Raw genomic sequence first — 57,671 nt, 5'->3', positions numbered from 1 at the left:
GCAGGCTTGTTCAGATACGATCCGAAAACGGATACCTACCAACAATACATAGAAAAACCTGTCACAGAAGAGCAAATACTACAGCAGTCCGTTTTTACTATGTTAGCCACCGATGATAAAACCTTATGGATTGGACAAGGCCGAGAGTTTGCAAAACTCGATATAGACAACGGCTCTATTACCTCCTTATTTACACTTCCTGAGCAATTTGAAAATGCGTTTGTGCGTACTTTGTTTCATTATAACGGTTATATTTTTATCGGTAGCACAGACGGCGCGTATGTTTTTAACATCGCAACACAGCAGGTAAGGCCACTCGAGCACTTGAGCGAAACGGATGTACATATTTATCAAAATAATGTGAAATCATTTGCGCTAGGTAATAACAATCAGTTGCTTGTAGGTGCGGTTAAGGGCTTATACGCTGTTGATATTAGTAATTTAGAGGCAATGTTTAACAACCGCGAACAATCATTTACAAGCCAAAAATTACTGGCCGATCTGAATGTTTGGGATATCGATAATCAGCAAGGAGTACTCGATTTAGCAACAGATAAAGGCCTGCTTTGTTTTAATTTAACCACTAAAAAAGTGGTTAAAAATAAACGTATCCAACAGAGTAAGTACACCCTCGCCGATAACAGTATTATTGATATGGTGAAAGATAAATCGGGCGGAATGTGGCTAGCCACTAAAACCGATGGTGCGTTTTATTTATCGGGCGACAATTACAAGTTTTATAATGTAGAGGGGAATGCACTGGTTGGGGATGGTTTATCACATCATTCGGTATGGTCAATTAAGGAGTTCCAAGAAAAGCTATGGTTAGGCACACACAATGGTTTAACTGCGGTTGATTTAAAAAGTAATCGCTCAAAGGTGTATTTAAAAGATTATAAAGTCGATTTACTGACCACAGAGTTTACTATTTTCAAAATTATGCCTTACAAAGATAAACTCTGGTTGCACTCAAACCGAGGATTATTCATTTTTGACCCGCAAACTCAGCAACTTACCCAACCAAGAACTAACAGTCCTACCAATCAGATTTTTTTAAATGATTGGATGCATGGCCTGACATTGCTACCAAACGGGGATTTGTATTTTGTACACCCAGATCATGGTATGTTTAAATATAATATTGATAGCCGACAATTAGTTCACTTAAAAGGCGAATTAGCACAATTTGACCCTTTTTTAGCGCATGGCTTTTTACCCCCATTACCGCACCAACCCGAGAAGCCATTATTTTTTAGTGGTGGCGTTTTATATCAATTTAACCCCAATGATTTAAGTTTAAACACCATTTATAAAGTGCCTAAACACCATGAAAATGTAGCCGTTAGTATTCTTTCCTACGTGGTAGATGGGCAAGGCATACTTTGGCTATCGTTATCTAATTTTGGGCTGATTGGTATAGATGCAACAACCTATGAGTTAGTGCACACAATTGATTTAGATAAAAATAAACTCGGCACCTTGTTGTACGATATGGTTCTTGATGAAGAGGGAATGATTTGGATGAGTAGCCATAAAGGAATATGGCGACTAAATCCTGAAACAATTCATTTTCAGCAATTTACAACATCAGATGGGGTGCTCTCTGCTGAGTTTAATAATGGCGCTATGGCTAAGTTAGCGGATGGTCGAATTGCCTTCGGTAGCCTCAAGGGTTTTACCTACTTTGATCCTAAAGACAATAAAAATAGCCAAGGTTTATTAGATCAGGTCAATATCACGCGCATCAACTTAATGTCTCGGGACTTGTCTATAAATTTACAGCAGCCATTAAAAAATATCACTTTAAACCATGATGATATCGGGCTTGAGATTGCATTTTCAGCGATGTCATTCAGCTTCCAAGAGCGTATTATTTATGGATATCAGCTCGATAAAGGTAAAAAAAGTTATACCCGAAATAATCGTGTGGTGTTTCCTAAATTAAACCCCGGCAGTTACCAGTTAAAAGTCTGGGCAAAAGATCCACTGACCGGCGACTATACTGCGCCAGCCACGTTAAATATTAAAGTGAGATATCCGCTATGGCGTGCTCCATACTTTTTAGCGCTTTATACCATTTTATTGATCACCATAGTGACTGCATGGGTAATGAGGCGCAACAAAATACAGCGTATCTTATTGGCAGCACACAAAGAAAGCCAAGACAGTGAGGCGCGTTTAAAGCTTGCACTAGAGGGAAGTGAGTCCGGGGTATGGGATTGGCAGGCGAGCCAGTTAAATATTTATCAGCCTAGATTAGTCAACGAATTAGGCTACGAGGATGACTCGGTGAGTTTAGATGACTACCTAGAAAAAATTCACCCTCAAGAGCGTGCTATTTTTAGGTTGGAGTGGTTAGAATTTTTATCAACAGATAAAGGGTATTTTAATTGTACCTACCGATTACGCCACGCCAAAGGTCATTGGCGTTGGTACAAAGATTTTGGCAAGGTAGTTGAGTGGGACAAAAAAACGCCGCAAAAAGTAGCCGGTACGTATACCAATATGACACGCGAAAGGGTGTTTGAAGAGCATGCTCGGTTATTTACCGCCGCGTTTGAACAAACCCGAGATTGGGTGTTTATCTTAGATAAAAACTTTAATATACGTGCCTCAAATAAATCGCTGCAAAGCGCTTTTGGCTTATCAGCAGAGCCTCGTTCAACCCGTGCGCTTAATTTGGGAATGTCCCGCAGTAGCTATTTTGATTATTTACGAATTATGCAAAAGCTTGAAGTGGGCGAACATTTTTCATGTGAAGATACTGTCGTTCTGGCAAACAAAGAGCAACGCCATGTACTGGTTAAAATAAGCGCCGTAGCTGATGAAAGTCAAAGGCTGAGTAGTTACGTGATTATTTTAACGGATATTCATGCACAAAAGTCAGCCGAGAGCGAACTGCATATACTGGCTAATTACGATTCACTTACAGGGCTGCCAAATAGAACCTTGTTTAACGACAGAGCTATACATGCCATCGATCAGGCGCGCCGCCATCAGTGTAAAGTGGCTTTGTTACACGTTAATATAAAACGGTTTAAGTATTTTAATGATTCATTTGGCACAGAAAACGCCGATGAGATAATAAAGCTGGTGGCGAACCGCTTGAAAACAGCATTACGTCCTTGTGATAGCGTCGCGCGTTTAGGCGGTGATGAATTTGTAATTCTAGTTGAAGATATTCAGCAAATAGAAGAAGTATTACTTATATGCACCAAACTAATGGATTGCGTGAGTAAAGACATTGTTATGAATCAGCAAAGCGTCAATGTACACCTAAGTATTGGTGTGGCTATTTTCCCTGATGATGCCGCGCATTATAAAGCACTATTGAAAGCGTCAAATGTTGCGCTTTATTATGCTAAAGATGGCTTGGAAGGGTGTTACAAGTTTTACAAACAAGAAATGAATCAACGTGTTGAAAGAGCGATGCATTTAGAATCACAGTTGATCAAAGCTTATCATGAACATGAATTTTGTAATTATTATCAACCCATTATTAATGCGTCTACGCAAAAAACAGTGGGTTTTGAGGTGTTACTACGCTGGCCTGATAATCAGTTAGCGAGTACGCAAGAGTTTGCAAACGTAGCTGAAAATATAGGCTTAATCACTAAAATAATGCTACAAACATTTAAGCGTGCTTTGGTGCAGTTAGCTCGTTGGCGTAAAGTGTGTCCTGATCTATACCTATCAATTAACCTCTCAGCACTGGATTTTGAATTTATCGGACTCGTCCCTGAAATTCGCCAAGCACTAAACAATGCAGCACTGCCGCCCGAGGCTATTGTATTTGAAATAACAGAGTCTATTTTAATGCGAGACTCAGAACATGCGCTTAAAAATATGGACTTATTAAAGCAACTAGGCTGTAAGTTGTACATGGATGATTTTGGAACAGGGTATGCCTCGTTAACTTATTTGAAGCGCTTTCCGATTGATGTATTAAAAATAGATCGCAGCTTTGTGCAAGATATTGGTATTGATTCGGATAACGAAGCGATTATTCAATCTACACTAACTTTAGCAAGCAGTTTAGGTAAAGAGTGTATTGCTGAAGGGGTTGAAAGCGCACATCAGTTGGCTTTTTTAAAAGCGCAAGGTTGTAGCTACTTTCAAGGTTACTTGTTTAGTAAAGCGGTGCCTAAAGAGCAGGTGCTTGAGCTTATTGAGCACGATTGGCATCCTGTATTCTCACAAGCTTAAAGCGCCGCTTAATACATTATTTTATTAAGGACGCTTACCACAGTGACGGCAAAATAAGTGTGAGCTGCGTTTATTTAGCTCCGCTTTTATTGCTTTATTGGCCTCTAGTTTACTTAGCCCTAGTTTGTAGCGTAACTCCTCAAGGTGATGCATCTGCTCATCAGTGAGCTTACCATCGGTTATTTTCTCGTGGGTGGCATCTTCAAATAGCTGGCGACGTTTGCGTATTTGCTCTGAGAAACTCGACGCTAATAAACCGGTTGGTATGGCAACCATCCCCATACTCACCAAAGTGATTACGCCACCAAATAGTTTACCAATAGGCGTTATAGGCACAACATCGCCATAACCAACCGTAGTTAGGGTTGCCATTGCCCACCACATGGCTGCAGGAATAGAGCCGAACTTGTCTGGTTGAATGTCGTGCTCTAATAAATAAATACCGCAAGAGGCTAAAATAAGTAACACAGACATAATAAAAAATGCCGCCAGTAATGAACTCGACTCATCAATAAACGCCTGCAATAACAATTGCATTGCTCGAGAATAACGAGTGAGCTTAAATACCCGCAACAACCGCAGTACCCGTAAAAAACGTAAATCGATAGCAAAGAAAAACATTAATAAACTAGGCAAAATGGCAATTAAATCGATAATTGCCAGAGGTGATAAAATATATCGAATCCGTTTTTGTGTGTTTGAGCAATTCATGGAGGCGTACTTTAAGCGATCGACACAGGTCCAAGCACGTATTAGATATTCAGCACTAAATATAGCCACTGATACCAGCTCCAAGATTAAAAACTCGCTATAGTACTCGGTTGCGATGCTGTGCACCGACTCAAGCACAATCGCCACCACATTAATCATAATTATGCTGATCAGTATGACATCTAAAATGTGTCCCGCTCGCTGATACTTACCTGACGCTTCAAATACTTGGTTGATGGTTTGTCTTAGTTTACGCATAGTACCTATTACAATGTGAGCAGCATATTGATACTGCCTTCTTCAAAATCACGACTTATTTTAAACCCGAGTTTACGAGCCAACTCAATCATGCCGGTATTTTCTGGCAGGGTGATACCTTCAACCGTTTTCACGCCTTGGCGTCTGCAGTGAGAAATAGCCGCGTTCATTAAAATACGTCCTAACCCAAGTCCTTGGCAATCAGAACGTACCACAATGGCAAACTCTGCTTGTAAGTTATCGGGATCCATAATCACTCGCGAAACCCCTAATGTGTGCTGTTGCTCGTCTTGTGTTTGGGTAACAATAAATGCCATCTCGCGGTCGTAATCAATTTGCGTCATTTTAGCGAGTTGATCATGGTTAAATTGTGGCAATTCACCAAAAAAGCGCTTGTATCTATCTTCTTTGCTTAAGGAGCGGTCAAACTCTTGATGTGCCTGCTCATCTTCTGGTTTGATTGGTCTGAGCGTTGCTAAGGTCTTATTTTTTAGGGTCACCGTTTCAACCAGCTCAATAGGATAAGGGCGGATTGATAAACGTTTTCGGTGCGCCTGAACCTGATACTGATTTAGGTTCATGGTGGCATCAAGGACTAAAAACTGCCCATTACTGGCTAAAATAGGATTCAGCTCTAATGAGGTGATATCGGGTTGATCGACAACGAGTTGAGAAATTCGGGTCAGTAGCGCACATAAACGATATTTATCTACTTTTTCTGGCAGAATGCGATCTTTAAGGACTCCCTTATCATGGGCGGCGGCAATTAAATATTTAGCTAGGTTCATATTCAGTGGTGGCAAGGCCACCGCCGCTTGAGCGTACTCAAGCCCTGTGCCAGCTTCACCTAATAAAATAACTGGCCCAAAATTAGGCTCTGTTTTAATGGCTATGCGCAGCTCATTGGCACCTGCTCTAGGCGCCATTTTTTGTAACGAAAAGCCATCAATAACAGCATCAGGGTAGGTGTTTTTTATTCTTAACAGCATAGCAAATGCCGTTTGCTCGACCTCTTGTGCATCATTGAGGTTGAGTACTACGCCACCGACTTCAGACTTAGAGGGAATACTGGGGCTCATCAATTTTAATGCGACCGGAAAACCTAGCTCTATTGCTTGCTCTTTTGCCTCAGTAGGGGTGTAGGCTACTTCAGTTTGGATACAGTCTATACCGTAGCTACTTAAAATTTGACTCGCTTGATGGGTTGATAAGTAATGTTGCTCATCATTTAAAAACTCTTTAATAGCTGCTTTCGCTGCTGCTTTATTAATAGTCGCATCATCGGTGTTTGATTCTGGTGTTTGGGTTAAATGTTTTTGGTTACGACGATAGCTTACTAAGTGCATAAAGGCACCTACTGCACCTTCTGGGGTACGATAGGTCGGAATGGCATTATTCGCGCAGATGCGTCTGGCTGCAAAGGCGGCATCTTCTCCCATGAAATTAGTGATCACATACGGGCGTGCCATTTTCGGTAATTTGTTCAGAGCCTCAACAATAACCTGAGCATAATTTTCACTCGGGGCCAATGCCGATGGAGTATGAATGATCAGTAAGTTTTTAACTTCTTTAGCATTAAGCAGTATTTCTAATGCGTGTTTGTAACGCACTGGCGCAGAATCGCCAAATATATCGACAGGGTTGGATGTTGTGTCTGAATGTGGGATCACTTTATTGAGTGCTTCGCGCGTTTCATCACTAAGCTGAGCAAGTTTACCTGAGCTTTGAATAAGTTCATCAACGGCCATCACTCCAGGGCCGCCGCCATTAGTTAATATAGTTAGCTGCTCTACTTGCAATAATTTGGGGTGCATTGCTAAGGTTTGAGTGGCGGCAAAGAGCTCACGCAAATCATTTACTCTTAACATCCCTGCGCGTTGAAACATGGCATCATATACTGCATCTGAGCTTTGTTTTCCGCCGGTGTGTATTTCAGCAGCGAGAGCGCCTGCAGTGGTTCTGCCCGTTTTAATGGCAATAACGGGTTTAGAAAATGCCGCCGCACGCGCGGCAGAAATAAAGCTGCGAATATCATTAATGTTATCTATGTAAAGTAGGATAGCTTTGGTTTTAGCGTCGCGGCCTAAAAAGTCGAGTATTTCGTCAAACTCAATATCTAAACAATCTCCCATTGATACAAAGTATGAAAAGCCAATTTCTTTATTTTTAGCCCAATCAAGAATCGTTGAGCAAACAGCCGCTGATTGCGACACAAAAGCCAGTTTACCTGGCGTGGCAACAGTGTGCGAAAAACTCGCGTTTAAACCTATGTGCGGAATAAGTAACCCTAAGCAATTTGAGCCAAGCAGCGTCACTTTATGCTTTGCAGCGTTATCTTTAAGTTCTTGTTTTTGAGTACTTGTTAGACCATCAGCAATAATAATAGCGCTATGGCACCCCAGCGTACCTAGCTGTTCAATAATTTTCATTAAGGTGTTTTTATTGGTACAGATAACGGCTAAATCAGGTACTTTGGGAAGGGCTTCAATACTTGGGTAAGCCAATACGCCATGCACTGCAGTATGATTGGGTGTAACAGGCATGATGGGCCCTTTAAACCCGCCTTGTAATAAATTACGCATTACCACATTACCAGCCCGAGTAGGGGTGTTTGATGCCCCAATAACAGCGACTGAGCTTGGATTAAAAAACTGGCTAATACGTTTTAGACTCATTGCGTTTCCTTGGCTGATTAAGTTTTGCTATCTATACCTTCTCAATGTAACCTGTTTATAGTGTTTTTTCGAGCGTGAACGTGCTTATTATTGATATCGGTCAAGGAGACTAAGGTGAATAAAATATCGAATGTAACCGTTGTTATGGCAGCAGCGTGTTTAAGCATTGGCCTAATTGCATTGGGTTTTATTATAAAAGGGGCTGCGCTTGATATTAAAGGGATGGAGCGCACGGTGCAGGTAAAAGGGTTAGCTGAACGTGAAGTTGTGGCTGATACCGTTATTTGGCCTTTGCAGTTTAACGATGCCGACAACAATCTTGAAAAGCTTGTTGAGCGAGTTGAGCAAAAAAACGATGCGGTGATTGCCTTTTTAAAGTTACACGGCTTTGACGATCAAGAAATATCGACAGGTACTCAATCTATTATAGATAAGCAAGCCCGTGAATACGCGAATGATAATCAAAAGTTTAGGTATGTTATTAGCTCAAATATTATTGTTTACTCCAATGCTCCTGATAAAGTTAAAAACGCACTGAGCAAAGTGAGTCAGCTAGCTAAACAAAATATAGCTATTGTGCAAGACAACTATCAAACCCGTATTGAGTATATTTTTACTGGGCTTAACGATATAAAACCAGCCATGGTGCAAGAAGCCACAGAAAAAGCTCGTGAAGTGGCAGATAAGTTTGCTAAAGATTCAAATTCACGCTTAGGTAAAATTAAAACCGCTCGCCAAGGGCAGTTTAGCATTAGCGATCGGGATTCAAACACGCCGCAAATTAAAAACGTACGTGTTGTTACCAGCGTAGAATATTACTTATCAGATTAGAGCCGCCACTTGTTCAGTAGAGCGCTGTAAATAAGCGGCGCTCAGTAGCAAGGTTATCTCGCTTGGGGGATTATTTTTTAATGCCTCAAGTATTTGTAATTTTGCTGCAGGATTTTGTTTTTGCTCTATTTCCATTAATGCGAGCAAGGCCGAAAATTCATGTTTTACCGGAATGTTTGGCTTATGTGCATAGGCGATGTAACTGGCAACCGGAGTGAGCCCTTGCTTATTTGTATGTGCTAATGCATATAGTAACTCTTCGTTAGATTCAAATAACATTAACGAGCGAACATAGTTAAAAGGCAGTTGTGTGGGCATTGCTTGCTTAAATACATTATGCAGGGCGTTATTGCCAGAGTCGTCTGTATTAATAAATCCCTTATTTAATTTAAGTGCAGGCGTAAAAAAACTCAGCGCGTCTAAACTGGTTAGTTTTTCAATAAACGGCGCTGGTGGCGTATTAGTGGTTAAAATACGCACGGCGATGTTTTGCATAAAATCGTATTTAATACTCATGCGTAGCGCACTTTCAAACAGGTAATTAAGCTGTATTACTTGCTGTGCCTCAGTGAGCTTTTTAAAGTCGTTATCTAGCTCATCAAACTGCTGTTGTTTAATACGCGCATTGAGTAGCTGTATGCTTAGATCCATTCTGTTCTCCTTGAATTCCAACTTTATCCTAGCTTAATTTTTTGCTTTATAAAACAAAAGGCCGCAATTGCGACCTTTTATTCCTTTAAGTAAATACTTAAAAATTAAGCTTGTTTGCTGGCAATCCACTCATTAACGAAGTTTTCTAGTACGTTTAATGGTACAGGGCCATTTTTAAGCACTACATCGTGGAACTGGCGGATATCAAACTTATCGCCAAGTTGCATTTTAGCATCTTCACGTAGTTCTAAAATTTTCAGCATACCTACTTTGTAAGCCGTTGCTTGAGATGGCATTACAATATGACGCTCAACCATTTTCACACCGTCAGAAGTGGCGTTAGGGGTGTTGTTAACGTAGTAATCAATACCTTCTTGACGAGTCCACTTCATTGCGTGAATACCGGTATCAACCACTAAACGACATGCACGCCATAATTCCATGGCTAAGCGACCAAAATCTGAATACGGGTCTTCGTAAAGGCCCATTTCTTTTGGTAGTAATTCTGAGTATAACCCCCAGCCTTCAATGTAGGCTGTGTAACCACCAAATTTACGGAACTTAGGTACACCTTCAAGTTCTTGTGAAATGGCAATTTGCATATGGTGACCCGGAATCCCCTCATGATAAGCCAAGGCTTCCATTTGGTAAGTAGGCATTGCTTCCATGTCGTATAGGTTGGCGTAGTAAATACCTGGGCGAGAACCATCTGGCGCAGGTTGTTGATAAAACGCTTTACCTGCCGCTTTTTCACGGAATGCTTCAACACGTTTTACAATCATGTCGGCTTTTGGTTTTACAATAAACAGCTCATCTAAGCGTGTTTTCATGTTATCAATTAAACCTTTAGCTTCACTTAGGTACTGTGCTTTACCAGCTTCAGTGTTAGCTAAATAAAATTGCTTGTCGGTTTTCATAAACTGCATAAAGGCGTTTAAGTCGCCCTCAAAGCCGACTTTATCTTTAATGGCACGCATTTCATCATGAATACGTGATACTTCAGCAAGGCCAATGGCATGAATCTCTTTTGCTGTAAGGTCTGTCGTGGTGGTGCGTTTCAGTGCGTTATTGTAAAACGCTTCGCCATCAGGGAATTTCCAAGCACCGTCACGGTCATCAGCACGTTTTTCTAACTGTGCAATGTAGTTAATTAACTTAGAGTAAGCAGGTTTAACCGCTGTTTTTAATGCTTCAGTCGCTTTACTAATAAGTGCATCTTTTTCAGCTTGGTCTATTTCTAAGGCATTAACTTTGCGTTTAAAGTCAGCTAAAAGCGTAGAATCTTCACCTTGTTCAAACGGCGCACCTTTAATGATGTTTTTGCTTGAATCAATGACGTGTGGAAATACAAATTTAGGCGCGATGATGTTTTTATCGGCGCGAATTTCTAAGCCAGTAATAAGCTGATCAAATACACCCGGTACCCCATTTAAACGAGCAATGTAATCGTTAGCTTCTTTTACGTTGCTAATTTGATGCTGGTTGATTAAAAAAGCTGGCACCATAGAGTGCGTACCAAACATTTGGTTTACAGGGTAGTTGTGGTAACGCCATTTGAAATCAGCAATGCTGGCTTCTAAATCTTGTTTTTTTAAATCATAACTTACTTGGGTTGCTGTATCTAATTGCGCACGATTAATGCTGTTGAGTGTGACCAAATCGGCTTTAGCTTGTGCCAAGTCTTTAAGGGCTTTTTCTTCGCTGTTGTCATCCCATTTATCGTAATCTTTTTTGATGCCCATGTAGGTTTGATAAACCGGGCTGCTCATTACATCACGATTAAAAGTGTCTTCAAAAAAAGCATTCGCTTTGTCAATTTCACTTTGAACAGGTTGAGCTTGAACCGCAGGTGCAGGCGTTGATTGTTGTGTTGCTTGTTGGCAACCTGCAAGCAGTGCCACACTAATGGTGGCAGCAATTAGAGTAAGTTTACGCATTCGTTTCCCTTTTGTTGTTAGAAACCTATTATTGTCACTAAACAAATAACGCAAGTAGATCATTTAAAAAACGTTGCCCTTGGAGTGTAACGTGCCAGTGGCTGTCTGTTTGTGTTAGTAAACCGGCATTAATGGCTTTATCTAGTGCATGCTGTTGGCTTTGCAGTGGTTGCTGCGTCAGCGCATTAAAATCATTTATAGGGCATGGCTCTATTAAACGAAAGCGATTCATAAAAAATTCAAACGCTAAGTCGTCTTGCTCTACTTGCCAGCTTTTGTACAAGTAGGGTTTAATAATATCCATATAGCCCCGAGGGTGTTTTACCTTTTCAGTGCGTGTTATCACCCCCGTTTTCGCATCAGTAACCTTACCATGAGCGCCGCAGCCAATGCCAAGATAATCGCCAAACCGCCAATAATTCAAGTTATGTTGGCATTGATAGCCAGGTTTTGCATACCCTGATATTTCATATTGCTGATAGCCAGCTTGTGCTAATAATGCTTGGCCTTGCTCTTGAATATCCCATAAGGTTTCATCTTGTGGCAAAGTCGGCGGTTTTGAAGCAAATTGCGTATTGGGCTCAATGGTGAGCTGATACCAAGAAATATGAGGTGGATTGAGCGCAATAATTTGTTTTAAATCACTCAGTGCATCATCAAGAGACTGCCCTGGTAAGCCATGCATTAAGTCAAGGTTAAAGCTATTTAACCCTGCTTCACTGGCTTGCTGTGCAGCATAACTGGCTTCATCGGCACCATGAATTCGACCTAGGGCTTTTAACTTATCGTCCTGCATGCTTTGCACGCCGATAGAGATACGGTTAATGCCTGCTTTTACATAATCTTTGAAACGGCCAGTTTCTACTGTGCCGGGATTTGCTTCAAGGGTTATTTCACAGTTATCGGTTAAGCCAATTAGGCTATCTACTTCCTTGAGTAAACGGGTGTATGCCGCGCCGGTTAATAGGCTTGGTGTGCCGCCACCTATAAAAATACTGTGAATTTTACGCCCTTGTACTAAGTGTAAATCAGCTTTTAAATCGTCGATTAAATGCTGTACATACTCAGCTTCAGGGATGTCACCTTTTTGTCCGTGGCTGTTAAAGTCGCAGTAAGGGCATTTTTGCACGCACCATGGCACATGCACATATAAACTTAGTGGAGGAAGGTTCACAGGCCGCCTTTGTGTTGTAGCTCTTGCAGTAACATTTTAAGTGCTTGCCCACGATGACTTAGGGTATTTTTTTGCGCTTTTGTCAGCTCTGCACTGGTGCACTTTGCTGATGGCACAAAAAAGATAGGATCGTAGCCAAAGCCACCTTCACCGTGTTGGCTAAGGGTTATTTCGCCCTCCCAGCTAGCACTGCAAATAAGTGGGGTAGGGTCGTCGGCGTGACGCATCAGTACTAACACACACCAAAAACGAGCACGGCGGTTAGGGTTATCGCCTAAATCAGCCAGTAATTTATCGATATTATCTTGATCACTTGCGCCTTTACCTGCAAAGCGGGCAGAGTAAACGCCGGGTGCGCCATTTAAGCTATCAACTTCTAATCCCGAATCATCAGCAATAGCCGGTAATCCAGTTATTTTAGCTGCATGACGCGCCTTAATTATCGCGTTTTCTACAAACGTGGTGCCTGTTTCGGCCACTTCGCTCACGTTAAAGTCGCTTTGTGGTACTACATTAATATTAAGCGAGCTGAGCATGTTAGCCAGCTCATTTACTTTGCCGGGATTGCCGGTTGCAAGTACTAAGGTGTTGGTCATATTTAATCTACGTAAAATTTTTGCTGAAACTTTAATGTTTGGAACTGGTTACCTTGTTGGATTTCAATTTCAAAACGTAAAATTTCTTCGTTGGTGTAATCTACTTGTGCTAGGTAATAAACAGAATCGCCTTCAACCACTTCTTTAAAGTTGAGGCTTTGTTTATTGCCTAATAAATTTCTAGCGGTGCCTTGTAATGTCGCTTTTTGCGCTGTTTTATCAGTATCATTTTTTAAGATGGAAATATTAACAATACCTTTGTAGCCACTGCGTTCCAGGCCATACGTTTTGGCTATTTGTGGCTGAATAAACGTTGATGGAAAGGCTATGTAATGAACTTGCCAAGGGCCTAGTTCTTTATACTGGGCGCCTTGTTCTTGTGCGCTGTGTGCATTAAATGCTAAGGCGAGACAAGCAATAAAACAAAACTTTATTAAACGTTGCATGGTTAACTCCTGAGTATGTAAAAAAGAGGCACTAGGCCTCTTTTATATTACGTTATGCTTAAGCTAAAAGGTCCATTAGCAGCATTTGTAAAAATTGAATGCCGATGATTAGTACCAGTACCGATAAATCTAATCCCCCTAATGGCGGTAAAATTTTACGGATGGGCTTTAACATTGGCTCAGTAAGCTGATGGAATACCGCTTCAATTGGGTTATAGCCTTGGCTTACCCAGCTTAAAATAGCGCGGATGATTAATACCCAAAAGACTAAATTTAAACCTTCTTTTAAAACAGTTATTAGCGCTTGTATAAGCACAGGCTGAATAGCCCAAGAGCTATAAATAAGCCACATTAGGGTACTTATTTTTGCCGCAGCCACTATAAATGCCAGCAACAAAGAGGCTAAATCAAGCCCGCCTAGCCCTGGAATGATTTTTCGCAGCGGGTTAACTGCAAACGAAGTGGCTTTGACCACAAATTGGCTCATTGGGTTGTAAAAGTCGGCTTTTGCCCACTGTAGCCAAAAACGCAGTAGTACCACCATTAAAAATAGATCAAACAAGGTGCTAATTAAAAATTGCATGGCATTCATAGTATAACCTTCAATAAAAAATGGTTTTAAAGTTCTTGTTCCATTTGCACTGCACGCGCAATACACGCATCCATTGCATCGCCTACGGTTTTAGTTAAACCTTGTGCTTTTAAATGCTCAACGGCTGCATGCGTGGTACCGCCTTTTGATGTCACATTTGAACGTAATTGTGAAATGCTAATATCAGTTTGGCTAAGTGCCATTTCAGCTGCGCCAAGGGCGGTTTGCTGCACTAAGCGGCGTGCGTCTTCATCACTAAACCCAAGCGCTTTGGCTTTTTCTTCAATGGCTTCCATAAATAAGAAAAAGTAAGCCGGTGAAGAGCCGGTAACAGCAATCACGTCGTTTATTTGCGACTCTTTTTCAACCCATACAACGATGCCTGTACATTCAAATACTTGCTGTACAAACTCATGCTCGCTTTGGGTTTCGCCTGCACCATATAAGCCAGATACACCACGGCCAAGTAATGATGGCGTATTTGGCATACAACGTACCATTTTTACATCTTGACCAAGCATTTCTCGTAAGCGCTTAACGGTTAAGCCTGCCGCGACTGAGATAAATAATTTATCGCTAAAGTCGACACCTGAATCTTGAAATGATTGGCATAAATCGCCCATCATTTGTGGTTTAACAGACAAAACAATGACATCGGCATCGCGCATAGCTTCGTTATTGTCACTGGTGGTTTGCACTTTGAAATCGGCAGCTACCTTAGCTAGTTTTTCTTGGTTGCGGTTAGTCGCAATAATATTATTTGCGTTAAAGCCGTTTTTTACCATGCCACCAATGATGGCGTAGCTCATATTACCTGTGCCTATAAATGCGATTTTTTTATCTGACATATGTCTGTTATCACCTTTTAAGTTCGTGTTCCAAAAATATCTGTGCCGATCCTCACCATGGTTGAACCTGCCGCTATGGCAGCTTCTACATCGTTACTCATCCCCATCGACAACGTATCTATATGAGGATATTGGGTCTGTAGTTTATCAAAGCAAGTTTGTAATTGCTCAAAATATTGAATTTGCGTGTTTGCATCGTCGCTTTTAGCGGGAATAGCCATCAGTCCGCGCAACTGTAAATGGGCACATTGATCTATATATTGCGCCAGCTCAGTGATTTCATTGGGGTGACAACCAGACTTTGCTTCTTCTTCGCTAATATTCACTTGAATAAGTACATTCAGTGGCGGCATTGTCTCAGGACGTTGACTGTTTAATCGCTTGGCTATTTTAAGTCTGTCTACACTTTGCACCCAAGCAAAATTGGCAGCGACTAAAGCACTTTTATTTGACTGAATAGGGCCAATGAAATGCCAAACAATATCGCTAAATGTGTCTAGTTGCGCTATTTTATCTACAGCCTCTTGAACATAAGATTCACCAAATTGACGTTGCCCTTGCTCATAAGCTGCCATAATATCAGTAGCGGGTTTGGTTTTAGATACTGCAAGTAACGTAATATCGTTACTATTACGTTGTGCTTTGTGCGCTGCCTCTGCAATTCTAGCGTAGGCGGATGTGAGTCGTTCTGCTATTGTAACCATATATTTATCAGTTAGTTGTGGAGTCATAAATGGATATCACCGAATTATTGGCATTTAGTGTGCAACATAAAGCATCAGATTTGCACTTATCATCAGGGGTATCACCTATGATACGTGTTGATGGCGATGTGCGACGTATTAATATACCAGCACTTGGAGATAAAGAAGTCAGCAGTCTGGTTTATGACATTATGAACGATAACCAGCGTAAGGACTATGAACAAAATCTCGAAGTGGATTTTTCTTTTGAAGTCCCTAATTTAGCACGTTTTCGTGTAAATGCCTTTAACTCTAATCGTGGCCCTGCTGCTGTGTTTCGTACTATCCCGAGTGACGTACTCACTCTTGAAGATTTAGGCGCACCTGAAATATTTAAACAAATTTCAGATAACCCACGAGGCCTAGTGTTAGTCACGGGCCCTACAGGTTCAGGTAAGTCGACCACGCTTGCGGCGATGGTCGATTACATTAACCAAACTAAGCATCATCATGTGCTGACTATTGAAGATCCTATCGAATTTGTTCACGATAATAAACTCAGCTTAATTAATCAGCGGGAAGTTCATCGTGATACACATAGCTTTTCTAACGCACTACGCAGCGCACTCCGTGAAGACCCTGATGTTATTTTAGTGGGTGAGTTACGAGATTTAGAAACTATTCGCCTTGCTATGACCGCTGCGGAAACCGGTCACTTGGTGTTTGGTACTTTGCATACGACCTCTGCACCTAAAACCATTGACCGTATTATTGATGTATTCCCTGGCGAAGAAAAAGATATGATCCGCTCTATGCTCTCTGAGTCATTACGTGCAGTTATTTCGCAAACACTGATAAAAAAAGTAGGGGGAGGGCGAGTGGCTGCACACGAAATTATGTTGGCAACGCCTGCTATTCGTAACTTAATCCGTGAAGATAAAATTGCACAAATGTATTCATCAATTCAAACAGGTGCGTCGCAAGGCATGCAAACCATGGATCAATGTTTAACAAGCTTAGTTAACCGTGGCATTATCACTCACTCAGCGGCGTATACAAAAGCGCAAGATAAGACGCAGTTTAGCGCTTAAGGAATTATTATGACTTTATCTTTAAATCACTTTTTACAAATAATGATCGACAAAAAAGGCTCTGATTTATTTGTATCGAGCCAACTTCCTATTAGCGCTAAAATTAACGGCGAGCTAACTCCTCTTAATGACGATAAATTAACAGATGAGCAAGCGCTAGAGTTAGTTGAATCAGCGATGAGTGAAAAACAAAAAGCAGAGTTTCATAACACTAAAGAATGTAACTTTGCGATTGCAACTAACGAAGGGCGCTTTCGTATTTCGGCTTTTTGGCAACGCGACAGAGCGGGCATGGTTATTCGCCGAATCGTCACTAAAATTCCCGATGTTAAAGAGCTTGGATTACCTTCTGCATTGACCGATGTGATTATGTCAAAGCGCGGACTCGTGTTATTTGTAGGTGGTACGGGAACCGGTAAATCAACGTCTTTGGCGGCACTTATTGGTTATAGAAATCGCAATCAACGTGGGCATATTTTAACCATAGAAGATCCGATTGAATTTGTGCATGAACATCAAAAAAGTATTATTACCCAACGTGAAGTGGGTTTAGATACTGAAAGTTTTGAATCGGCACTTAAAAGCTCTTTGCGCCAAGCGCCTGATGTTATTTTAATTGGTGAAATTCGTTCGCAAGAAACCATGGAATATGCGTTGAGCTTCGCAGAAACAGGTCACTTATGTGTTGCCACCCTGCATGCCAACAATGCTAACCAAGCTATTGACCGCATTATGCACTTAGTACCAAAAGAAAAGCACGATAAGCTTAAATATGACTTAGCATTAAATTTACGCGCTATCATTGCTCAGCAACTTATTCCGACCTCTGATGGGGAAGGGCGTGTTGCTGCCATTGAGGTATTACTTAATACGCCAATGGTCAGTGAGCTAATTAAAAACGGTAATATTGGGGGTATTAAAGAAACCATGGCCAAATCAACAGAGATGGGCATGCAAACCTTTGACCAAGCGCTGTTTGAGCTTTACAGACAGCAACGTATTAATTATGCCGATGCGCTGCATCATGCGGATTCGCCAAATGACTTACGCTTGATGATTAAACTACGTAATAACGAGCAACAAGGCGCAGGCTTCTTACAAGGTGTGACCATTGATGGCCTTGATGACAAAGGCAATATGACCTAGATACAAACAAAAAAAGCGCCTTGGGCGCTTTTTTTATGTGTGTTTAAGTACTTTATTCACTATAACTGGCTTCAAAAAAACTCTCTAGAATGATCACCGCAGACATATTATCTACGTTACCTTTACCTAAATTTTTATAGCCACCACGTTCAAACAACCGTGCCTTTGCATCTGCAGTCGTTAAGCGTTCATCTTGAGTATGAACTGCAATGCCGTAATGGTTGTGCAAACGATTAGCAAATTTTTTAGCTTTAAAGGTAACCTCTTGCGAGGTGCCATCCATGTTTAGCGGTAAACCGACAACCATTAAATCGGGTTGCCATTCTTTTACTTGCACAGCAATGTCGTCCCAATTAGGGATGCCATCTTGGGCTTTCACCGCCTTTAAGCTGGTGGCGCTGCCAGTGAGCTCTTGACCAATAGCAATACCAATACTCTTAGTACCAAAGTCAAATCCCATAACGGTGCGCTCACCCTGCGGCTTTACTGTTTTTTTAGTCATGTGTATCTTTTATGTTATTAGGGTCTGTTAACCTTTCAAGGTTGAATTTGCAGCAGTCTGTTTGGTATTTGGGCAAGGCAGAGCCTTTGTGGTGTGGTTATTCCCCATAAATAGGCGATAACGCAGCATCAATGCCAAACAGGCGCTGCCCTAAGGGTTCTGCCTAGGGGCGATTTACTCTTTGTTGCTCGGTTTTTACTTAGCCCACTAGGTTACAAACTTCGCGCCGCGATTAAACCGCCCCTAGTTTGAACAAATTTTAATCCGCAAAGATCAACAGACCCTAAGCATGTCCAGCTTCGGGGCTTAATTGGCCAATATCAAAACCAAGCATAGAGACTGCCATTTCCCAGCGTTTTTCTACTGGAGTATCAAAAATTATTTTAGGATCGGCTTTAATGATCAGCCAGCTATTGTCTAATAGCTCTTGCTCTAATTGGCCTTGTTCCCAACCGGAGTAGCCTAAAGTAATAATAAATTGCTCAGGTGCTTGGGCTGTGGTTAACGTGGCTAACACATCTTTTGAGGTGGTGATCATAATATCACTGCTCAATTTTTGGCTTGCCGAGTACCCAGGTTTAGGTGAATGTAGCACAAAGCCACGGTCTGTTTTTACCGGCCCGCCAGCAAACACAGTCACTTGAGCAGCATGTTGAGATTTATCGTTATCAATATCAATTTTGTCGAGTAACTCACCTACGGTGACATCAATCGGCTGATTGATCACCAATCCCATAGCGCCTTCTTCGTTGTGTTCACAAATATAAGTGACGGCACGTTTAAAAAAAGGGTCTTGCATTGATGGCATTGCGATTAAAAAGTGATTTTCTAATGACTGCATAAGTTTTACCCTTTTAGTTATTGAATCTTGAGTATGGCATAGTCCCATGTTTTAACACTAAAAATTTATTCGAGTTTTCAGCGATGACACGATAAGCGTCATCGCTTTATATCTTAGAACTGGTTCAGTGATAATTTATTTATTAAGCTTTTTCTCTATGGCATCAAATAAAATGCCCGTAATTGAAATATCGTAAGCGGCTTCAATTTCTTTTACGCAGGTTGGCGCTGTTACGTTAATCTCAGTTAACTTATCACCAATAATATCTAAACCAACAAATATTAAGCCTTTTTCTTTCAAAGTAGGGGCGACCGCCTTTGCAATTTTAAGATCTGATTCGCTAATTGGGCGGGCTTCACCACGACCGCCTGCGGCTAAATTACCGCGTGTTTCGCCATTTTGTGGAATACGCGCTAAGCAATAAGGAATCACTTCACCATCAACAACCAATACGCGTTTATCGCCTTGAGTGATCTCTGGGATGTAATTTTGCGCCATAGCAAAACGGCTACCATGCTCGGTTAAGGTTTCGCATATTACGCCAATATTAGCATCATCGGCTTTTACTCTAAAAATAGAAGCGCCACCCATGCCATCAAGCGGTTTTAAAATAATATCTTTATGCTGGGCTAAAAACTCACGGATTTGCTTTTGGCTGCGTGTTACTAATGTATCTGGCGTGTGTTCACTAAACCAAGCTGTAAAGAGTTTTTCATTGGCGTCGCGCAAGCTTTGTGGTTTATTAATCACTAATGTGCCCGCTTGTTCTGCACGCTCTAAAATATACGTTGCATAAATATATTCAGTATCAAAAGGCGGATCTTTACGCATTAAAATAACGTCTAAATCAGCCAGCGCTATGGTTTCTTTTTCTTCAAGTTGGTACCACTTTTGTTCGTTATCAAAAACTTGAGCTTTTGCTGCAGTGGCGTAGGCATTGCCTTGACGCAGCGATAAATCATCCATTTCCATGTAGTAAATTTCGTAGCCACGGGTTTGCGCTTGCATCATCATTGCAAAACCGGTGTCTTTTTTAATATTAAATCCACTAATAGAATCTGAAATAATACCTAACTTAATTGCCATGCGCTGTGCCTTAATTTATGTGTTTTTTACAACTGTAATCTTGATATGTGGGTGCTTTTAGTTATTTCAATTAGCTAAATCGCCAAATTGTAATTGCAGTGCACTTAAAACGGTTAACGCTGCTGTTTCTGTGCGAAGTACTCGCGGACCTAAGCGAATATCTACAAATTCTTGTTGTTTAGTTTGCGCCATTTCATCATCGGTAAATCCCCCTTCAGGGCCCACTAAAAATCGCACGCCACCATCAGGAACAGTAATGGTTTTAATGCTGTGCTCAGCGCGCGGGTGTAAGGTTAATTTAATTGCATCGGTTTGCTGTTCAAGCCAGTGTTTTAAATCTACGGGAGGATTAATGGTTGGTACAAAGTTGCGCCCAGATTGCTCTGCAGCAGCAATGGCTATTTTTTGCCATTGCTGGTGTTTTTTTTCTAGGCGGTCGCCACTGAGTTTTACGCCGCAGCGCTGACTAAAAATAGGCGTTATTTCAGTGATCCCTAATTCAACCGACTTTTGAATGGTAAAATCCATTTTATCGCCACGGGATACACACTGGCCTAAATGAATCTTTAATGGCGATTCAACGTCATGAGGATTAAATTCAAGGGGCATAACAACCACGGTTTTTTTGCTCACTTCAATAATTTCACTGAGAAATTCACCCCCTTCACCATTAAAAATAGAAACCTGCTCGCCCACTTTCATTCGTAGCACACGACCTACATGGCCTGCAGCGTCATCGTCAAGATTTAAAGGGGTGTTGAGAGCAATCGGTGATGATTGATAAATATGGGGCACTCGCATGGCAAATCACTTTTTTACATAGAAGTTATATCTCTCTATGGTAAGTAAGCAAAGGCTTGGGTGCAATTATTTATTTTTCATATTCGGGGGTTAAAAGCTCTGTTAACTCTTGTGCAGTTTGAGCTATGTCGGTATCACACGATAAATGGTTTGAATGGCATTCATCTTTTATGGGCTTAATTTCATACCCTTGATCTGTCTGAATAACCATATAGCGTTTTTCATGCAGTGAATTATAAATAAAGCGCTGTGTATCATCGGCGAGTAAATAGTCTGTTTGGTTAAACAGCACACCCTGAATATCGTGGTGCTCATGCAGATAGCTGGCCAGCTCAGAAATGCTTATTTCGTTTTCAATATCGCAATAGCAATAATCTTTAACGAGTTCATCAAACATCATTTTAACCAGCTTTTGGGTGTTAGCCCCGGCGATAACGATATCTTTTTTAGCTGGATCATTTGAATTTATATAGTGTTTAATAAATGAACGGCTAAACTCGTTGTCTATATCAATTAAGAGATAACTCGCTGTTTTTATTTCCATATGCCTAAAGTCCCTGTTAATTTACCAGACTATTAAATAGGGACGTTTAGTAACGGCTTAATTTAACCAGTTTGGTACTAAATTGAAAACATACTTATAAGTAAGTAACCAATAGCACAAAATACAGCAAATTCAATACACGCAATACCAATATTATCTTGATGATCAACTTCAAGTGCGGTGTCGATATTAGGCATTGAAATAATTTTTATAATATACGTTAAACAGTATAGTAACAGCCACATCACACCGCAATGCATTACCAAGGTAAATAAGTTTTCTACCATTTTACCATTTTGAAATGCCGCACTAGATAAACCAGCATACGCCGCAAGTGCTAATCCAATTGACTTACCCGCATAGCGAATACCAATAGAGGTATTTTCTAAGCCAAAATTACTTTGCAATGAGGCGCCTTGATTTGCTTTAGCAAAGCGGTATTCACGTATTTTACTGTCCAAAGCAAACATTCCTTGCAACACAAAAAAGCTTACTGAGGCAATTAATAAATTACTAAACCCCTGAGTATGTGTCCATGTATATAAACCCAGCGCTAAAATACAATTGGCAATAAGCATCCCCGAGTCAACCAGTGCAGCACAGACGTTTTGCTTTAGTATTGCGGCTTCTTCATTAAAGCGGCGCAATATCCATTTACGGTGGATTAAATGCCCCATTTTAATAAATGAAAATAGCAGCACAATTAACAAAATCACTTTTAATGGATTTGATTGTGCGGTGCTAATACTTATTTCATCAAATAAAAACGCCATGGTTGCTATAACAACAGATATTTCAGAGGCAAAACTAATCCCCATTGCAAAGTTATCATGCTGAGCCAATTCTTCTTTAAGTGCTTGTTTTGCTTTTATTTGAGTAACAATTCTTAAACTGATGATGATGATACAAATAACCACAAAACTAATAGCAATCGCAACTAAACTAGTGTTAGATAATGACAAATATGACATGGTGTTCCTAAATAGATTTACCTTGATAGGTTTTTAACCATTCTAGTATGGTTATTGGTGAGATAAAAGAGGGTATTGATGAGTAACGACACGCAGCTTCCTATTGAATTACAAAAACTCGGTGAAACACGCTTTGCCGCGCTGTACCCAGAGCAACAAAACCAGCAGCAGATAATACGGCTATTGGCGTTAAGTGATTTTGCTTGGCGCAGCTTAAGCTCTCAACCTGCGCTACTGTCTTGGTTACTGTGTGAGCACGAAATTAAAAATAGAGAAATTTTAGACCCTTTTGCACAGCTAGATATAACTAAAATAGAAGAGAGTGAGTGCCATAAGTTACTGCGCCAATACCGAGAAAAATACTGGTTAAAGGTGGCTTTTTTAGATTTATGCTGCAAAAACCCGATTGAAAATAGTATTAAATACATTAGTGAACTTGCTAATAAACTGATCGACAGTGCTAATCAATGGGCCTATAAAAATGTCGCTAAAACCAATGGTGAGCCATTAGATGAGCACAACAACCCGTTACCGTTAATGGTATTAGGAATGGGTAAACTAGGTGGACAAGAACTCAATTATTCATCTGATATCGATCTTATTTTTGCATATCCTCGCAATGTTAAAACCCAAGGTGGGCGTCGCTCGCTTGAAGCATCTGTCTTTTATACTAAAGTTGCCCAAAAGCTAATTACAGCACTTAATCAATGTACGGTCGATGGCCAAGTTTTTCGCGTAGATATGCGTTTGCGACCATTTGGGGAAAGTGGTCCGTTGGTAATGAGCTTTAATGCCATTGAAGATTACTACCAAGAGCAAGGGCGTGATTGGGAACGCTACGCGATGTTAAAAGGGCGCTTAATTGGCACGCCTAACATTTATTGGCAGGAGTTTAATACGTTATTAAAGCCTTTTGTGTATCGCCGTTATATTGATTTTTCGGTTATTGAGTCGCTAAGAAAAATGAAGCTTATGATTGCCCAAGAGGTGCGTCGTAAGCGCTTAACCAATAATATTAAGTTAGGTGGTGGTGGCATTCGCGAAGTGGAGTTTATTGTTCAGGCTTTGCAAATGGTGCGAGGCGGCAGAGAGGCCAACTTACAAACGCAATCTTTACTAATTGCATTAAAAGAGCTAACAGTTAGCCAAGTTATTGATGAGCTTGAAGCTAAAGATTTAAAAAGCAATTACTTATATTTACGCAAAGTAGAGCAATACCTACAAATATTTGATGATCAACAAACACAAACACTGCCCGAGGATGAGCTCAATCAACAGCGACTCAATGTGTTGCTCGCTCAGGCAGATTTTGCGGCAACGCTTGTGAAAATAGAACATGTGATGAGCCAAATACATAACGAATTTACACAGGTTATAGGCGAAGAAACTGAACCACTTGATACCTGTGAAGGGGCGTTTATTAGTGCTTGGGATCACGGCGATGTTAGCTTTTTAAATGAGCCCAGAGATGAGTGGCAAACACCATTATACGACTTTAAACAACGACTTTCTAAAGCTAAAGTAGGCAATCGTGGGCGCGATATTCTTGATAAATTAATGCCGGCATTACTTAAACAGTTAAACGACTTTAATGCCAGTGCTAGCGCCTTTGCAACGGTATGCCAAATATTAAATAAAATTATTTCGCGCACCGCTTATCTAGAGTTGCTGTATGAAAATCCAGGAACGCTAAAACAATTGGTTTTACTTTGTTGTCACAGTAAATGGATTGGCGAGCATATTTCATTATACCCCATTTTGCTCGATGAACTTATCGACCCAGCTGTGCTTTACAAGCCAACCCCATTAACTGCGTATAAAGATGAAATAAGACAGTATTTTTTACGCATTGAACATGACGATTTAGAGCAGCAAATGGAAGCGCTGCGCCAGTTTAAGCAAACCCATCAATTACGCATTGCCGCAGCTGATGCGACGGGCGTTATTGATGTAATGAAAGTAAGCGATCACTTAACAGCATTGGCTGAAGCTATAGTCGATCAGGCTGTAAATATTGCGTGGTACCACTGCGTAAAACGCTTTGGTATGCCACCTAATACCGATGATGAAAACAAGGGGTTTGCGGTTATTGCGTATGGTAAAACTGGCGGTTTTGAGGTGGGTTATGACTCTGATCTCGATTTAGTCTTTGTGCATAACCATGATGGTACAAGCTACACTAATGGTGATAAAGCGATTGACTCAAGACAGTTTTATTTAAAACTCGCACAACGATTAATGCATTTATTTAATACCCGTACCGCCTCAGGTATTTTATATGAGTTAGATACTCGTCTGCGTCCAGAAGGTGCATCAGGGCTATTAGCTATTAATCTAGAAAGCTTTAATCATTATCAGCAAACGCAAGCATGGACATGGGAGCACCAAGCGCTGGTTAGAGCGAGGCTGATTTTAGGTCAAGCTGAATTAGTAACACGATTTGCACAAATTCGCGCCGAGATATTGTGCCAACAACGTGATGAAGATACTTTAAAAGCAGACGTGATTAAAATGCGCGAAAAAATGCGTGGCCATTTGGCTAAAGGCAATGCGCAGCAATTTGACTTAAAACAAGATGTGGGTGCCATGACCGATATTGAGTTTATAACGCAATACTTGGTATTAAAACATGCCCATGAGTTTACCCACTTATGCGATAATTCTGACAATGTGAGAATTTTAACGGACGCGGCTAAAATTGGCTGTATCAGCGATATTCAAAAAAAGCAGCTTATTCAAGCGTATATAGACTATCGCTCACGCTATCATGTGTTGAGCTTAGACCAGCAAGGTCGCTGCGTTAAACGCGAAGAGTTTAGTGAAAATATCAATAATGTTAGCACGGTTTGGAAGGCAATATTTGGGCTAGATTGAGCAATTTAATGTTATGCGCTCAGCAATATTTGAGCGCATATCAACAAAATTAAACCGAATGTAGTTAATTGCTTAGCTTTAAACAGTTTGAGCGTACAAATTCAGACGGTAGCTCGGTAATCACCGCTGCACGTTGTTTAGGGCAGAAAAACGCATACACTTCATTTGAAAAGTCATCATTAATAGAGCGGCTAACGCGGTATAAAGCGGAGTTAAAACTGCTATCTATACGAAAGTGATCTTTTATTACGTAATCTTTGTCTAAGTACCACATTAAAGTAATACCTTCGTTATTAGCATATTGGGTCAGTACAGTACGCAAGGTTGAGTCACGTTGAAAGCGACGCGGGCCTACTTCTCCACTCCAATTTAAAGGCATAGGCTCTACTACAAAAGAACGCTGGTTTAGCGCTCTGTCGAGGCTAAGATCGGGTTTTTCGAGTTCAATTACAAATTTGTCATTGTCTTTATTGACAGAAATTCTATCTCGGATTGATGCATAAAACCGCGATAACCCTTCAGCCGCAGCGTTAGTGGTTTGTTGATAATTAAGTGACGACGAACCATTTAGTAGAAAGTAAATAGCTGCACCAATTAACAATAAAGCTAAAAGTATATATCTAATCCAAAACCACATGGCTGTTACTCATCTTTGTTATTTTAATAGCCCATCTTTAATAAAAAGAGGGGGCGTCTTTATCGGGTCGTGTTTTAAAGCGTCTATGCAACCACATATATTGTTCAGGGGCGGCATTTATTGATTGTTCTATGCGCTGATTAACACGTGTTACATCGGCTTTATCATCGCCGCTTGGGAAATTTTCAAGCTCAGGTACGATTTCTAAGTGATACTTTCCGTTTTCATCCCGACGAGTAATTAGGCTCATTGTTTCGCAGTTTTTACTACCTGCAAACATCAGTGTACCAGTGGTTGTTGCTGTATCAGGTACTGCGTAAAAAGGCACAAACTCACAGCGGCTACGGCCATAATCCTGATCGGGTAAGTAGTAGCAAACTTTTTTATTTTTTAATGCTTTCAATAGTCCTTTAACATCTTTTTTACCAACCATGTACTCGTTAGATCGAAGGCGTCCATTGGTGGTAAAATATTCCATAAGCGGGTTATTATGTGGGCGATAAAAACCAATACCTTGGCACTTCAATCCCATTACGCGGCTTGCCATTTCAAGGTGAAGTATATGTGGAACAAGTAATAAAACGCCTTTTCCTGATTGTTGTACGCGCTCAAAATGTTCAAGTCCTTTTAGTGACCCGAGTACTTTTTCTACCCGCCACTGTGGCCACCACCAAGCCATACCGGTTTCAACCATTGCAATACCAGTATTTTCCATATTTTTAAGTACCAGCTGTTGTTGCTCGGCTTCGCTCATCGTGGGGAAACAGTGTTTAATATTAACTTCAGCAATATGCCTTCTGCGCTTCATATATTTATGAACCAAGCGTCCTAGCTGCTTACCCATAGCTAATTGTATTTTTTGCGGTAACCATGAAATGAGATATAAAAATAAGACACCAATCCAAGTTAGCCAATAACGAGGACCTAAAAAAGAGGCTTTAAAAGGGGATGAGTTGACCACAAAAATTTCTCTAAAAATAAAAGGCTAGGGTCTGGTGACCTTTGCGGATTAATATTTGTTCAAACTAGGGACAATTTAATCGCGGCGCGAGGTTTGTAACCTAGTGGGCTAAGTAAAAACCGAGCAACAAAGAGTTAATTGTCCCTAGGCAGAACCCTTCAGGCAGCGCCTGTTTGGCATTGATGCTACGTTATCGCCTATTTATGGGGAATAACCACACCACATAGACTCTGCCTTGCCTAAATACCAAACAGGCTGCTGCAAATTTAACCTTGAAAGGTCAACAGACCCTAGTTTAACGCTATGCGCTCAAAAATACAAAAAGCCAACAAAAAGCTGGCTTTAGTAATTATTTATAATGAAGTCGTGTGTTTAGTTAACGGTATTTAACCCTTGGTTTATACCCACTAAGTCTTCGCGGCTTAATGTGCCTGTTGCTTGTTTTAGACGAAGCGTTGACACAACATAGCGATAACGCACATCAGCAAGATTACGCTTTGCATTGTATAAATTTTGCGTACTGACGAGCACATCAACAATGGTACGTGTACCCACTTCAAAACCCGCTTCCGTGGCTTTTAAAGCGCTTTGTGCTGAAATAACCGCTTGTTCAAGCGCTTTATAGGTCGCAATATCAGATACCACTTGGTTATAAGAAGTAATAACAGAGCGAGTTACTGCGCGATAATCCGTTTCAAAATCTTGGCTCGCAGCAACGTAAAATGCACGTGCTTGATCTGTTGCAGCAACCGTTGCGCCACCTGAGTAAAGTGGTACGCTAAAGTTAAGTCCAACAGATGTTGAATCTGAACGAGGCTGGTCGTCAAAACTAGCGCCATTTAACTCGCTATCTGTTAATGAGTCGCCGTAACTAGCATTTAAAGTTAGTTTTGGATAATGCCCTGCTTTAGCAAGTTCAATTTGCTCTTTAGCGATATCAACCGTTATTTTTGATACTTGCAGATTTAAGTTTTTGTCTTTCGCTATTTTAACTAAATCCGTTGCAGGCGTACTTGGCTTAACAGTAGAAAACGTTTCGGTGTTTAACATATCTAGCTTTGCATGGTATTTACCGGTGATCTCACGTAGTTGCTCACGGGCTGTTTCTACCGCATTATTAGCAATGATTTCTTGCGCTACTGAGTTATCAAATTGTGCTTGTGCTTCATGTACATCGGTAATAGCCGTTAAACCTACAGCGTAACGTTGTTTAGTTTGTTCAAGTTGGCGCTCAATGGCACGTTTTTCAGCTTGTACAAATTCAAGGTTATCAATAGCGCTTAATACGTTAAAATAGCCTTCAGCCACACGTACTATTAAATCTTGTTTAGCAAAATCGTACTGGCCACTAGCTTGCAGTGCTTGTTTGTCAGCAATGCCGAGTGAATTCCACGCGCCCAAATCAAATAGCGTTTGGCTTAAGCTAATACCACGTCTGAATTGGTCCGTTTCACTTTCGACTTTAACTTGGTTTGATAAATCGCCTATGCTTTGAAAAGAGGTCGAGTCACTTTTTTCATAACTCATGCTTAAACCAATTTGCGGTAATAGTGCGCTCATAGCGCGATCGCTTTGGTATGATTGTGCATCAGCTTGGGCTTTTGCTTTTAAAACGGTAGGATCGTTGGCTGTTGCGATTTCAAAAACTTGAAGTAAATCTTCTGCATTGGCTACGGTTGAGCCCAATGCGCATGATAAACTAACCAGTGCAGCAAGGATGTTCTTTTTCATGTGATGTTCGGTCCTTAGACAATTTTTGTACTAGTAGCATGTTAACCTGTTTTAACTAATAACTAAAAAAAAATTAGTAAAACAGCGTTCTCAAGTGTAACAGAATATATACCTAAATGACGTTGATGTATTTGCACCCTCAAAAAGGAAAGAATAGATGGCGAATAAAAGTCGTATTAAATTTACCCATGACGATGTGAGATTAAAACCAATTGAAAATTTGTATGATGGTTTTTTTAAAATAAACCTTTATCAATTTAAGCATGCCTTATTTGCGGGTGGAGAGTCTGAGGTAATTCGTCGAGAAATTCTTGAACGCGGAGATGCGGTCGCAGTTTTACCTTATGACCCAGTAACTGAGCAAGTGCTGCTAATTGAACAAATTCGAATTGGCGCAATTAAAAGCAAACACACGCCTTGGCTGTTAGAATGTATAGCGGGCATGACCGATGGCAGTGAAGATTACGAGTCGGTTGTTAAAAAAGAAGCGTTTGAAGAAGCGGGACTTAATTTAACAGAACTTGAGTTTATGTTGTCTTACCTTTCAAGCCCCGGCGGTACTACAGAGCGTTTATATTTATATTTAGCTCACGCCGACTTAAGCCAAATTAATACCGGTATATATGGCTTAGACACCGAAGGTGAAGATATTAAAACGCATATTATGGATTTAGATGAAGCATTTGAGCGACTCAATCGTGGCGAGATAGATAATGCGGCTACGGTAATTTGCTTGCAATGGTTAGCACTAAATCGCGACAGAATACGTAAAATACGTAAGAAGTGGGCATAGTTTTTAATTTTTTAATAGTAATGGCGGTATTTTGACAGCACTTTTAACCACTAATCGATACATTCAAAGCCTTCCAAAGTATTTAACACTTTGTGAGCATAATTACGTACGCCTTTTAAAATTACTACCTAGTGAACGAGCGATTGGCAGTGTTAGAGAAATCAAACTGGGCCACAGTGAATTTGCCATCAACATAGATGACAATGCCAAGTACACCCTTGATGTATCTATTAAACAGTTATCAGGAATGGTACGTGGTATTTCGCCTTTGTATTTAACAGTGCGCTTATATAATGATGCTAAAGTAGCCGAAATTGTCCATCATGATTACCACCAACGAATCAAACCTTCCTATGGCTACCCTAATCCTAAGATGCATCAAAAAGATGAAAAATATCAGTTGAATGCTTTTTTATATGATTGGTTGGTTGCCTGTGTAGAGCGAGGTCAATCAACACTTAATTGGGATGTAAATAATGGCTTGGTTTGATGATACGTATTATTTTGAGCAAGCCCAGCTTCGTATAGCCCATATAACGGATTGTCACCTTTTTAGCGATAAGCAGGGCGAGTATTTTGGGGTTAACACCGCAGAACATTTTACTAGGGCACTTACAGATATAGCAAAACAGCAGCCTGATGCCTTGATATTTGGTGGCGATTTAACCCAAGATCACAGCTTTAATTCCTATTTATTATTTGCTGAACTGATTCATAATAGTGACCTTGATTGCCCCGTATTTTGGGTTCCCGGCAATCATGATGAAATTGATCAGCTCAATTTAATTAGTGGCGGGCAAATACAACGCGCTAAACATATTGTGGCGCAAGGGTTTGAACTGATATTAATTAATTCTAAAGGAAATACCCCTGCTGGGTGGGTGACGCCCTCGCATTTAGAGGAAATTATGGCGTGTTTAGTCGATTCAGATAATCGTCATATTGCATTTTGTCATCACAACCCACTGCCTATTAATGGCTACCTAGACAAACACATGCTAGAAAATGGGCCGCAGCTATTAAATTTATTAGTTAATAATGGCCGCGTTGATGCGCTGTTTCATGGGCATGTTCACAATAACTACCAACAGCAATTTAGAGAGCTTGATATTTACGCGACACCGGCCAGTTCCGTGCAGTTTACAAAGCACAGTGCTACTTGGCAGCAAGAAGATAAAGGGGCGGCTTATCGTATGCTGCACTTAAATGCTGAGCAACAAAAGGTGCATATACGCACGGACGTGGTATGGTTAAACGAGTAATCTATATTCACGGTTTTAATAGCTCTGAAAAATCATATAAAGCTGTGCGCTTTGGTGAGCTTATGGCACACTATGATGTTGATTATTGTGTGCCACGCTTAAATCATGAACCTATAGAGGCGATTATAGCGCTTGAACAACTATTAACACCGAATACCGTATTATTGGGCAGCTCGTTAGGTGGTTTTTTTGCCACGTATTTATCGCAGCGTTATCAAATTCCTGCGGTGGTAATTAATCCTGCCGTTGCCCCATATACATTATTAGAGCCTATACTTGGGCCTAATTATAATCCGTATCAAGATTATAATTACCAATTACAATCTCGTCATATAGATGCGTTAAAAGCATTAACGGTGACAGAGTTAAAACACCCTGAACTGTTGTATTTATTACAGCAAACAGGGGATGAAGTGTTAAATTTTCAGCACGCAATAAAGTATTACTCACAATGTAAACAGTTAATTGAATTTGGCGGCGATCATAGCTTTAATGGCTTTGAGCGAGCTTTTTCAAGCATTGTCGATTTTCTTAAAATCAGATATTAGCGTATATAAAGATAAAAACTATGACTCAACAAAATTATAACGCCGAAGCCATTGAAGTACTTAATGGATTAGAGCCGGTAAAACGCCGCCCAGGCATGTATACAGACACATCGCGCCCCAATCATTTAGGCCAAGAGGTTATTGATAACAGTGTTGATGAAGCAATGGCCGGGCATGCGACGCGTATTGATGTCATTTTGCATGAAGATAACTCACTTGAAGTGAGCGATGATGGTCGGGGGATGCCGATAGATATTCACCCTGAAGAAGGTATTCCTGGGGTTGAACTAATATTCACCAAATTACACGCAGGTGGTAAATTTTCAAATAAAAATTACCAGTTCTCTGGTGGTTTGCATGGGGTAGGTATCTCGGTCGTTAATGCGCTATCTACCCGTGTGGAAGTAACGGTTCGCCGTGACGCACAGCAATTTAGAATGGCTTTTGAGCATGGCGATAAAGTTGAAGATTTAAATGTTATTGGCTCAGTGGGTAAACGCAATACCGGTACTACCGTGCGCTTTTGGCCAGATACCAGCTATTTTGATTCTGCTAACTTTTCACTGACTAAGCTTAACCATTTATTAAAAGCCAAAGCGGTACTATGCCCAGGTTTGCGTATTAAGTTTGTAAATAAACAAACGAAAGAAACCCAAGAGTGGTTTTATGAAACCGGCTTAAAAGATTACTTAGTAGAAGCAGTTAAAGGCTATGAAATACTGCCTAAAGACCCATTTGTAGGTGAGTTTTCAAGTTCTATTGAAGGCGCTGATTGGGCCGTTGTATGGATGCCTGAAGGCGGTGAGTCAACAGCCGAAAGTTATGTAAACTTAATTCCTACCGCACAAGGTGGCACCCACGTAAATGGCCTGCGCCAAGGGCTTTTAGAGGCGATGCGTGAATTTTGTGAATTTAGAAACTTATTACCACGTGGTGTAAAGCTCACCCCAGATGATATTTGGGAACGTTGTAGTTATGTATTGTCGGTAAAAATGCAAGACCCACAATTTGCAGGGCAAACCAAAGAAAAACTCTCATCACGTTCATGTGCTGCGTTTGTATCGGGTGTCGTAAAAGATGCTTTTAGCTTATGGCTAAATGAGCACACTGACACTGCAGAGTTACTTTCTGAATTGTGTATTTCAAATGCACAGCGTCGCTTACGCGCGGCTAAAAAAGTAGTTCGTAAACGTGTTACTTCAGGCCCTGCATTACCAGGCAAACTGACCGATTGTAGTGCTGCTGATAATGACCGCACAGAATTGTTTTTAGTAGAGGGTGATTCAGCGGGTGGCTCAGCTAAACAAGCGCGAGATCGTGAGTTCCAAGCAATCATGCCACTAAGAGGTAAAATTTTAAATACTTGGGAAGTAGAATCAGGGCAAATTTTGGCCTCTCAAGAAGTGCATGATATTTCAGTGGCATTGGGTATTGACCCCGATTCAAGTGATTTATCAGGGCTGCGTTACAATAAAATATGTATATTAGCGGATGCTGACTCGGATGGACTGCACATTGCCACTTTATTGTGTGCCTTATTTGTGCGCCACTTCCCACAATTGGTAAAAACTGGGCATGTGTATGTTGCTATGCCACCGCTGTTTAGAATTGATATTGGTAAAGATGTTTATTACGCGCTTGATGAAGATGAAAAAACCGGTATTTTAGCGCGTATAGAAGCAGAGAAAAAACGCGGTAAGGTAAACGTGCAACGCTTTAAAGGCTTGGGTGAAATGAACCCGCTACAATTGCGTGAAACAACCATGGATCCAAATACCCGTCGATTAGTGCAGCTAACACTTGATGAAGAAGAACAAACAATGGAAATGATGGATATGTTACTTGCTAAAAAGCGTTCATCAGATCGCCGCCAATGGCTTGAAGATCACGGTAACAAAGCACAAGTTTAATAAGCCTTTGGGCTACAGGAGAGGCAAATGAAAAGACTATTTAGCACACTGTTGTTACTCTGCTTTATGTCATCGCCAGTGATGGCGAAAAATATTCTCGACAAGCTGACCGCTGCCCCAGGGTTTGAAATAAGCTTATTTGCTGATGATGTTGAAAATGCTAGGCAAATTGCAGTATCAAGCCGAGGTATAGTGTATGCAGGGTCGCGTAATGCGGGTAATGTGTATGCATTGATTGATCATAACAGCGATGGTGTGGCAGATAAAAAAATAGTGATTGCAGAGGGACTGAATATGCCCTCGGGTTTAGCGATTAAAGACGGTGACTTATATGTCGGTGAAGTGCACCGTATTATTCGTTTTAAAAATATCGATAAGCACCTCAAAAACCCTGAGTATGAAGTGTTTTATAGCGATTTACCGTCAGAGCGTCACCATGGCTGGAAGTTTTTACGCTTTGCGCCAAACGGCGAGCTGATTATTCCGGTGGGTGTTCCCTGTAATATTTGCGAGGAAGATCCTCGGTTTGGTCGTATTTTTTCGTTAAACACCGACACCAAAGAAATAACCACTTTAGCCAAAGGTGTGCGCAATACTGTAGGCTTTGACTTTCACCCTAGCACGCAAATGCTATGGTTTAGCGATAATGGCCGTGACATGATGGGGGATGATATTCCACCCGATGAGCTAAACCGCATCACTAAAGAAGAAGAGCATTTTGGTTTTCCATACGTGCATGGCGGCGTTATTGTTGATCCGGAGTTTGGTGAAGGCAAAAACATTGCTGACTACACTCAACCTGCATTGGCATTAGGTGCGCATGTTGCGCCATTAGGTATTCATTTTTATACCGGCAAGCAGTTCCCTGATAGCTATAAACAACAGTTATTTGTAGCTGAGCACGGTTCATGGAATCGCTCTAAAAAGGTCGGTTATAAAGTGGCAGTGGCAACTATAGAAAATGCCAAGGTAACAAAGTATACGCCACTGATCACCGGCTTTATGCAAGACGAAACGACATTTGGACGCCCTGTTGCATTTGCACAATTAAATGATGGCAGTCTATTGGTAAGCGATGATTACGCAAACGTAATTTACCGCGTAAGCTATAAGAAAAACTAGGTAAGCTTTAATGAGTGATACAGATACCTTGCTAATGCAAGGAATTGAACAGCAAACAATGGGGCGTTTTACCGAAGACGCCTATTTAAATTATTCAATGTACGTGATCATGGATCGTGCCTTACCGCACGTTGGTGACGGCCTAAAACCAGTGCAACGTCGTATTATTTATGCGATGAGTGAGTTGGGATTATCGGCAAGTGCTAAATACAAAAAATCAGCCCGTACCGTGGGTGACGTATTAGGTAAATACCATCCTCATGGTGATAGTGCCTGTTATGAAGCCATGGTACTTATGGCGCAGCCGTTTTCTTATCGCTACCCGTTAGTTGATGGTCAAGGTAACTGGGGTGCAGCAGATGATCCGAAGTCGTTTGCGGCAATGCGTTATACCGAAGCGCGTTTATCTAAATTCTCTGAAGTATTACTTAAAGAGTTAGGCCAAGGGACTGTTGATTGGACGCCAAACTTCGACGGCACCATGGATGAACCATTAGTATTGCCATCGCGCTTACCGCATATATTACTTAATGGTGTCACCGGTATTGCTGTGGGTATGGCAACCGATATACCGCCGCATAATGTGCGTGAAGTAGCCAGTGCCTGTTGTTTATTACTTGATAAACCAAAAACAGAACTCGAAGAGTTATTGGATTTAGTGCATGCGCCTGATTATCCAACTGATGCTGAAATAATTACGCCTAAAGCTGATATTCACAAAATTTATAAAACCGGTCGTGGCTCAATTAAAATGCGCGCTGTGTATTGTGAAGAGCAGGGCGATATCGTTATTACTGCGTTACCGCACCAATGTTCGGGTGCAAAAGTACTTGAGCAAATTGCAGCGCAAATGAACGCTAAAAAGTTACCAATGGTGGCTGACTTACGTGATGAGTCTGATCACGAAAATCCAACCCGTATTGTGATTGTGCCGCGTTCAAACCGAATTAAAGCTGAGCCATTAATGGCGCACTTATTTGCCACCACCGATCTTGAAAAAAATTACCGCGTAAACTTAAACATGCTGGGCTTAGATGGCCGTCCACAGGTTAAAGATTTACGTAGTATTTTAACTGAATGGTTAACCTTTAGACGCGAAACAGTACGTCGTCGCTTGCAATATCGACTTGATAAAGTACTGGCTCGATTACATATTTTAGAAGGTTTACTGGCTGCCTTTTTAAATATTGATGAAGTTATAGAAATTATCCGCTCTGAAGATAAGCCTAAACCATTATTAATGGAACGCTTTGAGTTAACCGATATTCAAGCGGAAGCCATTTTAGAATTAAAACTTCGCCATTTAGCAAAACTTGAAGAGTTTAAAATTCGTGGTGAGCAAGACGAATTAGCCAAAGAGCGTGACAAATTAGAGCAAACATTAGGCTCAGACCGTCGCATGTCGACGTTGCTTAAAAAAGAAATTCAAGAAGCCGCAGAAATGTATGGCGACGATCGTCGCTCACCTGTTATTGAGCGTGTGGAAGCCAAAGCACTGAGCGAAAAAGATTTAATCCCTTCAGAGTCTGTGACTGTTGTTTTATCTGATAAAGGCTGGGCACGTGTTGGTAAGGGGCATGACTTAGATGTAGAAGGGTTAAATTACCGTGCCGGTGATGGCTATAGAGCATCAGCGCGAGGTAAAAGTAATCAACCTGCGGTATTTTTAGATTCAGCAGGGCGTGCATTTGCGACCGATGCGCATAGCCTTCCTTCTGCAAGAAGCCAAGGCGAGCCTATGACAGGGCGCTTTAACTTAACCTCAGGCGCAAGCTTTGAGCACGTAGTTATGGGTGAAGACGCTCAAGTATTGCTAATGGCTTCTGATGCCGGTTATGGCTTTATTACTGACTTTAAAGATTTAGTCAGTAAAAACAAAAACGGTAAAGCCTTAGTGAGTGTGCCAAAAGGTGGTGTGTTACTTTCGCCAATTCGCGTGAATGACGTTGCCAGTGATTACTGTATGGCAATTTCTAACGAGGGACGAATGTTGTTATTCCCACTGCGTGATTTACCTAAGCTAGGTAAAGGCAAGGGCAATAAGATTATTTCTATTCCGGGCGCTAAAGTACAAGCGCGCGAAGAGTTTGTAAAAGTATTAGCTGTTGTGCCGCAAGGGAGCAGTGTTACGCTGCATGCAGGTAAGCGTAAATTGACGCTTAAACCAAGCGACCTTGAGCATTACCATGGCGAGCGAGGCCGCAGAGGGAACAAGTTACCTCGTGGTTTACAGCGCGTTGATGAAGCCGTGGTAGAGTTAACACCTCAGCAAGTTGATGAGCCAAATTCAGATACTGAGCAAAGTTAAAACACTCGGAAAATTAGACTAAATTAGATAACGGCTTACTTAGGTAAGCCGTTTTTTATGACTGTTTTATTTCAGCGAACGCTTGTGCGCTATTTTCTCGTCTGCGCAACAAAATAACGTTATAATAAAGCAATACATGATTGTGGTTATATTGGAGAGGCGCACTTGCTAGCTGTTATACGTATTTTAATAATGCTGTTGTTTATATTATTAAGTTGTTTTTTTGGTTTGTTGTTATCAATATTTAGACCATTTCATCCTAATAATGTGCACGTTATTGCAAGTTGGTTTGGCTCAATGGCTAAAATGCTTGGGGTTAAATTAGAACTAAAATATCACCCTGATGCGCTTAAGGTGGGGCCTGCTGTGTATGTAGCGAATCATCAAAATAGCTACGATTTATTTACTATTCCAGCCATGGTACCAAAAAATTGTGTGAGCGTTGGCAAAAAAAGTCTTAAATGGATCCCATTTTTTGGGCAGCTTTATTGGTTGTCGGGTAATATTTTAATCGACCGTTCAAATCGTTCAAAAGCTGCTGGCACAATCTCAAAAGCAGCGGCTAAAATAAAACAAAAAGGCTTATCGGTGTGGATGTTCCCTGAGGGGACGCGTAGTTATGGTCGTGGTTTACTCCCCTTTAAAACCGGTGCATTTCATACCGCAATGAGTGCAGAGGTGCCTGTTGTGCCAGTATGTATGAACACAACCGATAAAACCATTAAACTAAATCGCTGGGATAATGGTACAATTTACATTGAAATGTTAGCCCCCATAGCACTTGATAACAGTATCAGTGCCCGTGAACATGCTAAAAGTGTGCACAGTGTTATGGCTGCTAAAATAACAGAATTAGATGCTCAAGTGAGAGAGAAATAATGGAAAACTGGCGTGAAATAAGTGAAGACATCGTAACTTCACTACTTGAAGATGGTTCCGATCCAGAAATTCTTTATGAAGTAGAACACCACTTTGTATGTGAAGACTTTACTAAGTTAGAACAAGCGGCATTGGCTGCGTTTAAACTAGGTTACGATGTAGAAGAGCCAGCAGAACTTGAGCTTGAAGACGGTGAAAAAATTTGGAGTTTTGACATTGTTGTTGAAGCCGAGTTAGATGTCGACGTGATAATGGAAGACGTTGACAAACTCGCGCAACTTGCTGTTGAATGCGATGTTGAATACGACGGTTGGGGCACTTACTTTCAAGAGTAAAGATTACCAATGCAAAAGGCGAACAATATGTTCGCCTTTTTTGTGCCTTGTTGGATCTGTATTGTAATTACAGCCACTTTTTATTTTTAAAGTAAATACCAATCCCACCAGTTAAAACAATTAAAAACACCACAAATGCAGTGAATGCATAGGGGCTTTCTGTTCCAGGTATACCGCCGACATTGACCCCCAATAATCCAGTTAGAAAGCCCAGCGGTAAAAATAAAGCAGCCACCACCGACATTACATACATCCGCTGATTTAATTGCTCAGAGACCTGATTTGTAATGGTTTGTTGGATAACAAGTGCGCGCTCTATTGAACTATCGAGCTCTTCTAAATAGCGAATAAGTAAATTGGTGGTTTCATTTAGCTTGGCTTTATCATCGTCAAAAAGCCATGGGTAATGATTATTAACCATGCTACTGAGTGCTTCTTTTTGTGGTTTTAAGTAACGTTTTAGCGCGATGGTTTGACGGCGAAGTTGCGACAAGCCTTGATTATCAAACTTTTTACTGGGCTCATCAATTTCCTCTTCAAAATTATCTAAGCTTTCATCTAGCTCATCAATTACTGTTTGCATACGTGAAGTGAGCTTGTGCGCTAATGTACACACCAATTCAGAAATACTGCATGGCCCCTCATTATTATTCAACGAGGCTAGAATATCTTGCACTGATAATAATCGGCGCTTACGCGTGGTGATCACCACATCGTTATTTATAAATAACCGAATAGATACCATGTCTTCAGGGCTTTGTGCTGGGTTTAAGTTGATCCCGCGTAAAAATAACATATGGCCATTAGTTGTTGGCGTTATTCGTGGACGCGTTTCATCAGCAGTGAGTGATTCCAGTTCATAGTCGTTTAACAGCCCGCAGTTTTTTAACCAATCCACCGCATCTGTTTGGCTGTAGTCCATATGCACCCACAGTTTTCCATCAGTAGGTTGCCATTGGTGTAATTGCTTGCTGTTTTCTATGGGGCGTGCACCGCCTTTTTCATCAAGAATAAGCGCATGAAGTAAGCCATTAATCATAATAATTTCTCATCGATAGTATATTTTTAATACAGTTAACTGTAATGTATTTAGGATCTGTTTATCTTTCAAGGTTAAATTTGCAGCAGTCTATTTGGTATTTAGGCAAGGCAGAGTGTGGTTATTCCCCATAAATAGGCGATAACACAACATCAATGCCAAATAGGCGCTGCCCGAAGGGTTCTGCCTAGGGGCAATTAACTCTTTGTTGCTCGATTTTTACTTAGCCCACTAGGTTACAAACCTCGTGCCGCGATTAAATTGCCCCTAGTTTAAACAAATATTAATTCGCAAAGGTCAACAGACCCTAGTTAAATAAATAAAATTTAGCTTTACTTTGTATATGTTAAACTGAGTTTAGCAACAAAAACTTATGCTTTAGCCTATGGTTAAATGCATACGTAAGAGCTGCATTGTTAAACGAGTTAACTTAAAAGGTCAATCAAATCGGCTTATCGAGTAGATTAATTTATTTTGTTGGTGTTTTATTTGCTGTAGCGTATAAAACACTTTTTTTACTAAGGGCACATTTATGACGACAAAAATAACAGTTGGTTGGCGTGAGTGGTTGAGTTTACCCGAGCTGGGCATCGAGCAAATTAAAGCAAAAATAGATACCGGTGCACGTACTTCCTGTATTCATGCAATTAATATTGAAGAATATGAAGTGGAAGGCGAAAAATGGGTTAAATTTATAGCCCAACCATTGCAAGAAGACGAGCAAACGCAAATTACCTGCAATGCCAAAGTTAAAAAAATGAAGTACGTTACCAGCTCTAGTGGCCAAAAAGAACTGCGTTACTTTATTGAAACTACATTACATGCTGGCGAATTTAGTTGGCCAATAGAAATTACATTAACAAGTCGTGCGTCAATGAAGTTTAGAATGTTATTAGGACGCACAGCTATGGAAAATCGTATAGTCGTTGATCCGGCTTTATCACATTTATTATAAGAATTCGTTGAGTAGCAAACATACTTATATGTGCTTGCTCAACATAATTTAGTTAAGGTTTTAACTATGAAAATTGGTATTTTATCTCGCAACAAAAATTTATATTCAACGCGTCGTTTAATTGAAGCGGCTGAGCAACGTGGTCATGAAGTAAAAGTGATTAACGCGCTACGTTGTTATATGAATATAAACTCAGATCAACCTGAAATCCATTACCGCGGCGAAAACCTAAAAGATTTTGATGCCATTGTTCCGCGTATTGGCGCATCAGTTACTTTTTATGGCTGTTCTGTATTACGCCAGTTTGAAATGATGGGTGTTTATCCGGTTAATGAATCTGTGGCTATTTCTCGTTCGCGCGATAAATTACGTTCTCTACAATTATTATCACGCAAAGGCGTAGGCATGCCAGTAACAGGCTTTGCTAGCAAGCCAGATGACGTAAAAGACTTACTCGAAATGGTAGGTGGCGCACCGGTCGTTATTAAGCTACTTGAGGGCACTCAAGGTATTGGTGTGGTACTTGCTGAAACACGTAAAGCGGCTGAAAGTGTTATTGAAGCGTTTATGGGTTTAAAAGCCAATATCATGGTACAAGAATATATTAAAGAAGCGGGTGGTGCGGATATTCGTTGCTTTGTACTCGGAGATAAAGTGATTGCTGCAATGAAACGTCAAGCACAAGAAGGTGAGTTCCGCTCAAACCTTCACCGTGGTGGTAGCGCTACACTGGTGCGTATTACGCCAGAAGAGCGTAAAACAGCGGTTGCAGCGGCAAAAGCAATGGGCTTAAACGTTGCTGGCGTTGACTTACTTCGCTCATCTCGTGGTCCTTTGGTTATGGAAGTAAATTCATCGCCAGGTCTTGAAGGGATTGAAGTGGCAACAGGTAAAGACATTGCGGGCATGGTGATTGATTTCATCGAGAAAAATGCTGCAAGTAAAGGAACGGCAACTCGTGGCAAAGGTTAAAATTAACCGACCTTTCACCCTATTAGGTGAAAGTATTGGTGTAGGTGAACGTAAAACACTCGCGCTAGAAGCTGCAAAGCTTTACACCCATTCACCGCTTAATATTCCTATTGAAGTGGTTAACGGTGTAATGGAAGGCCCTGTATTGATGGTGTGTGCGGCTATACACGGCGACGAACTAAATGGGGTTGAGGTTGTGCGCCAGTTACTGGCTAAAATCGACCCTAATCAGCTTCGTGGTACATTAATTGCGGTCCCGATTGTGAATGTATTTGGTTTTATTCATAAATCGCGTTATCTACCCGATCGCCGTGATATGAACCGAAGTTTTCCGGGGTCTGAGCGTGGTTCATTAGCAGGTCGCATGGCGTATATGTTTTTTAACCAAGTAGCTGTGCATTGTACGCATATTATTGATTTGCATACGGGGGCGATTCACCGTACTAACTTACCGCAAATTCGCGCTAATTTAGCCGATGAAGCAACAGCGCAAATGGCTAAAGCCTTTGGTACGCCTGCGGTTATAGATGCGTCATTACGTAATGGCTCGCTGCGTAGTGAAGCCGCTAATTTAGGTATACCTGTTATTACTTATGAGGCGGGTGAAGCACTGCGCTTTGACCCTATTGCGATTGCTGCAGGCGTGCAAGGGGTTGATTATGTTATGCGACATTTAAAAATGATACGCGGTAAACGTCCTAAAAAACTGCCTGATCCTGTGATTGCAAGCTCCACTAGTTGGGTGCGTGCTGAAGTAGACGGCATAGTAAGAGCGCAAGTATCGTTAGGTGAGCGAGTAATGAAAGGGCAAGTGCTTGCTTATATTAGCAGTCCGCTTGGCGATTCAGAACTTGAACTCCTTGCTCCTCGAAGTGGTATTATTATTGGCCAGCAAACTATGCCACTGGTAAATGAAGGCGATGCCGTATTCCATATTGCTTATTTTGCGCATGCAAATAGTTTGGTAGAGCAGCAGTTAGAAACGTTTATTGATGAGATAAATGATTTAGATGATGAGCTGAAAACGGCTGAACTAAATAATTAATACCAATTTGCTCAATTAAGTGAATTGGTATGACTCTATCTGTAGATATAAAAAACCGCCTTAGTTTTAAACTAACGCGGTTTTTTAATAGGTGTTGTTTAGCTACGCGGTTTAGGGCCAATAATGCGTTTAATTTTAGGCGCTTTTGTTGGTTTAGGCTCCGTATTAAGCACTAACACCGGGCGGGTAACAAATAAGTTATTAGGGTAAATCACTCTGTGGCCATCAACGTGTTCGAGTAAGACATTCATCAGCCCCATTTCAATAATACGCCCTTCAATGGCGTTGGCTCCATCCACAATTCTTACCCAATAGCCTACACGGCAGTCATTTTGAATAAACATCAGTAAAAACGCGGTTAAGTTACTCAGCAATGACCACGCCGCAAATAATGCAACGCCTAGCATGGCAAATAAAGAAGAGCCTAATACCAGTAAACCACGCAGTTCTATTCCCCAAAAAACTAATACTAAACACAGCATCACAAAGGCGAGTATTATTTTTAGTAGTAGCTCTGCACGGTACTTTCGGTGTAAATCGATTTTACCTCTGATAGCTTTTTCGAGTAATTTTTTAGTTACTTTTAATAGTAGCGGAAAGCTCAAAAGGGCAATCACGGTCACGATAAGTTTATATTGTGTGCCCAAAAGCTCTAAAAGGGTGATTAATTCCAAAATGTATTCTCACAATAATGATAGGCGCAAAGTGTAACGTTTAACGTAGGCGCGCAGTAGTGATTTTAAAAAGAATTTTTGACGCTGAGCAGCCATTGTACCGAGTCAACATCATCATATTTATTTAGCGGCGCGGCTATATCAAGGTGGATCATGGTACCTGCATTGGCACGACTTGGCGCAAGGCGCAAACCTAAGCCCACATTTTTTAGCACTGGGGTGTTCTCAACTTGATACTGAGTGTTCGAGTCGTTGTTATACCAAGCTCGACCGATATCTAAAAAGGCCGCCCCTCCCACTTTAAACAGCTGTAGTAAGTCATATTCCCAGTAATAGCGCTTTTCTAAACTGACTAAAAAACTCCGATCCCCATGTTGAAATTCCATAGGATAGCCACGAAGTCCAGTTTCGCCCCCTAGGGTGAGCTGTTTATCATTAGTGAGGTTTTTTGCGTATTGCAGCCTTGCTTTTACATACCAAGATTGATCAATACTGGTATTTAAATAATATTGAATTTGGCTAGTAGTGAGCAAGTTTTCGAGCTGTTTTTTCTCGTTATTCCAATAGCCTTGAATATCTGCATGAAAACGCCAAAGGGTATGGTTAGTGCTAAAATGGGCTTTGTTAAAATTAAACGAGTACACAGCGCGGCTATCGTCGTTACTCATTGATTCATCGGAGTAGCCCAGGGTGGCTTTGATATTCCAACCTAAATTTAAATCCTCAGTACGATAAATACTGTCAAAGTTACGTACTTTTATAAAGTTATCTTCAAACCAATGGCCGCTGATGTAGGGGTAACTTAAGCTTCTGTTTTCAGCCACTGCTGTAGTGGTAGAATCAATCGCTTTGAAAGTGTGTTGCTCATCAATATAACCAAGGCTCAAGCGCTGGGTCCAGTTATGACTAAGGGCTTTAGAATGGCCAAAAAATACCTGGTTTAGGTCGGTTTTTTGTTCAAACTCACTAAACTTTTCACCTCTGATGTATAAGGCTTCTTCTCGTTGGGTTGAGTAACTCAGGGCGCCATAACTATAGGGCGTATCTATGGCATAAAACGGGTAGGTTAGTTCAACTAAATGACTTTTGCCGTCGCTGTTGTCGGCATACTCTAAACGCCCTCGGTAGCGAGTTGATAAGATATTAGGATCATCGTAAACAAATAAATAACCATTTCGGTCACTGTCTGTTTTACGTGCAAACGATAACCGTTTGCCCCAACCAAATAAGTTAGATTCGCGAAAACCAATACTTGATTTATTTTCACCACCACTTCGGCTAAAACTAAGTTCGGGCAGTAAAGTCCATAAGTCTCGAGTAATTACTGTTACATCAATATTTCCATCACAATTTTCGTCAGCAATAATTTGTGCATCATATAAATAACTTTGTTTTCTCAGTAACCGCTCAGATTCGGCCAGCGCTTTTGGATTAAAGGTATCGCCTGACTTAAACAGTAAAATACTCTTAATTACCTCAGGCTCGGTTTGTATGTGCGCCCGATTGGCAAAACGAAATAATGCATTGTTCTCAGCCTCTAGTTCAGTATTAAATACATTAAGCTGTTGCAAAGTGATGGAGGCAATTTTAGTGTTACTTTGTGCTGTGAGTGTTGGAGTTTGAGATGTAATTTGACGACGCAAATTACTTTCATGAGTTTGTGATGAGTCGTCACTAGGGCAGCTTTGGGCTAGTGGCGCTTCGTGCGCGCAAACGCTGAGCATAAACATACTCGAAATAGAAAGGCTAAAACAACTACGTGCAATCCATTTTCTATTTAACATTGACCCTCTTTAGCGCTATTTTGCAAAATAAAACACTTACTCTTAGCTTACATCATTGTTATTGATATGTAAGTAAAAGACAGATTTAGTTTTATTTTTATAGCGATTATAAGGTATTAGCTATGCATTTAAGTTAAATAAAATGTTAACGCTGCCAATAGGTTGTCGGCATCTTGTCCTTCACCATTAATCCACACACTTTGGCTGTAATGCTCAAAATTTAAATTAAATGTGTGGTTAGCATAGTTAAAACGCAGTTGATGACGATCTGCCCCAGCGGCATACTCATTAATGCTAATTTCATCGCTGTGCAAAAATAACGTTCCCCACAATTCAAAGTCTTCATCGTGCGGCAGCTCTGTCGGTTTAATAATAATACATTGATGTGTGTGATCGTATTCAAGTTCGGTCATAAGGGGCTTATTGCGTTGCTAGGTAATGTCGAATTGCGGTTAAAAACTCACCGCCATACTTGTTTAATTTAGTAAAACCAACCCCCGACACTTTTAAAAATTCACTGTCGTTAGTGGGCATAAGCTGCGCCATTTCGGCTAGCGTTTTATCGTTAAATACTACATAAGGCGGCACATCATCGGCATCGGCTAACTCTTTACGCAATGCACGCAGGCGAGCGAATAGTTTTTTATCGTAATTAAACTGCGCTAACTTATCCTGATAAACGTGTTTAGCTTGTAAGCGAGGCTCGGCCAATTGCAGCGCATATTCACCTTTTAAAATAGCGCGTGCAGCTTCAGTTAAACGCAATGAAGCGCCTTGGGTTATATCTTGGCTTAATAGCCCTTGATGAATAAGTTGGCGTAAAATACTAAGCCAAAATTCACTGCTTTTATCTTTACCTATGCCATAGGTACTAAGTTCATGGTGATTGTTATCACGAATGCGGCTAGTATTCGCGCCGCGTAATAACTCTACAATGTAACCCAATCCAAATCGTTGTTGCGCGCGATACACACACGAAAGCGCTTGCTGTGCGACTAATGTGCCATCAAAACTTTTAGGTGGATTTAAGCAAATGTCACAGTTCCCACAGGGCTCGCGTTGGTACTCACTAAAGTAGTTCAATAATATTTGACGACGACACGTTTGTGCTTCGGCAAAGCTGGCCATGGCATTAAAGCGCTGCTCTTCTACGCGGCGGCGTTGTTCATCGTCAATATCTTCAAAAAAGCGTCTAACTCGGCCTATATCGGCAGGGTCAAAATACATGATGGCCTCTGCAGCCAGTCCATCTCGTCCAGCACGGCCTGTTTCTTGGTAATAAGCTTCAATACTTTTTGGAATGTCGTAATGCAGAACAAAGCGTACATTAGGCTTGTTAATTCCCATACCAAAGGCAACGGTGGCAACCACAATTTGAATATCGTCACGGGCAAATCCGGTTTGCACAAACTGACGTTGCTCGTTACTCATTCCCGCATGGTAAGCGGCAGCATTAAGGCCTGCATCAGCAAGCTTTTCAGCTATATCATCAACACGTTTACGACTGGTGCAATAAATAATACCACTTTGATTTTTTTGCTCTTTTAAATAACGCAGTAATTGCACCATAGGTTTAAATTTTTCTTCTATGGTGTAACGAATATTAGGGCGATCAAAACTGCCGGTATGAATGTAGGGCTGTTGTAGCTTGAGTTGCTCAACAATATCAAAGCGAGTCGCTTTATCGGCAGTGGCAGTGAGTGCCATCATAGGCACATGTGCAAAGCGTTGTTTAAGCTCATTTAAACGAAAATAATGCGGTCTAAAATCGTGACCCCAATGAGAAACACAGTGTGCTTCATCAATAGCAAACAAGCTCACATTTAAATGAGAGAGCCGCTCTAAAAAGTCGCGTTGTAGCACTTTTTCAGGAGCTACATAAAGTAGCTTTATCAGCCCTTGATGTAGCTGTTGATATACTAATTGTCGTTCTTCACGGGCTAAACTGTTATTGATATAAGCGGCTTTTACGCCCAATGCTTGTAATTGGGCAACTTGATCTTGCATTAAAGAGATCAGCGGCGAAATAACAATGGTGACTCCCTCTAATACCAACGCGGGTATTTGGTAACACACCGATTTACCACCACCGGTGGGTAGTAATACTAATGAATCTTGGCCATTAATGGCGGCATCAATTACTGCACTTTGACCGTCGCGAAATTCACTGTAACCAAACACTTGTTTGAGTACAGTTTCGGGTTTACGCACGAGCGTATTAGGAGAAGGAGTTAGTGTATTCATCGGCGCTATTTTAGTGGTTTTTTATCAGGATGTCTTTAGCTTTCATTACTTGGTACACACATCTGTAGTGATAAACTAAAATCTGCAGGGGGTTACAATAGCCTCAAGCTGTGCTTTACTCATCGTACCACTGAAAACATAGAGAATAATAATGAATAAAGAAATGTTGATCGATCAAGTAGGTGCGCTGTTTGTTAATAACATGCCCTTTAACCAGTTTTTAAAAATAGCAGTAGAGTCACTTAGTACTGAACAAGCTAAAATATCATTTCCTTGGCAAGACGTATTAATTGGTAATCCGGCGCAAAAGATTCTTCACGGTGGAGTGATTTCTGCGGTGCTCGACAATGTAGGCGGAATGCTTGCTGCAGCAAGTGTAATAGGAAAACTAGATGATGCCGACTTACCCAGTGTGCATAAAAAGTTAGCAACACTGGGCACCATAGATTTACGTACTGATTATTTACGCCCAGGTAAAGGGGAGGTATTTATTGCCAGCGCCACACTTATTCGCTCAGGAAATAAAGTGTGCGTGTGCCGAATGGAGTTACATAACGAGCAGTCGGTACAAATAGCGTTTGGAACGGGCACGTATTTAGTTGGCTAAAAAGTGAGAGGGGGTTAAACTTACGGCCTTTTAAATCATCAAGTGGTTACTATGTCGATTGATACCGAGCAGCGAAAGGGCGCCATTTTTGCCTGCCTCGCCTTTTTTATGTGGGGCCTAGCACCCATTTATTTTAAGATGATCCAACATGTATCAGCATTTGAAATTTTAATGCATCGTGTTATTTGGTCAGTGATGTTTCTTATTTTGGTGGTGAGTGTGCTCAACTACTGGGATAAAATTAAACGCATTTTAATCCAACCTAAATTAATTCTGATGCTAGTTGTTACCTCGACCTTATTGGGGTTTAACTGGGGGTTGTTTATATGGGCTATTAATAACAACCACATGCTAGATGCCAGCTTAGGCTACTATATCAATCCTTTGTTAAATGTATTACTTGGTATGGTGTTTTTAAACGAGCGGTTACGTAAGTTGCAAGGAGCTGCTGTTGCCTTGGCTTTTACAGGTGTTTTATTACAGTTAATTAGTTTTGGTTCATTTCCGGTTGTGGCATTTTCGTTAGCGACTTCTTTTGCGTTATATGGCCTATTACGTAAAAAACTACAGGTTGATGCCCTGCCTGGGATTTTAATTGAGGCATTAATATTATTACCGGTGGCACTGACCTATTGGTGGTTAATGGCGCCGACTGAAACGTCTAATTTACCAGCGAATGATTGGCTAACTAATGCGCTATTAGTAAGTGCAGGTATAGTGACTACACTGCCATTGCTGTGTTTTACCGGCGCAGCTAAGCGATTGCAATACACTACGCTTGGTTTTTTTCAGTACATAGGGCCTAGCTTAATGTTTATTTTAGCAGTGGTGTTTTACGATGAGGTGTTTGATGCTGAGCGTGTAATTACCTTTGCCTGTATTTGGAGTGCACTGGCTATTTTTAGTTGGGACTCATACCATCAATCGCGTAAACGCAGAAAAGCAGCCATTGTCGCCTCAGGTGTGGTTTAGTTAAACTAAACCACTTTATTACGACCCGACTCTTTGGCTTTGTAGAGCTTTAAGTCGGCTTGTTTTAATAACTCGTCAATTTGATAGGTTTCACTGTAGCTGAAGCCTATCGACAGCGTAAACTTGATTTGTGCTTGGCTAAACTCATGGCTATTAAGCTCAATAAATAATCGAAAACTTTCTAGTCGTTTTAGCGCTTCTTGTTTGGTCAGTTCAGTAAAAAATACCGCGAATTCTTCTCCGCCTAAACGGGCAACCAATTGGTTTTCAAAATATTTATTAAAGCATATCGCAAGCCCTTTAAGAACTTCATCTCCGGCATCATGGCCATAGGTATCATTAATAGCTTTAAAATGGTCAATATCAAGCATAGCTAACATGGCTGGTGCTTTTGCTTTTTTAAACTGCTTTAATGACTTATTAGCCTCTTCAAAAAAGTAACGGCGATTAGGGAGTTTAGTTAAATAGTCAGTATTGGCTTGGCGCTTTATAGTTTCGATATGCTCTAGCATATCGACGTTTTGGCTTAACCTGCAGTAAAATTCTTCACTATTAAAAGGTTTATACAAGTAGTCATTTGCCCCATTTTTTAAAAATAAGGCAGACAAATTAGACGATGTAGCGCCTGAGATACCAATAATGGCTTTTTCTTCATTACTATAAATGCGCCTAATTTCATTACACAGTTCAATACCGCCCATATTAGGCATTTCTTTATCTATGATAATCACAGAGATGTCAGGGGTATTTTCAAGCTCTTTAAGTGCCTCTAGGCCATCGGCTGCTTGTAATATTTGGTATTTATGACGCGTTAATAAATTACAAATATATTGGCGTGTAGACGCTGAGTCATCAACAACCAGTACTTTAACTTGCTTATTGCGAGGTAGGCGATAAAGCTGCTTTTCTAAATATTCGTAAGCTTGTTTATTGCCTTTGATAATGTAATCAATAATAGGGTACTTTTCGACGGTGTCGCGAGTTTGATTATCGATATTGCCAGTCATAACAATGGTAGGGATATCTGCTGCAATCGTGCAGGGAACCGCTTCCCCTTTCGGGGCATCAGGCAATATAAAATCAACGACTGCGCAAAAATAAGCATGTTTACTTATTAGCTCTTTAGTCTCAGCCAGCGACTGGGCAATATCAACTTCATAGCCAATTTTTTGCGCGATATGCTTTTGCACTCGCGCAATAGTGGGGGTGTCTTCAACAATAAGTATTCTGTGCGTCACGTGGCAGCCTGTTTAAATTTTGCAAAAGTGTTTGCTTATACAAGTTGTAACTGCTAAAACGCCAAAAAGCAACTATTGTAGTGACTTATAGATTGTCTGCCTCAGAATAATAATCTTGGCTTATTGGTGTTGGCCCTGAAATTTTTGAGCGTCCAAATAATGTATGGAATTTTGTTTTGCAGGTTGTTAACTTTAAATATTTAACCCATGCTCGTTCAATTGGGTTACTTGGCTCTATTGCGCCACTAACCGCATTTACAAATTGTTGCTGATGTTCGTTTTGTGGCTCAACTGTTTTGTTATACAGGCTTTTTAAAACAACACCATGCTGCTCTAAAATACTTGCCTCTAACAGGGTAAAGTGTCCGCTGCGGCTAAATCCGCGTGGAAAATTTTGGTCATCATAAAATTGACGTTGACTTACGAATGCTTGACGAAGTAGTGAAATATCATTGCTCATAGCTGTACCCTCATACCAATTATTAGCTGGAGTATGGGACATAATCGCTATTTTTTTAAACAAAAAATTTTTATCGTGAGGATAAAAAATTGGACATAGATTTATTAAAAACATTTGTTGAAGTGGTGCGTACTCGCCATTTTGGTAAAGCGGCAGAAAACCTATACATAACGCAGTCTGCGGTGAGTTTTAGAATTCGCCAACTAGAGCAGGGCTTAGGCGTAAATTTATTTATTCGTCAGCGTAATAATATTCAACTCACGGCCCCAGGTGAGCGTTTGTTACCGCATGCGCAAATGATTATTACTGGGATGCAAAGAGCCAAAGTGGATGTTGCACTTGCAGATAATATGCATAAGCAAATTAGCTTAGCTGGTACGCCTAATATTTGGGATGCATTTTTACAGTTTGGTATTACAAATATTGTATCGGCGATGCCTGGTGTATCGCTGGTGGCAGAAGTGAAAGCGCAACAAGAAAGCACTCGCTTATTGTTGGAGCGTACGCTTGATTTAGCTATTTTGTTTGATCCCCCTAAAGTTGATGAACTTGTGGTTGAACGTATTTGTGAACTGCCTATTATTCCGGTGAGTGGTTACGATACGGCAACCAGTGATAACTTTTTTGATAATCAATATGTGTATGTTGATTGGGGAACCACGTTTTCTCTTTGGCATGCGCGTCAGTTTACCGGTAAAACACCGCCTTATTTTAGAACCAGTACAGGGCGTATTGCGCTTGATTTAATACTGCAATGTGGCGGCAGTGCGTTTATTCCACAGGTATTAGTTAAAGATCATTTAGAAAAAGGCGAACTTTTTCATGTAAAAGGGGTAGAAAATACCTCAAGAGATGTATTTGTTGCCTATCATAGAGATAACGAACAGAAAGAGCTGATAGAAACCTTGGTTAATTTGTTAACGCAAATGACACCGAGTTTATTGAAACAAAGTAAGTAGTCGGTAGGCAGTTTATTTTACATGTTATTTTGATTTCAGATTTAATGCAGTTTTATTAATTTAAAAAGACAAAAATGTGTCCTTTGTAATATTTTTGTCATTTAGTGGTGACACACTGCTGCTGTTTTAAAAATTAGTCTTTTGTGATTATCGAGGAAATAACATGAAATTTGCAAAATCGAGCTTATGCTTAGCCCTACTTAGTGGTTTATCTTTTAATACACTTGCAGAGGTAGATATTTACGGTAAAGCAAATGTAACCGTTCAATCATCTGACGATGGTGAAGGATCGTTTACTGAAATTAAAAGTAATGCATCTCGTTTCGGACTTAAAGGGTCTGAAAAAATTTCAGACGGTTTAGAAGCGGTTTATAAGTTTGAATTTCAGGTCGATGTGTCTGATGCCGATTCTAAAGGTGATGACGACAATATTTCAGCGCGTAATCAATATGTGGGCTTTAAAGGCGGATTTGGTCAGGTTGTGATAGGCCGAAATGATACCGCGCTTAAGCAAGCGCAGGGGAAGCTAGATCTTTTCAACGATCTTGAAGAAGGTGATATAAAAAATACCTTTAAAGGTGAAAATCGTTTAGGTAACTCAGTATCTTATGCTTCAAACTCATATGAAGGTTTTAAAGTATTAGCGTCATTTATTGCAGAAGACGACGTAGATGCCAAAAATGGCTACTCAGTGGCGTTAACTTACGGTGATGCAGGCCTTAAAAAGAGCGCAGTATATGCTGCCATTGCTGCTGATAGCGAAGTCAATGGTTACGATGTAGTGCGTGCAACAGTTCAAGGTAAAATTGAAGATTTTAGACTTGGCGCAATGTACCAAACACAAGAAAAAGTAGATGGCAGCGCTGAGGCTGACGGTTACTTAGTGAATGCAGCTTACCTTATGGGTAGCAACACTTTCAAAGTGCAATACCAAACAATGGATTTTGATGACAGCGATGATAAAAGCGCGATATCGGTAGGTGTTGACCATAAACTAAACAAAAACCTTAAAGTATTTGGTTTTTACTCAAGCTTTGATATGGACAGCAATGTTGACCAAGATTACCTAGGTTTAGGTATGGAATATAAGTTTTAACTAAACCTTAGTTAAAACACTCCCTTTTAACCGCACTCAGTTGAGTGCGGTTTTTTTTGCTTTAAATTATTTACTTATCTGCGCATAATAGCCAAGCATTTGGAATGAGGTGAAACTCCTCAACTATACCCGTAACTGTAATCAGTTTTACTGTAAGTCAGATACAAGTGCCTTAAAACTTCATATAACGAGCGGGTTAACTCATTTTCTTTTTGGTACTTGTGGTACTGAGTGTGGGTTTTCCCTGCCTAGGATAATTTTTTGCACACTCAAACCGCTAAAAAAACTGCACTTCTAACCGTTAATAATGTCTCTTGGCGAGTGGGTAACACCTTAATCCTTGAGCATATTAATTTGAGTATTGAGCGTGGCAAGTTTGTTGGCTTAATTGGTCCTAATGGTGCGGGAAAATCGAGTTTACTGCGTTGCTTGTATCGATTTAATCAGCCGTCAGCGGGAGAGGTTAAATTTAATAACACCGATATTTGGCAGCTAAAAAGCGAAGACTATGCCAAGCAAGTTGCGGTAGTGCTACAAGAAACACCGTCGCAATTTAATCTCTCGTTATTCGATGTTGTAGCTCTAGGGCTTACCCCGTATAAAACGCTATTTAGCTCGACCACCCAAGCAGATAAACAAAAAATAGCTCAGGCTATTAGTCATGTGGGGCTTGAATCTCATAGTACTCAATTATTTGATTCGCTATCTGGCGGTGAAAAGCAACGAGCCTTTATTGCCCGCGCTATTGTGCAGCAACCGCAACTTCTTATTATGGATGAACCAACTAGTCACCTTGATGTGAAATATCAAATTCAACTGATGGAGCTGGCTAAATCTTTAGGTATTACGGTATTTGCGTCATTTCATGACTTAAATTTAGCTGCTGCTATGTGTGATGAGTTAGTGGTTATTAAAAATGGAAAAGTTGTTGATGCAGGTAAGCCAAATAAAGTGGTCACTGAGCAGATGCTGGATGAGGTGTTTGGCGTTTGTGCACAAGTGAGCACTCACCCTCAATCAGCAGCTTCGGGTGAGGCTATTCCTCATATTACTTATTATTATGGATACCAATAATATGACGGTTTTTTCTAACCATACCGTTGCATTAATCGTTGCGCTACTATGCGCACTATTAAGTTTATTTATTGCACTGAGTTTTGGTGCGGTACCTACGTCGCTAGCAGATGTATATCAAAGCTTAACCTTTTCAAACGAGGCTTCATTTACCAGCCGTATTATTATTGAATTAAGAATGCCACGTACTTTGCTGGCTTTTTTAGCCGGTAGTGGCTTAGCGATTGCAGGTTTAATACTACAAACAGTCACCCGTAATCCCTTAGCTGATCCTTATTTATTTGGTATTTCGTCTGGTGCTTCATTAGGGGTGGTTATATTAATGTCCTTGGTAGGAGCTGGGGCGGGTATTGCACTATCTGGGGCGGCATTAACCGGCAGTTTAGTTGCGATGGGGTTATTAATTTTAATTGCAGGTAGCCAGCGCAACGCTCAAGTTGAGTCGATGTTATTGGCAGGGGTGGCCTTATCATTTTTATTTAGTGCTTTTACTAGTTTGTTACTTTATTGGAGCGATCCACAAGCAGTCGCGGCTATTTTATTTTGGACTTTAGGTAGTTTTGCTAGAGCACAGTGGCAGTCGCTGCTGTTACCTGCCTTAGTCATTATGGCATGTACAATAATCATGTTGGGTTTTAGGCGCCAGCTTAATGCGATGTTGTTAGGCGATGAAAGCGCGACAACGCTTGGTGTTAGGGTGCATCGCTTTAGAATTTTAATGCTTATTTTAAGCTCGTTGATCACGGCCGTATTGGTTGCTAACTGTGGCGGAATTGGCTTTGTTGGCTTAATGGTGCCGCACATAGTGCGCTTTTTTATCTCTCAAGGTAGCCGTGTTGGGTTATTAATGACCGGATTAGTCGGGGGCATATTTATGGTATGGGTCGATGTGCTTGCTCGCTCACTATTAAGTAATCAAGAGTTGCCAATCGGGGTGATCACGGCGGCTATCGGCAGTCTATTCTTTTTAAGTATATTGTATTTTCGTAAGCGCCAGCTGGTGGTTCAATAATGAAAACACTAATGGTACAAGGCACTACCTCAGATGCGGGTAAAAGTACCCTGGTTGCAGCACTTTGCAGAGTGTTTGCTAATCAAGGTGTTAATGTTGCGCCGTTTAAACCGCAAAATATGGCGCTTAATAGTGCCGTAACTCATGATGGCGGTGAAATTGGTAGAGCACAAGCATTACAAGCCGTTGCGGCAAAAGTTGCACCTGAAATAGACTTTAACCCGATATTACTCAAACCCAATAGTGATACCGGCGCGCAAGTTATTATTCATGGTAGGGCTATTAGTAATATGGAAGCCGACTCTTACCATGACTACAAAAAAGTGGCTATGGAAGCGGTATTAACCTCGCATAACCGTTTAGCTAAACGCTTTGACTTATTGTTGGTTGAAGGGGCTGGTAGCCCAGCTGAAATTAACTTACGCGCAAACGATATCGCCAATATGGGCTACGCCGAAAAGGTCGATTGCCCGGTTATTATTATTGCTGATATTGATAAAGGGGGTGTGTTTGCTCACCTAGTAGGGACTTTGGCGCTATTAAGCGAATCAGAGCAAGCACGGGTAAAAGGCTTTGTGATTAACCGTTTTCGTGGTGACATTAGCCTATTACAAGGCGGGTTAGATTGGCTTGAAGAGTACACCGGTAAACCTGTGTTAGGGGTGTTACCCTACCTACACGATTTAGCACTTGATGCCGAAGATGCCGTTGCCATAGATAATAATGTGACCGAGGCCAGCATTAATATTGCGGTGCTGCTAGTGCCTCATATTAGTAATCATACCGATTTTGATGCACTGCGATTACACCCAAATATAAATATAACCTATGTGCGCCATACTCAAACAATTCCTGATGTTGATTTAATTATTGTGCCTGGCAGTAAAAATGTACTTAGCGATTTGGTATTTTTAAAAAATGAAGGCTGGGATCAGCAAATAAAACGCCATTTACGCTATGGTGGCAAAGTATTGGGTATTTGCGGCGGTATGCAAATGCTAGGTAATACGATTTGTGACCCTAATGCGGTGGAATCATCATTAGGGCAAATAGCTGGGTTAGCGCTTAGTGATTTTAATACCATTTTAGGTGAGCAAAAAGTGCTAAGCCAAGTAAATGCAATACTCAATTTAAACCAGCAGCAGGTTGCTTGTCAGGGTTACGAAATACATGCTGGGATCAGTAAAGGTCAAGCGCTCAACAAACCACTTATTCGCTTTAATAAACACCCAAATGGCTTTGAAACTGATGGTTTTATTAGTGATGATAATGCTATTGCTGGTACTTATTTACATGGCTTATTTGACAACGCAGCCGCTACAGAGCTGCTATTAAAGTGGCTAAAACCAGACAGTGAAATTAGTGGTATCAGCATCAATGAGCATCGCGAGCGCCAGCTAGAACGCCTCGCTGAAATGTGCCAAACACATTTAAACATTGAACAAATTATTAAAATTTACCAAGGACATAACAATGACTGAATCAACAAACGACAAGCACCAACAGCGCCAGCAAAAAGTAAAAGAACAAGTTGATGCTCGAGTAGCAGCGGCACAGCAAGAAAAAGGCATTTTTCAGGTTATTACTGGTAATGGCAAAGGTAAATCAACCTCTGGTTTTGGTGTGGTTGCACGCTGTGTTGGCCATGGTAAAAAGGCCGCGGTATGTCAGTTCATTAAAGGTACATGGGAATGTGGTGAGCGTAATTTACTACAAGGTGCTGGAGTTGAATTTGCTGTTATGAACACAGGTTTTACTTGGGATACGCAAAATAAAGAGGCCGATACTGCGGCAGCACAAGCAACATGGCAAGAGTCAAAGCGGATGCTAAGCGACAGCAGTATCGATGTGGTATTACTCGATGAGCTCACCTATATGGTGACCTATGGCTATATCGACCTTGAGGAAGTGGTTGCTGCAATTAACAACCGACCTGTAATGCAATCGGTAATTATTACTGGTCGTGCTGCGCACCGTACCTTAATTGAGCTAGCCGATACCGTAAGTGAAGTGCGTAATGTAAAGCATGCGTTTGAGTCGGGCGTAAAAGCACTAAAAGGCTTTGATTACTAATGTTAAAACGCATTGTTCTTGGGCTGTTATTGTTTGCTGTTTATGTACCTCAAGCCTTAGCCGACAAGCCGCTTCGTATTGTGGCTTTGGCACCACACATAGTCGAAAATTTATATGCCATTGGGGCGGGTGATTTAATAGTGGGTACGCTAGATTACGCAGATTACCCACAAGAGGCGACTAAAATTGAGCGTATCGGCGGCTATAATGGCATTTCTATCGAAAAGTTACTCATGCTCAAGCCTGACATGGTGATTGCGTGGAAAAGCGGTAATCAGGCAGAAGATTTGGCACAAATTAAGCGACTAGGGATTGAATTGCATTTAAGTAATCCACGCTCTATTGAAGGCGTTGCTAAAGAAATATTAAAACTAGGTCAATTAACCGGTCATATTGAGCAAAGTAAAAAAGTAGCTGAGACATTTACGGCCAAACTCAACGCAATTAAAGCCACACAGCATAATAAAACCATGCTTACTGGGTTTTATCAGCTGTGGCCAGAGCCTATGATGACGGTATCAAAAAATACATGGATAAATCAGTTAATCGAAACCTGCCAAGTAACCAATGTATTTGCCGACAGCGACACAGATTACCCACAAATCAGCATTGAAAACGTGATAGTGACTAAGCCACAAGTTATTATTATTCCTGATGAAAAATCAAAACGGGTAATACCTACAGTTAATTGGCAGCAATGGCCTGAAATTCCGGCGGTTAAATATGAGCAATTTATTAGCGTTAACGCGGATTTGTTACATCGTTTTTCCCCTAGAATGCTTGATGGGTTAGCACAAATGTGTGACAAAATTGAGGTATCTAGAGAACTTATTAAGAGTCAATTATGAGCAACTGGTCATCTTTTTTAAATCACGAACTTAGCCAAGCATATATGCAGCAAACCCTTGAATATGTTGCGAATAAACGATCAAACGGTATTGCTGTGTTTCCACCAGAACCGCAGGTGTTTAACGCGTTTTATGCAACTCCACTTAGTGACATTAAAGTGGTTATATTAGGTCAGGACCCTTACCATGGAGAAGGGCAAGCGCATGGCTTGTGTTTTTCTGTATTGCCTGAAGTTAAAAAGCTCCCGCCTTCACTTAAAAATATTTATAAAGAATTAGTGACTGACATTAATGGTTTTATTACACCGGAGCATGGCTATTTACAAAGCTGGGCAGATCAAGGTGTGTTTTTGCTTAATACCGTACTAACAGTAGAGCAAGGGCAAGCCCATTCCCATAAACATTTAGGTTGGGAGCAATTTACCGATAACGTAATTACTCATATAAATGAGCATTGCCAAGGAGTGGTGTTTATTTTGTGGGGCGCACATGCACAAAAAAAAGGTAAAAGTATTGATCGCCAGCGCCATCATGTATTGTCTGGGCCGCACCCTTCACCGCTTTCAGCGCATCGCGGCTTTTTTGGCTGTCAGCACTTTTCAAAAACCAATGAACTGTTAATAGCGCAAGGAGCACTGCCCATTAATTGGCAAGTATAGGGTAATTGGT

53 protein-coding genes and 1 riboswitch (1 of these 54 running past the window's edge) are annotated in these 57,671 nt (G+C 40.8%); of the genes, 27 read left to right on the top strand and 26 right to left on the bottom strand.

Annotation, left to right across the window (positions count from 1 at the left end):
• Positions 1 to 4,206, top strand: partial view of an EAL domain-containing protein gene (locus tag ACTRWE_RS02860; RefSeq protein ID WP_033102535.1) — the 3' portion only. The gene continues 300 nt to the left of window position 1, outside the view; only the last 4,206 of its 4,506 coding nucleotides appear in the window; the start codon falls outside the window, past its left edge; its stop codon occupies positions 4,204 to 4,206.
• A 24-nt stretch (positions 4,207 to 4,230) separates the two neighbouring features.
• On the opposite strand, the gene ACTRWE_RS02855 is transcribed toward ACTRWE_RS02860, so the two are convergent.
• Together ACTRWE_RS02855 and ACTRWE_RS02850 are read right to left on the bottom strand one after the other, a co-directional pair.
• Positions 4,231 to 5,175 carry an ion transporter gene (locus ACTRWE_RS02855; RefSeq protein WP_462879467.1) on the bottom strand — a complete coding sequence of 315 codons (945 nt, stop codon included), beginning with the start codon at positions 5,173 to 5,175 and terminating at the stop codon, positions 4,231 to 4,233.
• 8 nt (positions 5,176 to 5,183) lie between these two features.
• Positions 5,184 to 7,850 carry a bifunctional acetate--CoA ligase family protein/GNAT family N-acetyltransferase gene (locus ACTRWE_RS02850; protein WP_033102536.1) on the bottom strand — a complete coding sequence of 889 codons (2,667 nt, stop codon included), beginning with the start codon at positions 7,848 to 7,850 and terminating at the stop codon, positions 5,184 to 5,186.
• 114 nt (positions 7,851 to 7,964) lie between these two features.
• Here ACTRWE_RS02850 and ACTRWE_RS02845 point away from each other — a divergent pair, with 114 nt between their 5' ends.
• On the top strand, positions 7,965 to 8,681 hold the full coding sequence (locus ACTRWE_RS02845; RefSeq protein WP_008467710.1) for an SIMPL domain-containing protein: 717 nt from the start codon (positions 7,965 to 7,967) through the stop codon (positions 8,679 to 8,681).
• Here the strand turns inward: ACTRWE_RS02845 and ACTRWE_RS02840 are convergent.
• The 8 genes from ACTRWE_RS02840 to ACTRWE_RS02805 all read right to left on the bottom strand — a co-directional run bounded on the left by ACTRWE_RS02840 (position 8,673) and on the right by ACTRWE_RS02805 (position 15,656).
• Positions 8,673 to 9,332 carry a hypothetical protein gene (locus ACTRWE_RS02840; protein ID WP_036956640.1) on the bottom strand — a complete coding sequence of 220 codons (660 nt, stop codon included), beginning with the start codon at positions 9,330 to 9,332 and terminating at the stop codon, positions 8,673 to 8,675. The genes ACTRWE_RS02845 and ACTRWE_RS02840 overlap by 9 nt on opposite strands.
• A gap of 104 nt (positions 9,333 to 9,436) precedes the next feature.
• Positions 9,437 to 11,269, bottom strand: coding sequence for a DUF885 domain-containing protein (locus tag ACTRWE_RS02835; protein ID WP_033102538.1), 1,833 nt, complete (start codon positions 11,267 to 11,269; stop codon positions 9,437 to 9,439).
• A 37-nt stretch (positions 11,270 to 11,306) separates the two neighbouring features.
• Positions 11,307 to 12,443, bottom strand: coding sequence for a radical SAM family heme chaperone HemW (gene hemW / locus ACTRWE_RS02830; RefSeq protein ID WP_350654310.1), 1,137 nt, complete (start codon positions 12,441 to 12,443; stop codon positions 11,307 to 11,309).
• Complete coding sequence (locus ACTRWE_RS02825; RefSeq protein ID WP_350654312.1) at positions 12,440 to 13,039, bottom strand: XTP/dITP diphosphatase; 600 nt, start codon at positions 13,037 to 13,039, stop codon at positions 12,440 to 12,442. Before ACTRWE_RS02825 ends, hemW begins: the two co-directional genes overlap by 4 nt.
• A 2-nt stretch (positions 13,040 to 13,041) precedes the next feature.
• Positions 13,042 to 13,485, bottom strand: coding sequence for a DUF4426 domain-containing protein (locus ACTRWE_RS02820; RefSeq protein ID WP_013465854.1), 444 nt, complete (start codon positions 13,483 to 13,485; stop codon positions 13,042 to 13,044).
• A gap of 58 nt (positions 13,486 to 13,543) precedes the next feature.
• Positions 13,544 to 14,077, bottom strand: coding sequence for a YggT family protein (locus ACTRWE_RS02815; protein ID WP_008113334.1), 534 nt, complete (start codon positions 14,075 to 14,077; stop codon positions 13,544 to 13,546).
• A 26-nt stretch (positions 14,078 to 14,103) separates the two neighbouring features.
• Complete coding sequence (gene proC / locus ACTRWE_RS02810; protein WP_024600822.1) at positions 14,104 to 14,925, bottom strand: pyrroline-5-carboxylate reductase; 822 nt, start codon at positions 14,923 to 14,925, stop codon at positions 14,104 to 14,106.
• Positions 14,926 to 14,942: 17 nt separating this feature from the next.
• Positions 14,943 to 15,656: a YggS family pyridoxal phosphate-dependent enzyme gene (locus tag ACTRWE_RS02805; RefSeq protein WP_024600821.1), complete on the bottom strand. Its 714-nt coding sequence runs from the start codon at positions 15,654 to 15,656 to the stop codon at positions 14,943 to 14,945.
• Between the two features lie 2 nt (positions 15,657 to 15,658).
• Between ACTRWE_RS02805 and ACTRWE_RS02800 the strand changes: the two genes are divergently transcribed.
• The gene (locus ACTRWE_RS02800; RefSeq protein WP_013465851.1) at positions 15,659 to 16,699 is read left to right on the top strand and encodes a type IV pilus twitching motility protein PilT; all 1,041 of its coding nucleotides are present in this window, start codon (positions 15,659 to 15,661) and stop codon (positions 16,697 to 16,699) included.
• A 9-nt stretch (positions 16,700 to 16,708) separates the two neighbouring features.
• Entirely contained in the window at positions 16,709 to 17,845 is a 1,137-nt protein-coding gene (locus ACTRWE_RS02795; protein WP_024600820.1) for a PilT/PilU family type 4a pilus ATPase, read from the top strand.
• A 52-nt stretch (positions 17,846 to 17,897) separates the two neighbouring features.
• Here the strand turns inward: ACTRWE_RS02795 and ruvX are convergent, their stop codons facing one another.
• The 6 genes from ruvX to ACTRWE_RS02765 form a co-directional block, all read right to left on the bottom strand.
• Positions 17,898 to 18,347 carry a Holliday junction resolvase RuvX gene (gene ruvX / locus ACTRWE_RS02790; protein ID WP_036980183.1) on the bottom strand — a complete coding sequence of 150 codons (450 nt, stop codon included), beginning with the start codon at positions 18,345 to 18,347 and terminating at the stop codon, positions 17,898 to 17,900.
• A gap of 283 nt (positions 18,348 to 18,630) precedes the next feature.
• The gene (locus ACTRWE_RS02785; RefSeq protein WP_013465848.1) at positions 18,631 to 19,188 is read right to left on the bottom strand and encodes a YqgE/AlgH family protein; all 558 of its coding nucleotides are present in this window, start codon (positions 19,186 to 19,188) and stop codon (positions 18,631 to 18,633) included.
• Positions 19,189 to 19,323: 135 nt separating this feature from the next.
• On the bottom strand, positions 19,324 to 20,274 hold the full coding sequence (gene gshB / locus ACTRWE_RS02780; RefSeq protein ID WP_462879466.1) for a glutathione synthase: 951 nt from the start codon (positions 20,272 to 20,274) through the stop codon (positions 19,324 to 19,326).
• Between the two features lie 66 nt (positions 20,275 to 20,340).
• Complete coding sequence (rsmE, locus tag ACTRWE_RS02775) at positions 20,341 to 21,075, bottom strand: 16S rRNA (uracil(1498)-N(3))-methyltransferase (protein WP_064663512.1); 735 nt, start codon at positions 21,073 to 21,075, stop codon at positions 20,341 to 20,343.
• A gap of 70 nt (positions 21,076 to 21,145) precedes the next feature.
• Complete coding sequence (locus ACTRWE_RS02770; RefSeq protein WP_024600816.1) at positions 21,146 to 21,619, bottom strand: hypothetical protein; 474 nt, start codon at positions 21,617 to 21,619, stop codon at positions 21,146 to 21,148.
• 77 nt (positions 21,620 to 21,696) lie between these two features.
• Entirely contained in the window at positions 21,697 to 22,590 is an 894-nt protein-coding gene (locus tag ACTRWE_RS02765; RefSeq protein ID WP_058155236.1) for a DUF350 domain-containing protein, read from the bottom strand.
• A 78-nt stretch (positions 22,591 to 22,668) separates the two neighbouring features.
• Here ACTRWE_RS02765 and glnE point away from each other — a divergent pair, with 78 nt between their 5' ends.
• Positions 22,669 to 25,464, top strand: coding sequence for a bifunctional [glutamate--ammonia ligase]-adenylyl-L-tyrosine phosphorylase/[glutamate--ammonia-ligase] adenylyltransferase (gene glnE, locus ACTRWE_RS02760; protein WP_350654318.1), 2,796 nt, complete (start codon positions 22,669 to 22,671; stop codon positions 25,462 to 25,464).
• 64 nt (positions 25,465 to 25,528) lie between these two features.
• Here the strand turns inward: glnE and ACTRWE_RS02755 are convergent, their stop codons facing one another.
• The 3 genes from ACTRWE_RS02755 to tolC all read right to left on the bottom strand — a co-directional run bounded on the left by ACTRWE_RS02755 (position 25,529) and on the right by tolC (position 28,793).
• The gene (locus ACTRWE_RS02755; RefSeq protein WP_016900582.1) at positions 25,529 to 26,101 is read right to left on the bottom strand and encodes a toxin co-regulated pilus biosynthesis Q family protein; all 573 of its coding nucleotides are present in this window, start codon (positions 26,099 to 26,101) and stop codon (positions 25,529 to 25,531) included.
• Positions 26,102 to 26,138: 37 nt separating this feature from the next.
• A complete protein-coding gene (gene lpxL, locus ACTRWE_RS02750; RefSeq protein WP_138627357.1) occupies positions 26,139 to 27,062 on the bottom strand; it encodes an LpxL/LpxP family Kdo(2)-lipid IV(A) lauroyl/palmitoleoyl acyltransferase in 924 nt (307 codons plus the stop codon).
• Positions 27,063 to 27,434: 372 nt separating this feature from the next.
• Positions 27,435 to 28,793 (bottom strand): outer membrane channel protein TolC, encoded by a 1,359-nt coding sequence (gene tolC / locus ACTRWE_RS02745; protein WP_016900575.1) that lies wholly within the window; start codon positions 28,791 to 28,793, stop codon positions 27,435 to 27,437.
• Between the two features lie 157 nt (positions 28,794 to 28,950).
• Between tolC and ACTRWE_RS02740 the strand changes: the two genes are divergently transcribed.
• The 9 genes from ACTRWE_RS02740 to rraB all read left to right on the top strand — a co-directional run bounded on the left by ACTRWE_RS02740 (position 28,951) and on the right by rraB (position 37,950).
• Positions 28,951 to 29,586, top strand: coding sequence for an NUDIX domain-containing protein (locus ACTRWE_RS02740; protein WP_462879465.1), 636 nt, complete (start codon positions 28,951 to 28,953; stop codon positions 29,584 to 29,586).
• A 31-nt stretch (positions 29,587 to 29,617) separates the two neighbouring features.
• On the top strand, positions 29,618 to 30,076 hold the full coding sequence (locus ACTRWE_RS02735; RefSeq protein ID WP_138687045.1) for a DUF1249 domain-containing protein: 459 nt from the start codon (positions 29,618 to 29,620) through the stop codon (positions 30,074 to 30,076).
• Positions 30,063 to 30,848, top strand: coding sequence for a metallophosphoesterase (locus ACTRWE_RS02730; RefSeq protein WP_016900570.1), 786 nt, complete (start codon positions 30,063 to 30,065; stop codon positions 30,846 to 30,848). The genes ACTRWE_RS02735 and ACTRWE_RS02730 overlap by 14 nt, the downstream gene beginning before the upstream one ends.
• Positions 30,833 to 31,396, top strand: a complete 564-nt coding sequence (locus ACTRWE_RS02725) for a YqiA/YcfP family alpha/beta fold hydrolase (protein ID WP_008110593.1) — start codon at positions 30,833 to 30,835, stop codon at positions 31,394 to 31,396. The genes ACTRWE_RS02730 and ACTRWE_RS02725 overlap by 16 nt, the downstream gene beginning before the upstream one ends.
• 20 nt (positions 31,397 to 31,416) lie before the next feature.
• Positions 31,417 to 33,306, top strand: coding sequence for a DNA topoisomerase IV subunit B (gene parE / locus ACTRWE_RS02720; protein ID WP_013465836.1), 1,890 nt, complete (start codon positions 31,417 to 31,419; stop codon positions 33,304 to 33,306).
• A gap of 27 nt (positions 33,307 to 33,333) precedes the next feature.
• Positions 33,334 to 34,428 (top strand): PQQ-dependent sugar dehydrogenase, encoded by a 1,095-nt coding sequence (locus ACTRWE_RS02715; protein ID WP_248533237.1) that lies wholly within the window; start codon positions 33,334 to 33,336, stop codon positions 34,426 to 34,428.
• A gap of 10 nt (positions 34,429 to 34,438) precedes the next feature.
• Positions 34,439 to 36,736: a DNA topoisomerase IV subunit A gene (parC, locus tag ACTRWE_RS02710; protein WP_138764489.1), complete on the top strand. Its 2,298-nt coding sequence runs from the start codon at positions 34,439 to 34,441 to the stop codon at positions 36,734 to 36,736.
• A 165-nt stretch (positions 36,737 to 36,901) separates the two neighbouring features.
• The gene (locus ACTRWE_RS02705) at positions 36,902 to 37,615 is read left to right on the top strand and encodes a 1-acylglycerol-3-phosphate O-acyltransferase (protein ID WP_036956639.1); all 714 of its coding nucleotides are present in this window, start codon (positions 36,902 to 36,904) and stop codon (positions 37,613 to 37,615) included.
• On the top strand, positions 37,615 to 37,950 hold the full coding sequence (gene rraB / locus ACTRWE_RS02700; RefSeq protein WP_008110603.1) for a ribonuclease E inhibitor RraB: 336 nt from the start codon (positions 37,615 to 37,617) through the stop codon (positions 37,948 to 37,950). Before ACTRWE_RS02705 ends, rraB begins: the two co-directional genes overlap by 1 nt.
• A gap of 67 nt (positions 37,951 to 38,017) precedes the next feature.
• Here the strand turns inward: rraB and ACTRWE_RS02695 are convergent, their stop codons facing one another.
• Positions 38,018 to 38,989, bottom strand: a complete 972-nt coding sequence (locus tag ACTRWE_RS02695) for a zinc transporter ZntB (protein WP_033102550.1) — start codon at positions 38,987 to 38,989, stop codon at positions 38,018 to 38,020.
• A gap of 532 nt (positions 38,990 to 39,521) precedes the next feature.
• Here ACTRWE_RS02695 and ACTRWE_RS02690 point away from each other — a divergent pair.
• From ACTRWE_RS02690 to ACTRWE_RS02680, 3 genes are all read left to right on the top strand, one after another.
• Entirely contained in the window at positions 39,522 to 39,944 is a 423-nt protein-coding gene (locus ACTRWE_RS02690; protein WP_008110607.1) for an ATP-dependent zinc protease family protein, read from the top strand.
• A 66-nt stretch (positions 39,945 to 40,010) separates the two neighbouring features.
• A complete protein-coding gene (gene rimK / locus ACTRWE_RS02685; protein WP_008110610.1) occupies positions 40,011 to 40,916 on the top strand; it encodes a 30S ribosomal protein S6--L-glutamate ligase in 906 nt (301 codons plus the stop codon).
• Entirely contained in the window at positions 40,903 to 41,961 is a 1,059-nt protein-coding gene (locus ACTRWE_RS02680) for a succinylglutamate desuccinylase/aspartoacylase family protein (protein ID WP_008110612.1), read from the top strand. Before rimK ends, ACTRWE_RS02680 begins: the two co-directional genes overlap by 14 nt.
• Before the next feature lie 98 nt (positions 41,962 to 42,059).
• Here ACTRWE_RS02680 and ACTRWE_RS02675 read toward each other — a convergent pair whose 3' ends face one another.
• The 4 genes from ACTRWE_RS02675 to recQ form a co-directional block, all read right to left on the bottom strand.
• A complete protein-coding gene (locus ACTRWE_RS02675) occupies positions 42,060 to 42,635 on the bottom strand; it encodes a mechanosensitive ion channel domain-containing protein (RefSeq protein WP_013465831.1) in 576 nt (191 codons plus the stop codon).
• Positions 42,636 to 42,700: 65 nt separating this feature from the next.
• Positions 42,701 to 44,419, bottom strand: coding sequence for a BamA/TamA family outer membrane protein (locus ACTRWE_RS02670; RefSeq protein ID WP_033102551.1), 1,719 nt, complete (start codon positions 44,417 to 44,419; stop codon positions 42,701 to 42,703).
• Positions 44,420 to 44,547: 128 nt separating this feature from the next.
• Positions 44,548 to 44,832 (bottom strand): DUF3630 family protein, encoded by a 285-nt coding sequence (locus tag ACTRWE_RS02665; protein WP_008110618.1) that lies wholly within the window; start codon positions 44,830 to 44,832, stop codon positions 44,548 to 44,550.
• A gap of 7 nt (positions 44,833 to 44,839) precedes the next feature.
• Complete coding sequence (gene recQ / locus ACTRWE_RS02660) at positions 44,840 to 46,663, bottom strand: DNA helicase RecQ (protein WP_462879463.1); 1,824 nt, start codon at positions 46,661 to 46,663, stop codon at positions 44,840 to 44,842.
• A gap of 151 nt (positions 46,664 to 46,814) precedes the next feature.
• On the opposite strand from recQ, the gene ACTRWE_RS02655 reads away from it, so the two are divergent.
• Positions 46,815 to 47,270 carry a thioesterase family protein gene (locus ACTRWE_RS02655; protein WP_028835656.1) on the top strand — a complete coding sequence of 152 codons (456 nt, stop codon included), beginning with the start codon at positions 46,815 to 46,817 and terminating at the stop codon, positions 47,268 to 47,270.
• Positions 47,271 to 47,321: 51 nt separating this feature from the next.
• Entirely contained in the window at positions 47,322 to 48,242 is a 921-nt protein-coding gene (rarD, locus tag ACTRWE_RS02650) for an EamA family transporter RarD (protein ID WP_350606837.1), read from the top strand.
• A gap of 5 nt (positions 48,243 to 48,247) precedes the next feature.
• On the opposite strand, the gene ACTRWE_RS02645 is transcribed toward rarD, so the two are convergent.
• A complete protein-coding gene (locus ACTRWE_RS02645) occupies positions 48,248 to 49,480 on the bottom strand; it encodes a GGDEF domain-containing response regulator (RefSeq protein ID WP_350606840.1) in 1,233 nt (410 codons plus the stop codon).
• 85 nt (positions 49,481 to 49,565) lie between these two features.
• Positions 49,566 to 49,940, bottom strand: coding sequence for a MaoP family protein (locus tag ACTRWE_RS02640; RefSeq protein WP_128583161.1), 375 nt, complete (start codon positions 49,938 to 49,940; stop codon positions 49,566 to 49,568).
• Positions 49,941 to 50,029: 89 nt separating this feature from the next.
• Between ACTRWE_RS02640 and ACTRWE_RS02635 the strand changes: the two genes are divergently transcribed.
• From ACTRWE_RS02635 to ung, 8 genes are all read left to right on the top strand, one after another.
• A complete protein-coding gene (locus ACTRWE_RS02635) occupies positions 50,030 to 50,899 on the top strand; it encodes a LysR family transcriptional regulator (RefSeq protein WP_016900557.1) in 870 nt (289 codons plus the stop codon).
• Positions 50,900 to 51,062: 163 nt separating this feature from the next.
• Positions 51,063 to 51,995, top strand: coding sequence for a porin (locus ACTRWE_RS02630; RefSeq protein ID WP_350606843.1), 933 nt, complete (start codon positions 51,063 to 51,065; stop codon positions 51,993 to 51,995).
• A 49-nt stretch (positions 51,996 to 52,044) separates the two neighbouring features.
• Positions 52,045 to 52,182: riboswitch (cobalamin riboswitch) on the top strand.
• 74 nt (positions 52,183 to 52,256) lie between these two features.
• Positions 52,257 to 53,069 carry an ABC transporter ATP-binding protein gene (locus ACTRWE_RS02625; protein WP_350606845.1) on the top strand — a complete coding sequence of 271 codons (813 nt, stop codon included), beginning with the start codon at positions 52,257 to 52,259 and terminating at the stop codon, positions 53,067 to 53,069.
• A 1-nt stretch (position 53,070) separates the two neighbouring features.
• Positions 53,071 to 54,081 carry a FecCD family ABC transporter permease gene (locus ACTRWE_RS02620; protein WP_350606848.1) on the top strand — a complete coding sequence of 337 codons (1,011 nt, stop codon included), beginning with the start codon at positions 53,071 to 53,073 and terminating at the stop codon, positions 54,079 to 54,081.
• A complete protein-coding gene (locus tag ACTRWE_RS02615) occupies positions 54,081 to 55,562 on the top strand; it encodes a cobyric acid synthase (RefSeq protein ID WP_138623697.1) in 1,482 nt (493 codons plus the stop codon). The genes ACTRWE_RS02620 and ACTRWE_RS02615 overlap by 1 nt, the downstream gene beginning before the upstream one ends.
• Positions 55,555 to 56,154 (top strand): cob(I)yrinic acid a,c-diamide adenosyltransferase, encoded by a 600-nt coding sequence (gene cobO, locus ACTRWE_RS02610; protein ID WP_016900538.1) that lies wholly within the window; start codon positions 55,555 to 55,557, stop codon positions 56,152 to 56,154. Before ACTRWE_RS02615 ends, cobO begins: the two co-directional genes overlap by 8 nt.
• A complete protein-coding gene (locus ACTRWE_RS02605; RefSeq protein ID WP_462879461.1) occupies positions 56,154 to 57,002 on the top strand; it encodes a cobalamin-binding protein in 849 nt (282 codons plus the stop codon). The genes cobO and ACTRWE_RS02605 overlap by 1 nt, the downstream gene beginning before the upstream one ends.
• A complete protein-coding gene (gene ung, locus ACTRWE_RS02600; protein ID WP_462879460.1) occupies positions 56,999 to 57,661 on the top strand; it encodes a uracil-DNA glycosylase in 663 nt (220 codons plus the stop codon). The genes ACTRWE_RS02605 and ung overlap by 4 nt, the downstream gene beginning before the upstream one ends.
• The last annotated feature ends 10 nt before the right edge of the window (positions 57,662 to 57,671 follow it).

Source organism: Pseudoalteromonas sp. G5_S1_54_S4, assembly GCF_054968565.1.
This window is presented reverse-complemented; position numbering and strand designations above follow the sequence as displayed.

What these genes read in the sequence shown, in the direction of transcription:
- ACTRWE_RS02855 (WP_462879467.1), bottom strand. Translation starts at nt 5,175, where the DNA reads ATGCGTAAACTAAGACAAACCATCAACCAAGTATTTGAAGCGTCAGGT.
- ACTRWE_RS02850 (WP_033102536.1), bottom strand. Translation starts at nt 7,850, where the DNA reads ATGAGTCTAAAACGTATTAGCCAGTTTTTTAATCCAAGCTCAGTCGCT.
- ACTRWE_RS02840 (WP_036956640.1), bottom strand. Translation starts at nt 9,332, where the DNA reads ATGGATCTAAGCATACAGCTACTCAATGCGCGTATTAAACAACAGCAG.
- ACTRWE_RS02835 (WP_033102538.1), bottom strand. Translation starts at nt 11,269, where the DNA reads ATGCGTAAACTTACTCTAATTGCTGCCACCATTAGTGTGGCACTGCTT.
- ACTRWE_RS02825 (WP_350654312.1), bottom strand. Translation starts at nt 13,039, where the DNA reads ATGACCAACACCTTAGTACTTGCAACCGGCAATCCCGGCAAAGTAAAT.
- ACTRWE_RS02820 (WP_013465854.1), bottom strand. Translation starts at nt 13,485, where the DNA reads ATGCAACGTTTAATAAAGTTTTGTTTTATTGCTTGTCTCGCCTTAGCA.
- ACTRWE_RS02815 (WP_008113334.1), bottom strand. Translation starts at nt 14,077, where the DNA reads ATGAATGCCATGCAATTTTTAATTAGCACCTTGTTTGATCTATTTTTA.
- proC (WP_024600822.1), bottom strand. Translation starts at nt 14,925, where the DNA reads ATGTCAGATAAAAAAATCGCATTTATAGGCACAGGTAATATGAGCTAC.
- ACTRWE_RS02805 (WP_024600821.1), bottom strand. Translation starts at nt 15,656, where the DNA reads ATGACTCCACAACTAACTGATAAATATATGGTTACAATAGCAGAACGA.
- ACTRWE_RS02800 (WP_013465851.1), top strand. Translation starts at nt 15,659, where the DNA reads ATGGATATCACCGAATTATTGGCATTTAGTGTGCAACATAAAGCATCA.
- ACTRWE_RS02795 (WP_024600820.1), top strand. Translation starts at nt 16,709, where the DNA reads ATGACTTTATCTTTAAATCACTTTTTACAAATAATGATCGACAAAAAA.
- ruvX (WP_036980183.1), bottom strand. Translation starts at nt 18,347, where the DNA reads ATGACTAAAAAAACAGTAAAGCCGCAGGGTGAGCGCACCGTTATGGGA.
- ACTRWE_RS02785 (WP_013465848.1), bottom strand. Translation starts at nt 19,188, where the DNA reads ATGCAGTCATTAGAAAATCACTTTTTAATCGCAATGCCATCAATGCAA.
- gshB (WP_462879466.1), bottom strand. Translation starts at nt 20,274, where the DNA reads ATGGCAATTAAGTTAGGTATTATTTCAGATTCTATTAGTGGATTTAAT.
- rsmE (WP_064663512.1), bottom strand. Translation starts at nt 21,075, where the DNA reads ATGCGAGTGCCCCATATTTATCAATCATCACCGATTGCTCTCAACACC.
- ACTRWE_RS02770 (WP_024600816.1), bottom strand. Translation starts at nt 21,619, where the DNA reads ATGGAAATAAAAACAGCGAGTTATCTCTTAATTGATATAGACAACGAG.
- ACTRWE_RS02765 (WP_058155236.1), bottom strand. Translation starts at nt 22,590, where the DNA reads ATGTCATATTTGTCATTATCTAACACTAGTTTAGTTGCGATTGCTATT.
- glnE (WP_350654318.1), top strand. Translation starts at nt 22,669, where the DNA reads ATGAGTAACGACACGCAGCTTCCTATTGAATTACAAAAACTCGGTGAA.
- ACTRWE_RS02755 (WP_016900582.1), bottom strand. Translation starts at nt 26,101, where the DNA reads ATGTGGTTTTGGATTAGATATATACTTTTAGCTTTATTGTTAATTGGT.
- tolC (WP_016900575.1), bottom strand. Translation starts at nt 28,793, where the DNA reads ATGAAAAAGAACATCCTTGCTGCACTGGTTAGTTTATCATGCGCATTG.
- ACTRWE_RS02740 (WP_462879465.1), top strand. Translation starts at nt 28,951, where the DNA reads ATGGCGAATAAAAGTCGTATTAAATTTACCCATGACGATGTGAGATTA.
- ACTRWE_RS02730 (WP_016900570.1), top strand. Translation starts at nt 30,063, where the DNA reads ATGGCTTGGTTTGATGATACGTATTATTTTGAGCAAGCCCAGCTTCGT.
- ACTRWE_RS02725 (WP_008110593.1), top strand. Translation starts at nt 30,833, where the DNA reads ATGGTTAAACGAGTAATCTATATTCACGGTTTTAATAGCTCTGAAAAA.
- parE (WP_013465836.1), top strand. Translation starts at nt 31,417, where the DNA reads ATGACTCAACAAAATTATAACGCCGAAGCCATTGAAGTACTTAATGGA.
- ACTRWE_RS02715 (WP_248533237.1), top strand. Translation starts at nt 33,334, where the DNA reads ATGAAAAGACTATTTAGCACACTGTTGTTACTCTGCTTTATGTCATCG.
- parC (WP_138764489.1), top strand. Translation starts at nt 34,439, where the DNA reads ATGAGTGATACAGATACCTTGCTAATGCAAGGAATTGAACAGCAAACA.
- rraB (WP_008110603.1), top strand. Translation starts at nt 37,615, where the DNA reads ATGGAAAACTGGCGTGAAATAAGTGAAGACATCGTAACTTCACTACTT.
- ACTRWE_RS02695 (WP_033102550.1), bottom strand. Translation starts at nt 38,989, where the DNA reads ATGATTAATGGCTTACTTCATGCGCTTATTCTTGATGAAAAAGGCGGT.
- ACTRWE_RS02690 (WP_008110607.1), top strand. Translation starts at nt 39,522, where the DNA reads ATGACGACAAAAATAACAGTTGGTTGGCGTGAGTGGTTGAGTTTACCC.
- rimK (WP_008110610.1), top strand. Translation starts at nt 40,011, where the DNA reads ATGAAAATTGGTATTTTATCTCGCAACAAAAATTTATATTCAACGCGT.
- ACTRWE_RS02670 (WP_033102551.1), bottom strand. Translation starts at nt 44,419, where the DNA reads ATGTTAAATAGAAAATGGATTGCACGTAGTTGTTTTAGCCTTTCTATT.
- ACTRWE_RS02665 (WP_008110618.1), bottom strand. Translation starts at nt 44,832, where the DNA reads ATGACCGAACTTGAATACGATCACACACATCAATGTATTATTATTAAA.
- recQ (WP_462879463.1), bottom strand. Translation starts at nt 46,663, where the DNA reads ATGAATACACTAACTCCTTCTCCTAATACGCTCGTGCGTAAACCCGAA.
- ACTRWE_RS02655 (WP_028835656.1), top strand. Translation starts at nt 46,815, where the DNA reads ATGAATAAAGAAATGTTGATCGATCAAGTAGGTGCGCTGTTTGTTAAT.
- rarD (WP_350606837.1), top strand. Translation starts at nt 47,322, where the DNA reads ATGTCGATTGATACCGAGCAGCGAAAGGGCGCCATTTTTGCCTGCCTC.
- ACTRWE_RS02640 (WP_128583161.1), bottom strand. Translation starts at nt 49,940, where the DNA reads ATGAGCAATGATATTTCACTACTTCGTCAAGCATTCGTAAGTCAACGT.
- ACTRWE_RS02630 (WP_350606843.1), top strand. Translation starts at nt 51,063, where the DNA reads ATGAAATTTGCAAAATCGAGCTTATGCTTAGCCCTACTTAGTGGTTTA.
- ACTRWE_RS02620 (WP_350606848.1), top strand. Translation starts at nt 53,071, where the DNA reads ATGACGGTTTTTTCTAACCATACCGTTGCATTAATCGTTGCGCTACTA.
- ACTRWE_RS02615 (WP_138623697.1), top strand. Translation starts at nt 54,081, where the DNA reads ATGAAAACACTAATGGTACAAGGCACTACCTCAGATGCGGGTAAAAGT.
- cobO (WP_016900538.1), top strand. Translation starts at nt 55,555, where the DNA reads ATGACTGAATCAACAAACGACAAGCACCAACAGCGCCAGCAAAAAGTA.
- ACTRWE_RS02605 (WP_462879461.1), top strand. Translation starts at nt 56,154, where the DNA reads ATGTTAAAACGCATTGTTCTTGGGCTGTTATTGTTTGCTGTTTATGTA.
- ung (WP_462879460.1), top strand. Translation starts at nt 56,999, where the DNA reads ATGAGCAACTGGTCATCTTTTTTAAATCACGAACTTAGCCAAGCATAT.